Origin of the sequence: Paenibacillus sp. JJ1722, assembly GCF_048282685.1 — a bacterium.
GTDB lineage: Bacteria > Bacillota > Bacilli > Paenibacillales > Paenibacillaceae > Paenibacillus > Paenibacillus polymyxa_B.
This window is the reverse complement of record NZ_CP182500.1, coordinates 2,473,669-2,531,339: the sequence shown is the minus strand read 5'-3', so window position 1 is coordinate 2,531,339 and position 57,671 is coordinate 2,473,669. Positions and strand designations below refer to the sequence as shown.

At 46.6% G+C, this 57,671-nt stretch carries 52 protein-coding genes (2 of these 52 only partly in view); 8 read left to right on the top strand and 44 right to left on the bottom strand.

What is annotated here, in order from left to right; genetic code table 11:
* Window positions 1-516, top strand: the 3' portion of a protein-coding gene (locus tag ACM1ND_RS11530) for a class I SAM-dependent methyltransferase (protein ID WP_418027741.1). 123 nt of this gene lie to the left of the window's left edge; the window shows 516 of its 639 coding nt (coding positions 124-639); its start codon lies off the left edge, out of view; the stop codon is at window positions 514-516.
* Window positions 506-1,375: an aminoglycoside 6-adenylyltransferase gene (locus tag ACM1ND_RS11525; protein ID WP_053325341.1), complete on the top strand. Its 870-nt coding sequence runs from the start codon at window positions 506-508 to the stop codon at window positions 1,373-1,375. Before ACM1ND_RS11530 ends, ACM1ND_RS11525 begins: the two co-directional genes overlap by 11 nt.
* Before the next feature lie 49 nt (window positions 1,376-1,424).
* On the opposite strand, the gene ACM1ND_RS11520 is transcribed toward ACM1ND_RS11525, so the two are convergent.
* The 14 genes from ACM1ND_RS11520 to ACM1ND_RS11455 form a co-directional block, all read right to left on the bottom strand.
* On the bottom strand, window positions 1,425-3,293 hold the full coding sequence (locus ACM1ND_RS11520) for an alpha/beta fold hydrolase (protein WP_418027739.1): 1,869 nt from the start codon (window positions 3,291-3,293) through the stop codon (window positions 1,425-1,427).
* 60 nt (window positions 3,294-3,353) lie between these two features.
* Window positions 3,354-3,935, bottom strand: coding sequence for a TetR/AcrR family transcriptional regulator (locus ACM1ND_RS11515; RefSeq protein ID WP_237449079.1), 582 nt, complete (start codon window positions 3,933-3,935; stop codon window positions 3,354-3,356).
* Window positions 3,936-4,001: 66 nt separating this feature from the next.
* Window positions 4,002-4,346: a cupin domain-containing protein gene (locus ACM1ND_RS11510; RefSeq protein ID WP_028542344.1), complete on the bottom strand. Its 345-nt coding sequence runs from the start codon at window positions 4,344-4,346 to the stop codon at window positions 4,002-4,004.
* Between the two features lie 121 nt (window positions 4,347-4,467).
* On the bottom strand, window positions 4,468-4,803 hold the full coding sequence (locus ACM1ND_RS11505) for a YolD-like family protein (RefSeq protein WP_028542345.1): 336 nt from the start codon (window positions 4,801-4,803) through the stop codon (window positions 4,468-4,470).
* A 12-nt stretch (window positions 4,804-4,815) separates the two neighbouring features.
* Entirely contained in the window at window positions 4,816-5,010 is a 195-nt protein-coding gene (locus ACM1ND_RS11500) for a hypothetical protein (protein ID WP_013310131.1), read from the bottom strand.
* Window positions 5,011-5,114: 104 nt separating this feature from the next.
* On the bottom strand, window positions 5,115-5,603 hold the full coding sequence (locus tag ACM1ND_RS11495; RefSeq protein ID WP_023988408.1) for a hypothetical protein: 489 nt from the start codon (window positions 5,601-5,603) through the stop codon (window positions 5,115-5,117).
* An 85-nt stretch (window positions 5,604-5,688) separates the two neighbouring features.
* Window positions 5,689-6,051, bottom strand: coding sequence for a response regulator (locus tag ACM1ND_RS11490; RefSeq protein WP_023988407.1), 363 nt, complete (start codon window positions 6,049-6,051; stop codon window positions 5,689-5,691).
* 333 nt (window positions 6,052-6,384) lie between these two features.
* Window positions 6,385-7,374 carry a metal ABC transporter substrate-binding protein gene (locus ACM1ND_RS11485; protein WP_069079665.1) on the bottom strand — a complete coding sequence of 330 codons (990 nt, stop codon included), beginning with the start codon at window positions 7,372-7,374 and terminating at the stop codon, window positions 6,385-6,387.
* 52 nt (window positions 7,375-7,426) lie between these two features.
* Window positions 7,427-8,275, bottom strand: a complete 849-nt coding sequence (locus tag ACM1ND_RS11480; protein WP_028542348.1) for a metal ABC transporter permease — start codon at window positions 8,273-8,275, stop codon at window positions 7,427-7,429.
* Window positions 8,221-8,928 (bottom strand): metal ABC transporter ATP-binding protein, encoded by a 708-nt coding sequence (locus tag ACM1ND_RS11475; protein WP_025724201.1) that lies wholly within the window; start codon window positions 8,926-8,928, stop codon window positions 8,221-8,223. Before ACM1ND_RS11475 ends, ACM1ND_RS11480 begins: the two co-directional genes overlap by 55 nt.
* A 217-nt stretch (window positions 8,929-9,145) precedes the next feature.
* Complete coding sequence (locus ACM1ND_RS11470; RefSeq protein ID WP_418027734.1) at window positions 9,146-10,168, bottom strand: ABC transporter substrate-binding protein; 1,023 nt, start codon at window positions 10,166-10,168, stop codon at window positions 9,146-9,148.
* Window positions 10,169-10,232: 64 nt separating this feature from the next.
* A complete protein-coding gene (locus ACM1ND_RS11465; protein WP_069079663.1) occupies window positions 10,233-11,021 on the bottom strand; it encodes an ABC transporter ATP-binding protein in 789 nt (262 codons plus the stop codon).
* Window positions 11,018-12,127: a FecCD family ABC transporter permease gene (locus ACM1ND_RS11460; RefSeq protein ID WP_034095024.1), complete on the bottom strand. Its 1,110-nt coding sequence runs from the start codon at window positions 12,125-12,127 to the stop codon at window positions 11,018-11,020. Before ACM1ND_RS11460 ends, ACM1ND_RS11465 begins: the two co-directional genes overlap by 4 nt.
* Window positions 12,124-13,176 carry a CobW family GTP-binding protein gene (locus tag ACM1ND_RS11455; RefSeq protein WP_418027732.1) on the bottom strand — a complete coding sequence of 351 codons (1,053 nt, stop codon included), beginning with the start codon at window positions 13,174-13,176 and terminating at the stop codon, window positions 12,124-12,126. The genes ACM1ND_RS11460 and ACM1ND_RS11455 overlap by 4 nt, the downstream gene beginning before the upstream one ends.
* A 234-nt stretch (window positions 13,177-13,410) precedes the next feature.
* Here ACM1ND_RS11455 and ACM1ND_RS11450 point away from each other — a divergent pair, with 234 nt between their 5' ends.
* The 3 genes from ACM1ND_RS11450 to ACM1ND_RS11440 are packed head-to-tail and all read left to right on the top strand — an operon-like array spanning window position 13,411 to window position 16,520.
* A complete protein-coding gene (locus tag ACM1ND_RS11450; protein WP_160789890.1) occupies window positions 13,411-14,412 on the top strand; it encodes a permease in 1,002 nt (333 codons plus the stop codon).
* A gap of 8 nt (window positions 14,413-14,420) precedes the next feature.
* Complete coding sequence (locus ACM1ND_RS11445) at window positions 14,421-15,398, top strand: TIGR03943 family putative permease subunit (RefSeq protein WP_071558808.1); 978 nt, start codon at window positions 14,421-14,423, stop codon at window positions 15,396-15,398.
* Window positions 15,399-15,416: 18 nt separating this feature from the next.
* The gene (locus ACM1ND_RS11440) at window positions 15,417-16,520 is read left to right on the top strand and encodes a CobW family GTP-binding protein (RefSeq protein ID WP_341058380.1); all 1,104 of its coding nucleotides are present in this window, start codon (window positions 15,417-15,419) and stop codon (window positions 16,518-16,520) included.
* Window positions 16,521-16,631: 111 nt separating this feature from the next.
* On the opposite strand, the gene ACM1ND_RS11435 is transcribed toward ACM1ND_RS11440, so the two are convergent.
* The 13 genes from ACM1ND_RS11435 to ACM1ND_RS11375 form a co-directional block, all read right to left on the bottom strand.
* Window positions 16,632-16,877 carry a type B 50S ribosomal protein L31 gene (locus tag ACM1ND_RS11435; protein WP_013310118.1) on the bottom strand — a complete coding sequence of 82 codons (246 nt, stop codon included), beginning with the start codon at window positions 16,875-16,877 and terminating at the stop codon, window positions 16,632-16,634.
* A gap of 17 nt (window positions 16,878-16,894) precedes the next feature.
* On the bottom strand, window positions 16,895-17,365 hold the full coding sequence (locus ACM1ND_RS11430; protein ID WP_023988396.1) for a hypothetical protein: 471 nt from the start codon (window positions 17,363-17,365) through the stop codon (window positions 16,895-16,897).
* A gap of 95 nt (window positions 17,366-17,460) precedes the next feature.
* Window positions 17,461-17,610 (bottom strand): 50S ribosomal protein L33, encoded by a 150-nt coding sequence (rpmG, locus tag ACM1ND_RS11425; protein WP_007430271.1) that lies wholly within the window; start codon window positions 17,608-17,610, stop codon window positions 17,461-17,463.
* Window positions 17,611-17,678: 68 nt separating this feature from the next.
* Window positions 17,679-18,248 carry a hypothetical protein gene (locus ACM1ND_RS11420; RefSeq protein ID WP_053325330.1) on the bottom strand — a complete coding sequence of 190 codons (570 nt, stop codon included), beginning with the start codon at window positions 18,246-18,248 and terminating at the stop codon, window positions 17,679-17,681.
* An 80-nt stretch (window positions 18,249-18,328) separates the two neighbouring features.
* Entirely contained in the window at window positions 18,329-19,711 is a 1,383-nt protein-coding gene (locus ACM1ND_RS11415) for an MFS transporter (protein ID WP_076160263.1), read from the bottom strand.
* A 93-nt stretch (window positions 19,712-19,804) separates the two neighbouring features.
* Window positions 19,805-20,272, bottom strand: a complete 468-nt coding sequence (locus ACM1ND_RS11410; RefSeq protein WP_023988393.1) for a MarR family winged helix-turn-helix transcriptional regulator — start codon at window positions 20,270-20,272, stop codon at window positions 19,805-19,807.
* A 229-nt stretch (window positions 20,273-20,501) separates the two neighbouring features.
* Window positions 20,502-23,510, bottom strand: coding sequence for a hypothetical protein (locus ACM1ND_RS11405; RefSeq protein WP_418027728.1), 3,009 nt, complete (start codon window positions 23,508-23,510; stop codon window positions 20,502-20,504).
* Window positions 23,507-24,772, bottom strand: coding sequence for a TRAFAC clade GTPase domain-containing protein (locus ACM1ND_RS11400; protein ID WP_023988391.1), 1,266 nt, complete (start codon window positions 24,770-24,772; stop codon window positions 23,507-23,509). Before ACM1ND_RS11400 ends, ACM1ND_RS11405 begins: the two co-directional genes overlap by 4 nt.
* Before the next feature lie 16 nt (window positions 24,773-24,788).
* The gene (locus ACM1ND_RS11395; RefSeq protein ID WP_068940786.1) at window positions 24,789-25,442 is read right to left on the bottom strand and encodes a beta-mannanase; all 654 of its coding nucleotides are present in this window, start codon (window positions 25,440-25,442) and stop codon (window positions 24,789-24,791) included.
* Between the two features lie 18 nt (window positions 25,443-25,460).
* Entirely contained in the window at window positions 25,461-26,750 is a 1,290-nt protein-coding gene (locus ACM1ND_RS11390) for a vWA domain-containing protein (protein WP_023988389.1), read from the bottom strand.
* Between the two features lie 46 nt (window positions 26,751-26,796).
* Window positions 26,797-29,163, bottom strand: coding sequence for a transcription initiation factor TFIID (locus ACM1ND_RS11385; RefSeq protein ID WP_053325327.1), 2,367 nt, complete (start codon window positions 29,161-29,163; stop codon window positions 26,797-26,799).
* A 3-nt stretch (window positions 29,164-29,166) separates the two neighbouring features.
* Window positions 29,167-32,556 (bottom strand): tubulin-like doman-containing protein, encoded by a 3,390-nt coding sequence (locus tag ACM1ND_RS11380; protein ID WP_341062815.1) that lies wholly within the window; start codon window positions 32,554-32,556, stop codon window positions 29,167-29,169.
* A 24-nt stretch (window positions 32,557-32,580) separates the two neighbouring features.
* A complete protein-coding gene (locus ACM1ND_RS11375) occupies window positions 32,581-34,383 on the bottom strand; it encodes a vWA domain-containing protein (protein ID WP_023988386.1) in 1,803 nt (600 codons plus the stop codon).
* A gap of 300 nt (window positions 34,384-34,683) precedes the next feature.
* Here ACM1ND_RS11375 and ACM1ND_RS11370 point away from each other — a divergent pair, with 300 nt between their 5' ends.
* Both ACM1ND_RS11370 and ACM1ND_RS11365 read left to right on the top strand, forming a co-directional pair.
* A complete protein-coding gene (locus ACM1ND_RS11370) occupies window positions 34,684-34,836 on the top strand; it encodes a hypothetical protein (RefSeq protein ID WP_165147246.1) in 153 nt (50 codons plus the stop codon).
* Window positions 34,829-35,746, top strand: a complete 918-nt coding sequence (locus ACM1ND_RS11365) for a hypothetical protein (RefSeq protein ID WP_418027724.1) — start codon at window positions 34,829-34,831, stop codon at window positions 35,744-35,746. The genes ACM1ND_RS11370 and ACM1ND_RS11365 overlap by 8 nt, the downstream gene beginning before the upstream one ends.
* Before the next feature lie 513 nt (window positions 35,747-36,259).
* On the opposite strand, the gene fabG is transcribed toward ACM1ND_RS11365, so the two are convergent.
* From fabG to ACM1ND_RS11340, 5 genes are all read right to left on the bottom strand, one after another.
* Complete coding sequence (gene fabG / locus ACM1ND_RS11360; protein ID WP_023988382.1) at window positions 36,260-37,015, bottom strand: 3-oxoacyl-ACP reductase FabG; 756 nt, start codon at window positions 37,013-37,015, stop codon at window positions 36,260-36,262.
* Between the two features lie 338 nt (window positions 37,016-37,353).
* Window positions 37,354-40,110: a PHB depolymerase family esterase gene (locus tag ACM1ND_RS11355; RefSeq protein WP_254348170.1), complete on the bottom strand. Its 2,757-nt coding sequence runs from the start codon at window positions 40,108-40,110 to the stop codon at window positions 37,354-37,356.
* Window positions 40,111-40,384: 274 nt separating this feature from the next.
* Window positions 40,385-40,723 carry a hypothetical protein gene (locus tag ACM1ND_RS11350; RefSeq protein ID WP_023988379.1) on the bottom strand — a complete coding sequence of 113 codons (339 nt, stop codon included), beginning with the start codon at window positions 40,721-40,723 and terminating at the stop codon, window positions 40,385-40,387.
* Window positions 40,724-40,858: 135 nt separating this feature from the next.
* Window positions 40,859-41,989, bottom strand: a complete 1,131-nt coding sequence (locus ACM1ND_RS11345; RefSeq protein ID WP_023988378.1) for a bifunctional cystathionine gamma-lyase/homocysteine desulfhydrase — start codon at window positions 41,987-41,989, stop codon at window positions 40,859-40,861.
* A gap of 1 nt (window position 41,990) precedes the next feature.
* A complete protein-coding gene (locus ACM1ND_RS11340) occupies window positions 41,991-42,914 on the bottom strand; it encodes a PLP-dependent cysteine synthase family protein (RefSeq protein WP_053325324.1) in 924 nt (307 codons plus the stop codon).
* A 255-nt stretch (window positions 42,915-43,169) separates the two neighbouring features.
* Here ACM1ND_RS11340 and ACM1ND_RS11335 point away from each other — a divergent pair, with 255 nt between their 5' ends.
* Window positions 43,170-43,532, top strand: coding sequence for a hypothetical protein (locus tag ACM1ND_RS11335; RefSeq protein ID WP_053325323.1), 363 nt, complete (start codon window positions 43,170-43,172; stop codon window positions 43,530-43,532).
* 119 nt (window positions 43,533-43,651) lie between these two features.
* Here the strand turns inward: ACM1ND_RS11335 and ACM1ND_RS11330 are convergent, their stop codons facing one another.
* From ACM1ND_RS11330 to opp4C, 12 genes are all read right to left on the bottom strand, one after another.
* Window positions 43,652-43,951: a DUF6509 family protein gene (locus tag ACM1ND_RS11330; protein WP_023988376.1), complete on the bottom strand. Its 300-nt coding sequence runs from the start codon at window positions 43,949-43,951 to the stop codon at window positions 43,652-43,654.
* The gene (locus tag ACM1ND_RS11325; RefSeq protein WP_023988375.1) at window positions 43,945-45,912 is read right to left on the bottom strand and encodes an ATP-dependent DNA helicase; all 1,968 of its coding nucleotides are present in this window, start codon (window positions 45,910-45,912) and stop codon (window positions 43,945-43,947) included. The genes ACM1ND_RS11330 and ACM1ND_RS11325 overlap by 7 nt, the downstream gene beginning before the upstream one ends.
* Window positions 45,913-46,203: 291 nt before the next feature.
* Window positions 46,204-47,208 (bottom strand): ABC transporter substrate-binding protein, encoded by a 1,005-nt coding sequence (locus ACM1ND_RS11320; RefSeq protein WP_023988374.1) that lies wholly within the window; start codon window positions 47,206-47,208, stop codon window positions 46,204-46,206.
* Window positions 47,209-47,328: 120 nt separating this feature from the next.
* A complete protein-coding gene (locus tag ACM1ND_RS11315; protein ID WP_023988373.1) occupies window positions 47,329-47,826 on the bottom strand; it encodes an RDD family protein in 498 nt (165 codons plus the stop codon).
* A gap of 397 nt (window positions 47,827-48,223) precedes the next feature.
* Window positions 48,224-49,360, bottom strand: coding sequence for a glycosyl hydrolase (locus ACM1ND_RS11310; protein WP_418027719.1), 1,137 nt, complete (start codon window positions 49,358-49,360; stop codon window positions 48,224-48,226).
* Window positions 49,361-49,416: 56 nt separating this feature from the next.
* On the bottom strand, window positions 49,417-51,327 hold the full coding sequence (locus ACM1ND_RS11305; RefSeq protein WP_028542367.1) for a hypothetical protein: 1,911 nt from the start codon (window positions 51,325-51,327) through the stop codon (window positions 49,417-49,419).
* Between the two features lie 28 nt (window positions 51,328-51,355).
* Window positions 51,356-53,260, bottom strand: a complete 1,905-nt coding sequence (locus ACM1ND_RS11300; protein ID WP_028542368.1) for a heparinase II/III domain-containing protein — start codon at window positions 53,258-53,260, stop codon at window positions 51,356-51,358.
* Window positions 53,261-53,466: 206 nt separating this feature from the next.
* On the bottom strand, window positions 53,467-54,459 hold the full coding sequence (locus ACM1ND_RS11295; protein ID WP_023988369.1) for a cation diffusion facilitator family transporter: 993 nt from the start codon (window positions 54,457-54,459) through the stop codon (window positions 53,467-53,469).
* Window positions 54,460-54,718: 259 nt separating this feature from the next.
* Window positions 54,719-54,988 (bottom strand): 30S ribosomal protein S14, encoded by a 270-nt coding sequence (gene rpsN / locus ACM1ND_RS11290; protein ID WP_028542369.1) that lies wholly within the window; start codon window positions 54,986-54,988, stop codon window positions 54,719-54,721.
* Between the two features lie 262 nt (window positions 54,989-55,250).
* Complete coding sequence (locus ACM1ND_RS11285; RefSeq protein WP_028542370.1) at window positions 55,251-56,219, bottom strand: ABC transporter ATP-binding protein; 969 nt, start codon at window positions 56,217-56,219, stop codon at window positions 55,251-55,253.
* Window positions 56,212-57,195: an ABC transporter ATP-binding protein gene (locus ACM1ND_RS11280; RefSeq protein WP_418027716.1), complete on the bottom strand. Its 984-nt coding sequence runs from the start codon at window positions 57,193-57,195 to the stop codon at window positions 56,212-56,214. The genes ACM1ND_RS11285 and ACM1ND_RS11280 overlap by 8 nt, the downstream gene beginning before the upstream one ends.
* A gap of 13 nt (window positions 57,196-57,208) precedes the next feature.
* Window positions 57,209-57,671: the 3' end of an oligopeptide ABC transporter permease gene (gene opp4C / locus ACM1ND_RS11275; protein WP_023988365.1), read on the bottom strand. 464 nt of this gene lie beyond the right edge of the window; the window shows 463 of its 927 coding nt (coding positions 465-927); its start codon lies off the right edge, out of view; it ends in the stop codon at window positions 57,209-57,211.

Below are 57,671 nucleotides of genomic sequence, written 5' to 3'. Positions count from 1 at the left end.
CTCAGGGAGTCTACTCATGTTATTTACGATATCGGCGGCGGTGTAGGGGTCTACTCTTCGTGGCTGGCGGAGCTGGGATACGAAGTTCATCTATTTGATCTATCTTCCCAAGCCATTGAATTCGCTCGTCAGCAGCAACTGAATAAACCCATCATCAGCAAGCTGGAAACCGCGGATGCCAGAAATCTTGATCGTAAAGATGAAAGCGCGGACATCGTGCTATTGATGGGACCTTTATATCATTTAACGGAACAGAAGGAACGAGTAAAAGCACTGCAAGAAGCGGCGCGTGTCTTAAAAAAAGGTGGAACGCTGATTACTTCAGCTATTTCCAGGTTTGGCTCGCTACTGTGGGGGCTATCGGTGTACGGTGAGTGCAATACCATTGTGGAGGAAGATGCGTTCATGGATATGGTCAGACAGGAGCTAACAGATGGTCAGCATGTGCGCCCTGCTGCTTGTCCACGTTTTTCTCCTTTAGATACCGCTTGTGGAGACAACTATTATGAGAAGTGAACATGAAATGCTTCATACCATTCTCCATCTTGCTCAAGAGGACGAACGGGTACGTGCCGTGATTCTGAATGGTTCACGCGCCAATCCACATGCTCCACGGGACATTTTTCAGGATTATGATATCGTCTTTCTCGTATCCTCCATGGACAGCTTTATTCAGGAACGTCGCTGGATCAACCATTTTGGTGAATTGATCATTATGCAGACGCCCGATGAGCATATGGAACCTACTCCGATGCCCCGTGATCGTTTTGCTTTTCTCATGTTATTTACGGACGGCAATCGCATAGATCTTACTCTCTATCCTACAGAAAACATCGCCAATTGGACCCGAGACAGCTTAAGTGTACTGCTGCTGGATAAAGACGGGCTTGTGCAGCCTTTCCCACCGCCAAGTCTTCAAGATTATAAGACGATACCCCCAACCGCCCAAGCCTATGCGGATTCCTGCAACGAGTTCTGGTGGGTCAGTACTTATGTGGCTAAAGGATTATGGCGACAAGAGCTGCCCTATGCTAAATTTATGCTGGATCGGCCTGTTAGAGATGCGCTCCACTTGATGTTGGAATGGCATATTGGTATACGAACAGACTTCGCGGCAGATCCGGGTAAGCAGGGAAAATATTTCGAGAACCACCTTGAGCCTGAACAATGGACAGCCTACATCCAAACGTTTGCGGATGCAGATTATGAACATATGTGGCAGTCTCTTTTTATCATGGGAAATTTATTTAGAGAAGTTGCCTTGGAAGTAGCGAACCATTATGGTTACGAATATCCGACTCTGGACGATCAACGTGTTACGAACTATCTCCATCACGTAAAAGCTCTCCCAGCAGATGCTAAGGACATTTATTGATAAAAAACCAGTCGGCACTTGATTTATATGTGCTAGGCTGGTTTTATTTTTATACACTAACGTTATTCTGTCGTATGTGCTGCTTTAGATATTGCGCTGTTCGTTCCGGTTGCGAGATCGGAAAATGATGGGCTGCCGGAATATTCAGCGTATGCAGGGCATGAAATGGCTCGGGCAACTTATAGATCTGATCCTTCACACCCCATAGAATCGAAACCTCCTCTTTATCCATTCTTTCGGGTATCTCAGGGACCGACCGGAAGCTATCGGACTTGGTTAGCATGGCTAGGGCTTGCGCAGTCGTCTTTCTTACGCGTGGGGAACGCATTTCTTCAAGAACATATGTGATGTATGCTGACGGGATATCGTCGATACTTTCAAAACAAGTCTGCGCAAGCAATTGCTTGCGTAAGCCTGACTCGCTGAGTCTGCCTAGCATACTCTCCGTAATTCGTGCGCTCCGATATCTACGCGGAGCAGTATGCAATACAGGCTGCAATAGGTGTAAGCTACTGATACGATCAGGTACGCGTTCCCGTGCCTTAGCAGCTAGTAGTCCGCCGAACGAATGACCTACAAGGCAGATTGGCGTTTCCAAAGCCTGAATAGCCTGCACTAACGATTCAATGTGGCCTTCTAGTACATCCTCCTTATGATGGTATGGGGAACGGCCAAAACCGGGAAGATCCACCAAGCAAACAGAGGATTCCGGAAATTGATTTGCCAGCGGTATCAAACAATCTGCCCCGCTGAAAGTACCGTGAACTAATACGATCGTTGGATTTCCATTCTTCACCCTTCGCTCCAGGGTAGCTAATGGCCCACGTCTGTTGCGGACATATCCATCTGTATCTATGGTGGAATGAGCAATCCTGAAATCAAGATCAGTAATGACAAAAGGGAACATGCTTTTGTTCGTCGCCTGTGACAACCCGTATTTACGTTGAATCTCTCGTGCTGCATCCAGTGGGTAGTCCACATCCACGATAAAATCGAGTGATTCCTTCGGAATACCTAACTTTTGGCCCAGAGGAGTACCCAGTATACTGGTTAGCCAAGCTGGCGAGATCGAACCGAGCGGTTTACAGACACGAAGCTCCTTCGCCATATTCGTTCCCAGCTCTATCATCGTTGGACTCTGCTGCCTGTCATCCATCAAGTAGTATGTTTCACTAGCAGGATGTGATTCCTTCGTAAGAACACTGATCAATTCGGCTGCATGATCTACATGGACCAAGGGAAGCCAATGAGATTTTCCGCCGGGGACAAGTCCCATAAGCTTGCGCGCTGTAGAACCTACGAGAATGCCTAGCCCACCAGTTTGGGGCGTATCCCCAGACTCTGAGTCACCCATGACAACGCTCAAATGGACAACCGAAAGCGGAAATCCTTCCTTGTGTGCTCCTTGACGAATACGCAAATCAGCCAAAAATTTCATCCGTTCATATGGAGGCGCTTGTTCCAAATGATCGATGATGGGCTCGGGAGTAATCCAATTATGATCATTAAAAGGGCTTTTGTACCCAACCAAATGGATAAAATGTCGTAACCCTTTGCTCGCATGAATATGTGTAGCCAACGTTATCATTTCTTCTGCTGCTTGTAGAAAAGCTGCTCTCGCATCCTCCTCTCCCAGCAGAATATCCATCGGACCTCCTGCATGAATTATCACATCTGCTGTCTCCACGAGTTGCCTGTCAACAGGATTTAATCCTAGAGCAGGTATACTCAAACCGCCAATAACCGGTGTTAATTTCCCGGTATGCCACGCTGTCTCCAAATCCATTTGCCTGCATATTTGTTCCCACTTCTGCTGCGAACGAACCAGGACGGTAATAGTGTGTTCCTCCTTGGAAAGTTGTCGTAACGTATGCATGCCGATAAACCCTGTGCCGCCCGTGATAAAGATATGTGCCATATACGAAACCTGCCTTTTTTAATTTTTAGTACTTCGTAGTACTAATAAAGATTAAAAAAATCACTTTAGCAGAAGTGCTAAAGTAAATTTTAAATTTTCGAGTATGCTCGGGTCCTGGCTTGCATGCTGCAGAAAGAGCGCACCTTCAATGGCCGAGATGATGAATTGGGCCGTCGACCTCGCAGGAAGTTCAGCCTGAATCTCTAATCTTTCCCTTCCCTCGTTCAGCAATATTTCTACGGTAGTGATTTGGCTTTGGAAGAACTGACTTATTTTATTCCGAAACAAGGCGCTATCTTGAGGCATTTGCGTATAAAGAGTAATAAAGGGACAGCCTCCCAAACTATCTGTCTCTTGCTCTGTCAGCAATTGAAGAAGGATTTCAAAACGTTCCTGAACAGACTGATCCTTACGCGAAACAACTTCATAAATCATCTCATTATACGTTTGAATCAGTTGATCCAGAATGGCTGAAAGTAGCTCTTCTTTACTTTTAAAATAATAGTAAATGTTCGTTTTGGACACATTGCTCACAGCCACAATTTCATCCATACTTGTTGCATGATATCCTTGGGTAAGAAACAATGAGGTGGCGATGCGCAGAACAACATCCCGATTCGTGATTTTATTTTTTTTCATCATATTTAGCACTATACGGTACTAAAAAAGACTTGTCAACCTTCGCTGGAACATGTCTACTCCAAAATATTATTTTTCGGCCAGAACCCGGTCACCTCTGCTCGCAGGCTGAGAAATAACCAAAAATTCAACATCCTGATTCGTTTCATTAAACATTTGATGAGGCACCATAGGAGGAACCTCACACCCTTCCTGAGATCCTAATTGGATTCGTTCACCATCCACTTCAAGTACCGCTGTACCTGATAAAATAAAGAAAAATTGGCGCGCATGATGATGATAATGTCTGACCTCATGTGTATTTCCGGGCATCCGCTCATGAATAATGCTCAAATCATTATTTTTCACCAAGCGCCAACCATCACATTGATCTCCCCATATATAATGTTCAGCATTATTTTTACTTATTTTCATATTGAACTCCTCCTTTTGCAATTACAGTTTTATTTTAAATATGGATTCATAGAGCTACAATCTTAATTTTAAAAAACGGCGGGACAAATGTAAAAAACACTCCGACTTAGTCAGACTGTTTTTATATATGCGCCTCGATAATTTCCTCCAACTTAATCCAGCTAAAATCCTCTTCCCCACGGGATAGCTTCACTTCTCGCCGACTTGTGTTAATTACTGTGACCAGTCCACGCAGCTCCTCATCATCAAATGGATTGAACACTTTTAGCGTAATAGGCTTACGTTCGTTATAGGATACGATAATGGCCTGTTCAATCTGCTGCATTTCCTGATCGTCCAGTGCTGGCTTGCCGCGCCTTCCTTGCTCCTTCATCAGTCTTAAATATGCCTCCCGATGCTCAGGCAAAATCATGCGCGAGCTTTCCCATATGCCATTTCCTTCAAGCTTTTTCCCCATCGTAAGCCCCTCCTATGCTGTTCTGGTTACCGGATGCCATGCCAATACATGATCTAATCGAAAAACACGTGGCTGGCCTGTCTGTAAACAGGTGGCTCGTATCAAGCCATTCTGCACACGATGCACCTCGATACGCCGATGAGACAGTTTGCCCTTCCGATCCAAATACACGATTTCCACGATCTGCCCCACGTATTTTTCCAACATGATCCTTCACTCCTTATCAGAACGTTTGTTTGTATTATATGCGAACATGCGTTTGATTATCAATGTAAAAAAATCCCCTGAGGGATTTGACTCTCTCAAGGGAATTAAAATTCATAGGTGGATAGCTTAATATCTTCTTTATTCAAATCTTTCAGCGGATAGACAGGGCCATTCCAATAAGTCAGAATATCAAGCGGCTCATTAGTACCATGTTCTTTTAAAGAAAGAGATAATTCAAGTAATAAATGTGGAAGTTGATAAGAGCTTGTTAAAAACTGATATTCCTCTGGACTTTCACAGTCTTCTGCTCGATAGAACACAAAGTATCCCTCGGTATGATCCCCAATGAGTACAATATAGCGAGCAAGAAACATAATTTCGCCATTGGCAAAAGGAATGGAATGTGTCGAAGCAGAGATCAAGTCGGTCTCTAATCCCTCAATACGAAGGGTAAGTTCATTGTTAAGAGCATCCATTCTTTCCCTTTGTTCGCTGACGAGGTGTTCATAATTTACAGGGACAAGCCCTCCATTCTTGATCGTAGCGATCAGTTCGTCTATAAATACTTTTTGAGACAACACTCGATTGCTCATCCTATTCATCTCCATATTCGTGAAAATAAGCATGGAATTCTCGCTTTAACATGTTCAATATTTATGTATTAAAAATCTTGATTCCTTAACTCCCCAGCATTTTTGTGACTGCATTCACGACCCTTTCCATCTCAAATGGTTTAACAATAAAGTCTTTTGCACCTGCCTGAAATGCTTTTATAATCGCTTCCTGCTGCCCCAAAGCAGAACACATCAAAATATTGGCTTGGGGATCAAGCTCTACAATCTTTTTAACAGCCTCAAGTCCGTCCATCTTAGGCATATTAATATCCATGGTGATTAAATCGGGACGAAAGTGTGCGTATTTCAAAACAGCATCATACCCATTTTCTGCTTCCGCAATAACAGCGTGACCTAAATCCAAAAGAATATCCTTAAGCACAGAACGCATAAATAAAGAGTCATCCACTACTATAACTGTTGCCAAATTAACCTCTCCAATCCGTTGTCAAATGATATGCACGCCCAAACTTCAATATCGGTGAATAAACTAGTAATATTAATAGAAAGAATCTGTAAAAATAAAAACGCTACCAATGAATTATAAAAGAAATTTGAAACTAGCTACTACAGAATTAGTTTTCAAAAAAACGTTTCACAATGACGTAAATCATTTCTGAAAAGCAAATTACAAAGGACTATATATCTACTGAATCTAGAGCACTAGCCCAAAAAGTACAATCTTCTTAGATAGTTATAAAAAAACTGACGCCGGTATCATTCCGACGTCAGTTTTTAAACTTATTCATTTAAGAATTCCCTATTCATTCAGAGCTTTTTTCAAAGCCTCCAGATTGTTTTTCATTACACCAAGGTAATCCAGGTTCTTCTGTTTGTCTTCATCCGTCAATCCTTCGAGCGGATTCAGTACATCGGTTTTTGAACCGATTTCAGTAGCTACGGTCTCAGCAACCTTCGGATCAACAAGAGTTTCGAAGAAAATCGTTTTAACATTATTTTCTTTAGCAAATTTGATAATACCCGCCAGCTTGTCCGGTGTAGGCTCTTGCTCTGGAGATAATCCGGCAATAGGTACTTGGGTCAGACCATATTGCTTAGCCAAATAACCAAAAGCAGCATGCTGCGTAATAAAGTCTTTACGTTTTACATCTTTCAGACCTGTTTTGAACTCGTTATCCAGATCCTTCAGCTTGGCGATATAAGCATCAGCGTTTTTCTCATAATCAGCTTTGTTTGCCGGATCGGCTGCCACAAGCCCTGCTTCAATGGACTCTACTTCTTTTTGGGCCAAGACTGGATTAAGCCATACATGAGGGTCCAGCACATGATCGTGATCATGGCCTTCCTCTGCGTGTGCTTCTTCTCCTTCTTCCTCCTCAGCAGTGCCTTCCATCAGGTTTAACCCTTTGCTCGCTTCAACTACAACACGCTTATCGTTGGACGCGCTGCTCAAAGCCTGTTCTGCCCAACCTTCGACGATACCGTTATAAACAAATACGTCAGCATCCTTAACCTGTGCCATATCTTTGGCGCTTGGTTCCCAGTCATGCGGCTCAGCACCGGCAGGAATCAACGCGGTTACGTTAGCATGGTCTCCAGCAACTTGCTTGGTAAATTCATACATTGGATAAAAAGTGGTGACCACATTCAGCTTGTCTGCTGTTTGTGCCGCATTCGGCTCGGTTTGGGAAGCATTTGTAGCTGTATTATCAGATTTGGCTCCGCAGCCAGACAAAATAAGTGCTAGTCCCGCAGACAATACAAATGATTTTTTGAACCATGTATTCATATTCATTACTCCTTTATGTGTTAGTTTTTAGTCACTCTCACTGTAATTACACTCACTGGCCTGTCGCATTCTTCCGTCGGGAAGCCTGCTGCTTGCCCAGCTTACGGACCAGCTTTTGAATACCAGCTCCTACGATCAGGAATAATAACAGCACCATGGCAATTGTCCCCCCTGGGGGTGTACTAAGTTCATACGACGCCGTTAAACCCATAAATACGCCGATCAATGCAGTGATCATAGATATCCAGATGGCTGCCGCGAAGCTCGGTGCGATTCGAATCGCCAGCGCCGCAGGGAGCACGATGAGTGAGGAGACAAGCAGTACACCGACAATCGGCATTGCAGCAGCTACAATCATCCCTGTTAAAATACTAAATGCAAATGAGATGGACTTGACAGGAAGACCATTAGTCTTCGCCGTTTCTTCATCAAAGGTAATCTGATACAATGGACGCCGGAATACAAAAAAGAAAATACCTCCGATCACAGCCACTACAATCATCAACATCAGCTCTGTCTGATTGACCGCTACTACCGAACCGAACAAATAAGCGGAAAACCCTTTGTTGATGCTCTGATTCAGATTCATTAAAATAACGGCCGTCGAGAGGCCACCTACCATAATAATAGCCACAGATATCTCACTATATGTTTTATAAGACCTGCGGACGTATTCAACGATAATCGCGCCGATTACGGCAACAATAAATCCAGTTATCGTTGGGTTAATGCCTAAATAGGCACCCGCTGCCACCCCTGCCAGCGATACATGCGATAGCATGTCCGCCATGAGAGCCTGACGCCGTAGCATCAGATAAACTCCAAGCACCGAGGCCAGCAGTGCAATTACCCCACCGGCACAAAATGCCCGCTGCATGAAGTCGTAGTGCAGCATTTCCATCCGCCATCTTCCTTCCTCTCAAGCTCAATAATTCGATCCAGATAATGTTGCACTTCCGATAGTCCATGGGTCACCATGACCACAGTTCTTCCATATTCCTTAACCTGCTGATTCATCAGATCGTAGAAATGATGGCGGCTTTCCTGATCCATTCCGGTCGTAGGCTCATCCAAAATGAGCAAATCCGATTCCTGAGCGAGTGCTCTTGCCACACAAATACGCTGCTTCTGTCCACCCGACAATTCTCCGATTTTACGGTGACGCAAATCCCACATGCCTACTTGACGCAGCGCCTGCTCAGTCAGATCATGATCCTCAGACCGCATACGGCGTAACCAAGAGCCATGAGTATATCTTCCTGAACGGACAAATTCCAAAATCGTACTTGGAAATCCGCCATTGAAAGCAGCAATTTGTTGGGATACAAATCCAACAACGAGCTTTTTGCCTTCACCTGTACGGTTAGACATGAACACCTTGCCCTTCCAAGGCTGAAGCAAGCCGAGCAACAGTTTGAGCATGGTTGATTTGGAAGCACCATTCGGTCCGGTAATAGCTACAAATTCTCCCGAAAAAATTTCAACATTGGCATCCACCAAGTTAGGAACGTCTCCGTAGCCAAATGTGACCTGTTCCAATGAGGCCAATAACATGACGCAAATCTCCTTTTCCTTTAAAAAGCCTGGAGCCATCTGAGCGATCATCATTTGCGCAGATTCTCCAGGTCGTTTATGATCATTAAACCATCTACCGTAATTATTACGATTTGGTAATAAAAAAATAAGCGTTTGATAAACGTAACCTTTACGCATTAGCAAGTTTAACAGTTTAGGCAAGGTTCGTCAATGTTTTGGAAACTCTTTTGTTTGTTTACTTCACCTTGTCCGGGTATAAGCCTGCCGCCAAGGTTTTCAACGCGATCGGAGCGCGCACGCCTTCAGCCGCTGCGGATAATGGCAGTACTATAAACCGTTTGTTTTTGATCGCTTCCACACCAGCCAGCGCAGGCTTGCTTAGGAGCAGCTTCTCTTTATCCGCCAGTGAAGTATCACCATAGTCGAGGATGACGATCACATCAGGGTTACGGTTCACAACCTCTTCCCAGCTTACCTCGGTAAAACTTTTGTCAATATCATCAAAAATATTTTTCGCCTTCACACTTTCAATCAAAGACGTTAGGTAATTGTTGGCAGCCGTAAAGGGCTTGTCTTCTCCGCTGTCATAGACAAACACCTTGGGTGCCTGTTCAACAACACCAATTTGAGTCTGAATGGACTGCACTTGTTCACGAATGTCATTTACCAGCTTTTCTGCACGCTCCTCAACCCTGAAAATACGCCCAATATTTAGTATATCCTGATACACATCTTCTAACGTGGGACCCGGTTTATTTGAGGACTCCTGTATATAGGTCAGCACCCCTTGTTTGGCTAGCTCCTCACGGGAACCCAGATTTTTATCATTAAAGGCACTCTTCCAGCCCGCATAGGCAAAATCCGGTGCAGCGGCCATAAACACCTCTTTGGACGGATATTGTCCGGCCAGTACCGGGATTTTGTCATATTGAGCCTTATATTTTGGCAAAATCTGATCATCCAAATACGCAGTTCCTACCATAGAGGATTCCAGTCCAAGGGCCAGCATAACCTCAGTTGCATGCTGGTTCAATGTAACCGCGCGTTTGGGCGCCTCGGGAAATACCATTTTAACGCCCATGTTCTCAAGCTCTACCAACGTCTTATTGGTTGCCGATTGCAATGCGGCAGGTTGCTGCCCGTTTGCCAATGGATCGCTTGTTTGAGCTGTGTTTCCTGCTGCGCAGGCTGATAACAACAGCATCATCGCCAAAGCGAGCATAACCAGCGGTAACGCGGGCTTGCTATATTTTTTCATATGTACCGTCTCCTCTTTTATTTGTAGTATATCTTACCTCATCGTATCACCTTTTCTGTTGACGTTATGGATAGCCTCCTCTCCTGAGAGAATCCGGTAAAAAGGTAATATTCGGCTTCCCGGTTTTTGGATGAATGCAGATTTCTGTCTCCACACCGAATACACTCCACAGCAGGTCTGGCTGAAGCACATCCTCCGTTATGCCAGAGGCTACCACTTTGCCTTCTTTTAATACATACATTCGATCACAATAAAATGCCGCCAAATTCAAATCATGTAGTGCAGCTAGCGTAGTTATCCGAAGTGTTTTGACCAAATCCAAAATTTGCAACTGATACCTGATATCCAGATGATTCGTCGGCTCATCCAAAACAAGAAATCTCGCCTGCCCGGCCAAAGCTCTGGCGATCAATACCCGTTGCTTTTCGCCGCCGGACAAGGTGGCAAAGCCCTGATCTGCCTGAGCATCCATGCCTACCCGCTCCAGCGCCTGCTCGACCAGTTCATGATCGACGACAGTATCTGCTTCCAGCAGTTTCTTATGCGGATGGCGCCCCATCAGCACGATGTCCCGTACTGAAAAATCAAACGTTTGCGGCGCATCCTGACTCACCACTGCCATTTGTCGGGCCGTCTCTTTATACTTCATCCGCAGCATATCCTGGCCATCCAACGTAACCAAACCACTGTCAGGCTTTAGCACACGATACATATTTTTGAGCAACGTCGATTTCCCGCTGCCATTCGGACCGATCAATCCGACCAGCTCCCCTGCTTTTACCTGGAGACAGATGCCGTCGATCAGCCGTTTGTCGTGAATACTGAAGGTCACGCATTCGACTTCTATATTCATTTTTCGCCTCCAAACGAGTAGGAACTACGACGCAGCAGCCACACAAAAAAGGGTCCTCCGCACACAGCCGTCACAATACCAATCGGCAGCTCCTGTGGAGCCAGCACGAGCCGGGCACATACATCAGCCCACACGACAAAAATAGCTCCCGCCAACAGACTGACAGGCAGTACACGCCGATGATCTGATCCCACTATCAGCCTAACGATGTGCGGAATCATAAGCCCGACAAAGCCAATCGAGCCACTAACTGATACGACTGCCCCGGTTAAAAGAGACGCCACAACAACCAGTAATACGCGGAACGCCTGTACGTTCACACCGAGCGTTACTGCGGTCTCTTCACCCGTTAGCAAAGCATTCAGCGAACGGTATCGGGTCAGGAGCACAGCCGTTCCAACGGCTACAATGAGGCTTGGAATAAAAAGTGTATCCCATTGAGCACCTGCCAGACTTCCCATCATCCAATACATCGCGTCACGAATGCCTTTTTCATTCGGGGCCATCGTAACGATAAAGCTAGTCACTGCCGACAGCATCATAGACACCGCCACCCCTGCCAGCAATAAGCGGGTCGTCGATATGCTCCCAGCCACACGGGCTAACGCGAACACCATAAGCATTGCAGTTAACGAACCTATAAAAGCAGATAAAGGCAGCGCAAGTCGTCCTAAAAATCCGAAAGCTCCGAACACAATCACCAACGTGGCTGTTACCGAAGCCCCAGACGAGACTCCTAAAATATAGGGATCTGCTAACGAATTACGGATTAATGCCTGTATAGTCGCTCCTGTAACAGCAAGTCCTGCTCCTACGACAACACCTAGCAGCACGCGTGGAAAGCGGATTTCCCAAACGATATATTGCTCAGGCTTGGTCCATGTCACGGGTATCCACTGGTCCAGCCAGGGAAGATGGGACAGTGCAATTCGCCATATCGTCCCCGGTGTGACAGCTACAGGACCCAGCATAACCGCGAGTGTGACCGAAAGCAACAGTCCAGCAGTCAGCAGCAGAATTGTTGTAAATCCCCAAGTAGGCTTGCCCGCTAGGTGTGCGCGAGAATTATGTTGTGATGGATTAAGGTTGCTCGTTCTCGAAGTCATGAACTACTCAATGGCTTTTCGGCCGCTTCCAGCTTTCTCAATTGTCCCTCGATCTCGGAAGCAGAGAAATTCTCACCCATGACAACCGCTACATCGTTCACTGGCTTTTGCGGGCGGATCGGAATGATTTCCAGCTCCCGATAGGCAAATTGAAACATCATCTGGCCCTCTGATTCCAGAAACCGCACAATTCCTTTGGCCCGGTAAATTTCAGCTGGCAAACTGCGGAACAACTGTTCAAACTCGGAGCGTGGCACAGGTTGTCCAAAGAAATGCGTGTGAACAACTACATGGTCGTAGGAATGATAATGCTCCCCATGTTCGTGGCCATGGGCGTGATCACGGTGATCATGATCATACGTGTGCAGATGATTTTCCGAATGAGAATGTTTACTCTTAATATCAACTGCGGATTCCTTATGCCGCGAAACGTCCATACGCTCCTCTCCTTGAGTGGAGAAAAAAATACCCGCGTCCACGTCACTTCGTTGCGTGCTCACAGTCAGAGCATATGGATTTAACTCTTTTACGAGGGCCTGTACTTTCTGCAACTCGCCCGCAGCCAATAAATCGGTCTTGTTAATAATCAGTTTGGAAGCGCACCGAAGCTGATCCTGCATCAAACGAAGCGACTTGCTTCTCTCGTTCCCCGAGGCAAAGTCCAGAAATTGATGCGCGTCTATGACCGTGATAACGGATTGTAAAATCATAGAGGAATAGATGGAGGCGTCTGTCACTGCATCTACAATCTCCATCGGGTTAGCCACTCCGGTACATTCTACAATAATCACGTCCGGCTTATATTCATCAGCAAGATTCATGAGCTCGACGCCCAAATCCCCGCGAATGGTACAGCATATACAACCGCTGAGCATTTCCTTCATGGGTGCTTGGCCATTCACCAAACTGCCGTCCAGATTAACATCACCCAACTCATTCATCAAAATGGCTGGCTTGAGGCCCTTCTCCTTGTAGTAAGCCAGCGCATGCTGAAGAAGAGTGGTTTTACCGCTACCCAAAAAACCGGATAAAACAACAATCGGTATCATATAACCCCTCCTTGTCTTTGCAACATTTAATATGGATCGTACCGTAAAAGTTTCCTTCTTGCAATCATTTATCGAAATTTAATCGTAATAATTACTAATAACAAACATAAATATATATGACCACTCTTTGAATTGTCAATATAGGAGGTGAGACAAGCACAATCCAGCGGGCATGATTGTCCCTCTACAGACATAGGCTGTAGATAAGAACCCTTATTCCCAAGGAGACGTGGAATGAAAAACAGTACGCTGTTGAAGATGCTGCCTTTTATGATTCCGTTTGCCTTTCTCATCCCTGTGCTTGTCACGCTATCTCCCCAGTGGCTTCGTTTGTTAGATATGGGGCAGCTGCAACCGTTAAAAACGGTATTTATGGGCATTTTTCTGGAAGCTGTTCCGTTTCTCCTTATCGGTGTGCTCGTCTCATCCCTTTTGCAGTGGCTTGTACCGGAGACATGGATTCGCAAAATAGCGCCTGCGCATCCTGTACCGGGTGTCCTGCTGGCCTCCTTACTAGGTATGCTATTTCCCATCTGTGAATGCGGCATGATCCCTGTCGTTCGCCAATTAATGCTCAAGGGAATGCCTGCCTATATGGGTATCACTTTTATTTTAAGCGGGCCCATTATCAATCCCGTGGTACTGGCTGCGACGATGATGGCTTTCCCTTCCCATCCCGAGGTCACTGCCGTTCGAATGGGTTTGGCTTTTGCCGTCTCCGCGATCATCGGGCTGATCGTGTATGCCTTTGTACGAGTGCATCCGCTCAAACGGTCGTTGCTCTCTTTTAACCAGCAAAAGCAGAACAATCAGACTCATCGGCATAGTCGCACATGGCGGGGCTTTTTTGTACATGCTGGTGACGAGTTTTTGGACATGAGTAAATATCTCATTATCGGCGCACTATTAACAGCCTGCATTCAAACCTTCATCCCACGCGATGAACTGCTTTCGTTAAGCAACGGAACGGTTGGATCGTACGCCTTTATGATGGGTTTTGCCTACATACTGTCGCTGTGTTCCACCTCCGATGCCTTTGTAGCCACTGCTTTTTCACATACCTTTACACTGGGTCCGCTGGCAGCCTTTCTTGTACTCGGTCCGATGCTAGACTTCAAAGGCACGCTCATGCTGCTAAGCACCTTCCGCACCAAATTTGTCGCCATCCTGGGCTTGCTCATTGTTTCACTCGTCCTAGTGGGTTCTATAGCTGCTGAATGGTTATTAGGGAGGTGAATACAAACGTGAATTCAACCTTTAGCATTCGCTGGCAATACGGCATGCGCTCCTTGCTCCTGATCGGATTGGCTGTGTACATCGTCTCATTAAGCCGCACGAATGCACTTCATTACTACTTGGCTCCCCATATGCAAAAGCTGCTCCTACTCTGTCCTGTACCACTCTTGTTCATCGCATTGGCGATGGCATGGCACGGAATCATCGGGGAGCGGGACGGTGAGGATGTATGTGATTGTGAGCATCCGTTGCCGCAAAGCTGGTTCAAAAAAACACTCGTATATGGAATGCTGCTCATCCCGCTCCTGTTCGGTTCTCTGCTGCCCAATCAGGCACTTGGTAGTGATATGGCCGCCAAAAAAGGCATGTCCTTCACGTATCCCAACCCGGATATCCGACGAAAAACAGATACACAGACCACGAAAGCATCCACCGCCTCCCTTTTATCAACTGCATCTTCCGTCCCAACTTCGTCCCCTCCAGAGGGAAAATGGAGTCAGGAAACGCTGGATAAGCTGTTCGTTCCGCCTGACAAGTACAATGTAGAATTCGCCGAGCTGGCGAAACGCCTGTATCAGCAACCTATCATACAGATCAAGCCTGAGATTTTTTCCGAAACTATTGGAGCCATTGAGTTATATAAACAAGCTTTTGAAGGAAAAAAAGTACAGGTGACTGGCTTTGTCTATAAAGACGACAACCTGCCGGGTAAAGGCCTATTTGCAGTAGGAAGATTCCTCGTCATGTGCTGTACTGCCGATGCCATGCCATTCGGGATCATCGTCCAATCCCAGAAGGCCCCGTCCTTTGACAAGGATACCTGGGTGACCATTGAAGGAACACTGCATGCCACACAAAAGGGCAACGCTCCCGTACTTGAAATTCGATCCGAAAAAATAACCGCTGTCGAGCAGCCAGAATCCCCTTATGTCTATACCCAAGCAGACTCGGTAGCTACCTTTGATCGCTTGAACACAGCACACTAAACCCACCAAGGAGGAAAAATGATGAATAAAGTTCCTGTTATTTTAATCAGTGGTTTTCTTGGAAGCGGCAAAACAACACTGCTTTTGCGCCTATTAGCCCATACTCGTCAAATCCCCCTTCGTGCTGCTGTTTTAATGAACGAAATGGGCGAATATGATGTAGACAGCGCTATAATTTCAGAGGAAATGCCTGACGTAACAGTAGAAGGATTGCTAGAAGGCTGCATTTGTTGCAGCAAAAGAAATGAGCTGGCAGGGGCTCTGCATACCCTGCTCAGCCACGAGCCAGATCTGATCTTCATGGAAACCACCGGGGTAGCCAACCCCGAACAAGTACTGGAGGAGCTTCGCTCCCCTCTACTGGCAGATCGGCTTTATCTGGTTCACAGCATCAGTGTTGTGGATGCTGAGCTGTTCCATGAATACAACAGCCGCTTTACGGCTGATAAAGAACTGGTTCGCACCCTGCACGGACAGCTGCGCACCGCAGACTTCATTGTGGTGAACAAGACGGATGCAGCAAGCAGCCGTGAAGTGACGAAGGTCGTCAAGAGCATCCGCAAGCTCAACGATACGGCCAAGCTGCAAACTACTGAATATAGCCGGGTTGACCTTGAACCACTACTAGAGCCTGTTCTGGCCTCCGCATCCGTTGCCGCGAAACCTGCACAGACACCTCAACCAGCACCTGCACAGGTCCAGCTCACTGATGCAGATGCACCGTTCGTCCCCATTCCCGTCAAAAGTATCGGAAGCACCAGTAGTGTCTCCAGAAGTACGGCTTTCAAAGTTATTTCGACACACAGTCATAACCACGATCCTAAGCAGCTTCATTCGTTCTCCCGTCTGGAGAGCATAACGCTGCATCAATATTCTCCTCAGCCACTCGAAAAACAACGATTAGAAAACTTTCTAACCGGGTTAGGTTCCTCACTGCTTCGAGCGAAAGGTTATTGCGTGCTTCCTCAGGAAGGTACAATGCTTTTGCAATTTTCAGGAAATCACTTGGAGTGGCAGCCTACTGCACTTCCCGTGAGTCAGGGATATGTCACGCTAATTGGGGAGCAGCTCGACAAAGCATCCATTACCGACCAATGGGAACAGTGCTTCCTTTCGCTATAAATGACAGGTCTAGATTAAGACAAAAAAACCTCCTGCATCTGCAGGAGGTTTTTTAAAAAGCGATGTTCACGGATTATTAGCATAATCCATAAACATAACGCTCGACTGTTCTTACTTAAGGTTATATTTTTTGTTAAAGCGATCCACACGGCCACCGATATCCACGTTTCTTTGTTTACCAGTGAAGAACGGGTGGGAAGCGGAGCTAGTATCTACACGGATAACTGGGTATGTGTTGCCATCTTCCCATTCCATCGTTTCTTGCGAATATTTAGTGGAAGCACTCAGGAAAGTAAATCCACAGCTAGGGTCCAAAAAGATAACTTTGTTCAATGTTGGATGAATATCTTTTTTCATTAGTTTCACCTAATCTTTCATATAGTTTTAGTTTCAAACTCAAACGTACTGGCGCAATACTCCATCAGTTGGCAAAAGGAACGGTTATGTCCCAGAAAAAAAGACGACAGATCATAACGGTTGCGCTCAAGCTCGTAAACGACAAGCAAACGATGCCGCATATATCGCATCGCCCATTGCACGAACGCTCCGGATCTTTCGTCAGCCTTCATCGTTATATAAGCATATAGTGAATGGTCCTCCGGCTCGTCCCAAATGCTGACACCAGCACAGGAGAACTCGGTAGCCACGTGCTTTCGATTCAAAAGGCAAAGCGTGCCATGTAGCTCGGCATCTATCATACAGCCTTGAAAAAAAGCCGTTTTCTTAGGTGCAAGCTTTAACTTTGGACGCTCTGTCCACTGGACTAATTCAAGTTTTCGCCGGTTCCATAACGCAGGCTTTTGCAAACTTAACACGATTTCTTCATCGTTAACTGGAGAGATCATGCCGCAGCTCCTTTCATGAAGCCCTATATTCATTAGAATTACAGGCTCCGTTCAGGATGCAGGATCATTCAGGTTGCTATATAGCAAGCCTCAAATTATCTAGTTTCACGATGGATCGTGTACTTTTTCAGACGCGGAGAGTATTTTTTCATTTCAAGACGCTCCGGATGATTTCTTTTGTTCTTGGTTGTTGTATAGTTGCGATCACCGGATTCGGTGCATGCCAAGGTAACAATTACGCGCATTTCTCTTCCTCCTTAATTGGAATACATGGTATACAATTACAATAGTAATTTTTACGATTAGTTCTATTCTATAATTCATGCTCCGCTTTGTCAACCTTAGAGTCACGGTTTGTCGCTTCTTCTACCGTGTTCCAGCGATTACGGTACTGTGCAAGCTTCGGATGAAGTTCCTGGGGTTCGCTCGAAAGCAGCAATCTGACATTTCTAATCCATTCTCCAAACGATGCATAGGAAGCGCACAAATTTGCAGTTTCAGGACTCATGTACAAAAAAAGTGGGGTCGTATACTTTTCCGCCAAAAAACGGATGGCTGCTTCAATCGGCGTATACTTTTTACGCTTACCTTCCCAACTCTCAATCACAACAGCACTCAAAGCCTGCTCCCGCTGCCACTCTCCCAGCTCGTCCACCCGCTTGTAATACGAACGTACCGGCTGCTTCCACATTCTTCTGACGGTTTCTTCATGTAGCGGATACAGCACCAGCTTTGTAAAAGATAATGCAGCCCCCGTTTCGGCAAAAAGCTCTAGCTCTCTGGCTGTAATCTGCTCAAACGTATCATAGTAGACCATGGTCCCTTTATGCGTCTCGATCGGAGGCTCATAACCATAGGGCACATATTGAAGGTTTCTTGTCATGCTGGACACTCCGTCCTTCCATAGATGAACTTTTCCTTCTATATTATACCCTTGTTTTGGCATGAGTTTGCATCAAATGTTTATCCTTGTTCAACAGCAGGCGTATTACGGCGTGAACCCCTTCGGAATTGCAACGCATAAAGTCCCATCGTCACAAGCGCAATCAGTGCAAGCACCGTAAAAATATTGCTAAAATTGAACACCTGCACATTAGATACGACAGGATTCAAATGAAAGGACGACGAACTATCCAGCGTTTTGCCCAAAATACTTGTCGTGATCGCTCCGGCAATGAAATTCAGCAGAGATAGCAGCCCCATTCCAACACCAATCTGGTCTTTCGACAAGGTACGAGAAATCGTGTTGGACATGGCAATTTGCATGAAGGTCTGACCTACGTTTCCGAAAATAAGCAAAAATAAAATCAGATACGGAGATGCACCCACAAACGTAGACAAGCTGATAAAACAGATGAACAAAAGCGATACAGCTGTATAGACGAGAAACGAATTTCCTTTACTATCCGCCAAACGCCCCCCTCTTTTACCCAATAGAGCCGAAGCAATAGCAGCCGGAAACATAACCAGTCCAATTATTGCCGGCGTAAGCTGATTGAGACTGTTCAGAAACTGCGGTGCCAAGTACGGCAATCCAAAGCTAATCCCCGTCCCTAAAAAAGCGATAAGGAGCCCGTATGAATATTGCTTGTTACGGAACAGCTTCGGCTGGATGAATGGATCATGCGCAGTGTTAATGCGCCATATAAACAGTGCAAATAACACCATACCGAGCAGAAAAAACATCATATTGGTTTGCGAAATCGAAAGTAACAAGAAGGCTACTGTTCCACCCAGCAATAATCCACCAAGAAAATCGAACTTCTGATCCTCTCCACGCTGATCGTCCAAATATTTACGAAAGAACGGCAATGCGATCAGTGGCAGCATGGAAATGACGAACAAAAAACGCCAGCTTGCAAAGCCTGTGATCAAACCGGAAATAATCGGAGCCAGTGCAGTACCTAACGCCAAGCCGATTGCTGTGACACCCAAAGCACGTCCTCTTTTTTCAGCCGAGAAATAACGGACTGGGACGATCATAGCAGTTGCCGGAATAACAGCAGCCCCTGCAGCCTGAAGCAAACGAGCTACAATGAGCATCCAAAATTGATTGGCCAACAGTCCAATAAGCGAACCCAGTGCAAAAAAGATAATCCCAAACGTCAGCAAATCCTTAAGACGATATTTATCTGCCAATTTGCCGTAGGTCACTGAACCAACCGCATACACAATCATATAGCCAGTCAGCAACCAACTTACATCGGAAGCACTAATATGAAACTCCTCCCGAATCACAGGCATAACGACATTAAACATAAAAGCGTTCATCACTGAAAAAACAAGTGTGAAAGCCAACACACGCATAAGCTTATCCGCATTGGGATAAGTTTGTTCATTTACCATTTGGTTTTCTCCCTCTCCTGTAAACCTCTTATCTAAGATCGTATTTCACTGCTTTTGAATATCCCTATCCGGGCAAACTCTCTATATATCCGCTCAAACGCGGGTGTTCGCATAACGGTAATCGTGGAGAATTTTTTTAAGCAGGCCGCGCAGCGTCTCCGATTCTCCGACAGATAACGTTTCACCTACCGAGCTTTTAATTGCCTCAATGGTACGTTCAGCTGTCTTGTGAATCTCCAAACCTTCCTCAGTCAAATAGATTTGCTTCATTCGTGCATCTTCCGGGTGACTTTTGCGTACTGCCCAGTTTTTCTTAACGATCCCGTTAACCAGGCTGGTAACGCTTGATTTATCAATAAGCAATAGCTTTTCCAAATCCGTATTGGTGACTCCAGGCGACATCGCCAGTATATAGAGCGTCTGCGATTGTGGGGAGGTGAGCCCCAAAGGGCGCAGTGCTGTTTCAATTTCGCGCCGGACGGTAGTGAAAATCCATTTAATTAAATACATCGTACTCTCTTCCTCCCAAGGAAGACAAACGGGATACACCTCACTTCCCATCTCACTACTAACCTCCATATCTATCTAATTTCAATAGTTTGAATTCCAACTAATTTTAATCAGCTGCCTAGTTGGTGTCAATACTTTCGTAAAATGATGTTTTATTAGATAAGGTGAATTTCAAATTTTGAATTCATCCTTTATGGAAATATAGGCATAATAAAAGACGAGCCCTTGAAGGAAACCCGTCTTTTACTTCATTCATCATTCATTACTGTTTTATTGTTGCTTAGTCTGAAGTTTTCACTTGAACTAGCGGATATTCTTCTCCATCAACGGTAACCGTACTAGCATCATTCAGCTCCAGCCGTTGCCAAATGGTCAACAGCGTACGATAAGGATACTTCTTCAGATCATACTCCGATGGTGCGTCAGTGTCTGTGTTGGTTCCATTACCACTACCCTCAGTAGAAATCTCTGAAGTCGAGCCTCCGTCCGTATTGTCTGTCACTGCTCCAGACTGATCGCCGCTTTTTCCGCTGGATGTACCACCACGAGCTGTGGAACCACTGTCCGTGGATTGTCCATCTGCTGTCGTGCTTTTTGTGGTGGAGTTCCCAATATTTACGCCACTGGATGGATCATTGTTCGCTTTAATGGCTGCTTCCTTGTCGTTCTGTTCAGCAAGCGTAAAATTTTCGTATAAGTGCTCCTGTTGATCCGCCCCGACAATGACGAGCTTCTTCGGCTTAAATTCTGCCTGCTCTGTCGATGTCTGAAACGCAAATAGCAGCTTGACCATTTTCGTAGTGGACTTGGTATTAGGCACATGTGTCACTATGGCCGTAGGCTCCTCTTTTACGGGCACTGTAGGCTCTACAGGCTGTTGTACAGGCTTCGGGGCAGCAACAGGCGCAGGTGTGTCACCAGATCCGATCACCCCGGTTGCTTTAAGGCCACCTAGCGTACCTGCAATGACAATCAGCACAATCCCGGAAATCACCCCACCTTTACGGAAACGACGAAGTGTTTTGACCAACGGCGTGTCCGTCTCCCGCTTTGCTGCCAAATAGAAATTTTTAAAAGCAGGCTTTGCAGGTTCAAAATATTGACGCCACAGCGTTTTTTTGTGCAATCCCTCTCGTCCTTCCTTTTGGAAGAATAGAAGTAGCGCACGTCGATACGCCGGTTCGAAACCGCCACGTGGAGTAGCAAACTCGGGGTGTTCCTCTGACCATCGGATAAAACGGTACATCGTATCGTTATCCTTCGCCCATTTGCGGATCGAACCGACTAGGCGAGCGAAGTCCAATATTCCTTCTCCCGGCCCGTCAGAACGATAGAAAGCAGGCAACAGACGGGCAAAATGGCCTTCCGCAAGCTGCTGGGGCAGCCAGCCATAAGCCCAATCCTGTACCTTTTCTACTTCGCCAGGCTCCAGGCCGTCCAGCACCGACGGTTCCGGTTCCTCCGTATTAAACCAATCGTAAGCCGCAATCAATCGCACTGCTTGTCCCTTGAGAGGAGCAGGCAGCTTTCCAACCCACTGCACCAAATCGGGCCGTGTGAAAAAGGGAATCTGTACGACCTGATCGGGTGATATTTCTTTTAGCTCTACTTCGGTAAGTAAATACCGATCCGACGCTTCCTGCAAGCGCTCTGTTAGTCCAGATTGCTCCAGCGGGGACAGTTTGCCTACGGCAGAGCTGCTGTCCCATTGACGCAAGCGTTGGTGAATGGCAGCCACAGCCTCTACTGGTTTTCTTTCGGCACGCAGTCTGCCCATCAGCGCAGATTCTGCCAAAAGCTGAAAATCGGCATTCGCCGACACTTCGATATACCGACTGCCCCATTCGTGCACAACAGCCAGCAGTCCCTTGGCATCCGGTGTTCTTTTCATCTGACTGTCCATGTAGGGAATGAACAGCATTTTTGTAAGTGCTGGATTACCCAACACTTTCGTAAAATATGCCTTGCCTAATGATGGATTTTCTTCAATCGTATGATAAATATACGTAACTGCTTCCGTATTTCTGGCAGTATAAGCATTGTTTAGCGAACGGATTAAATATTCCACCAACCGATTTTCGCTGCTGCGTGCATGAACTTTATAATAGTCCTTGAAACTATCGACTAGACCTACGTCTGGAATATATCCATCCTTCACCCGATCAAATTCATGATCAAAAAACGACAGAAACAGATCATTCAGCCTCATTTTACGTGGCAGCGCATCGGGTGGCGATAAATAATCAGTCAAGCTTCGTAACACAGCGATTCGTTGTTCGTTGTATAATGCCCGCTCTCCCTGCTCAATTCTGTACAACGTAATTAGCTCATGATAGCTGGATGGCGTCAAATCACGCCCGGCCTCCATACCTGTCAGCATTTGCTCGGCAAATTTGAAGAAATCGTCCGGCGTCTCACCATTCAGCAACGCACGGACAATCCAGTCAAAATACGGCTGTCTCACCTGCTCTGCATCCACATTAAGTATTCGACTATGGTTAGACAGGTCAAATACAAAGTCCTTTTCCACATTCCGATCACCGGGACGCAAACTAAAAGGCTCAACGAACATCAAGTGAATGCCTTTTCTGCTGTTCGGTTCCTGTGCATATGTAAGAAATCCGAGTCTGTTACGAAATGCATAAGGCAGTGCCGCATACAGCACACCCAGTAGCTGCTTGGCTGAAGATCCGACCGCTTCTACAGGAACATTCAGCGCTACATATACCTTTTTGCGACCTGCTGCGGACATCATGACTGCGTATAAAAGCTGTTTGAACACTTCTTCGCTCAGCTGTAATTGAGTCAGCACTGTAGACGGGTCAACAGCCGGAAATACACTTCCACCCGGTAGACGCTCCAATTCCGGCAAATCCGTTCCCTGCTCAATATCATAGGTATCAACAAAGGATGTGTTCAGCCACTGCTTATAGTCAGACGGAGATTCACCATGTCCGGCTGGAATCACATAGTTGTGCGTGAAAAAGGCGCTCCGCAGCCCAGTAAAATCCGCGGCCTTATAAATACTGCGGCCAAGCACTACATCCCCGGACTCCGTCCGTACCAGATGTATAGCTTCCGGATAGACGCTTTCCTGTTTCTCACCACGCGCCGTCAAAGCAGCAGGCGCATCATATACACATAAGGGATGGAGCACCTTTTTAATAAAAGAAGCATCCAATCCTTTGGAATTAGCCACTGTATCGAAGCCTTCCGTAGAACGGAAAATACCACGCCGTTCCCGTGTGTACATCTGCTGTTGTATTAAATGAGAGGTAGAATAACTCACTGTGATTCTCTCCCCTCAATGTACTTCAACTTATAAAGCAGCCAAATGAATGGCTCATCCACACGGATCGGACTAACCAACCCTTGCAGCTTTTGCTCCACCGGATTGCTACCCAGCGCGGAAACTGCGAAATAGGCCGTATCCGTAAAATATACATCCATCGTGCCCTTGAACGGCTTATCCACCTTTTCGATGAAGCGTCGAACTTCGCCATCAATGTTCGCGAACTCATCCAAATCCATATATTTGCGATGCTCCATCGGATTAAAAATATTGCTGTTCGTCTTGATGTATGTGCCTTCTTCATCTGCCAACGCAGTAAGCATATCACTTTTGGTCAGGACGACAGCGGTCGGAATGTCCGTTTTCCCTTTTTCCTGATAAGCGATAAAATCGCCGAACATCGTAAGTACGACATCACGCGGTTCATCATATTGCGAGACCCATTCACCCGGCTTATCGCCAAGGTTAATCTTAATGCGCTCCCGAATAGAGCGGATTTGCAGTGGATCGACCATAAAGAGAATACCTGCAGAATTCTTAATATGCTGTCCATGCAGTCCCAGATAGTCCTGATCTACCATTCCCTCACCGGCGACATCAAAAAATACCAGCGTCAGTGGCGGCTTTTCCTCATCCTTAAATACAAACTGGAAGATAAAAGGCTCCTGCATCTTTTCTTTTTGTGTCGATGTAAGCAGATCCCCTCGTTCAAATAGGGGCTCCTCATACATGGTGCGGAACTTTCGGCTGATCTCTGCATTGAGCGGCATGCAAGCCGCGTCAAAATGATCGGCCGTAACATGCTGCAACGTGTGAATCAGTGAGGTCATATAAACAGATTTCCCCGCCTGCGAAGCTCCAATGATCGAAATGATATTGCTAGGCACCTTACCCGCGGTCACGGGCAGTTCGTTATGGCAGTGCGGGCACAGTCGGTGACGCGTCAGCTCGCCATAACGGTCGGTCAGTCCTGTCAGTACATGATCAGAATACAATCGATGTTCCTCAGGGACATCATGGGGATGCAAAATCGCCTCCATATCATGCACACTGTCCAAACCAAAACGCTCCCGATATTTGTTCAACAGCTCATCTTCACCCAAAGCGTAGTCCTCGTCATCTTCACGGTGATGAGAAGCACGGAATACCACTTCCTCCGGGGAAAATTTACTAAAGCAATAAGGGCACACAATATCATAAAATAACGGCCTTGGCGCTGCCTGTGGCTTTCTTCTGAATAAATTGCTAAGAAAACTCATCGGTTGCGGCCTCCTTTCATTCAGGGACTAATTCATATACCGTGCCATATTTCTGGCCATCCGTAAAAAACAGCCGCACATATTCATCTCCCCCCACTTCAACAGAGGGTAAAACATTCCGTCCCGCGGCAAAAGGTGCCGTGAACGGATACAAGGTTCCATCGTCCCGGTCTGCTGGATAACCCCCGCGCTTCTTCACGTAGCAAAGCGCCTCTTGCGGGACAGGAACTTCGGCTGTCACCTGAATCTGGACGGTTTTGCGGCTGCGAAACCAGCTTTTTTTATGGTGAACTGCATATCTGATTTTAGCCCTCCCCGTGCTCAACTCCAGTTGGTTGGCTCCGTCTTGCTGACGGATCACGTAAGTGTCTCCATCCTCCCGAACAGCTGGATATACGATATACCGCACGCGTCCAATGCCTTCAATTCGGTCACGATAGCTGCCAGCAGCCTTATACTCCTCGCGTGTAAAAAGTTTTAGGCTTGAAAAAGGCGGTAAAACTTCACCTTCATTTTGCCCATTCACACCTGCATCGGCTGATTGTTTCGCAATATATACCACGGCTGCGCCCTCAGGCCACTGCCAGCGTAACACAACCCGGTTGTCATCAATTTTGTGGCTCAGCTCCGAAATAATAGGATCACCGGGCTGTGCTTCCCTATACTGCATAAGTTCCAGCCTCCCGTTCTAAAATCCACTGCTGCGTCGATTGCGCGTCGGGGCTTCCGGTGCCCCTCTCCGGCGTCCTGATGGCGCACCCTGACTTCCTCCACCGGAAGATCGGCGAGTATTTTCCGCAATCGGCAGAACAAGCGAAAAGACAGCAATAAGGGCTGCCAGTACGAGCGCTGCCACCAAACGAATCATCAAGTCGCCTATAGGCGAGCCAGATAGTCCCTTTTCCAAAATAAAACCAGCGAGCAAGCCTGCCGGGACTCCTCCAATCGCAAAATTCCGTGCGAGAAAACGGTTATCGAACATCAGCCCAAGAGCCAATCCCAATAAAGCGCCGATAATGACCAGCGCCGTTACGCGATAAATGGCAAAATACAGACTGTCGGCATACTCACCTGTCCGCTCCGTTACCAGTGTGCGATCACCGATTTTGTTATATATTTTTCCGAACGCCTGAGTAAGTCCTTGGGCATTGGCTACATTAGAATAAGTTCCGCCCGTCAGGTCAGCAATATTTTGCAATAAGGCTATACCATCCGACTCTGCCAGTTTCAGCCCGATCGTATTAATCGGAATCTGGCGGGCGATATAAGGAGCCAATGCTGTCTGGGTATCCAGATCGCTAAAGCCATCAGAGAGCATGATAACGAGAGAACCTTTTTCTGCATTACCTTGGGTTTCAATCTCTTTGATCGTCTCGTCCAAAGCAAGCCCGATCTCTGTACCGCCTGACATTATAGTCTGCATACTATCGATTTTGGAATAAACCGCTTGCTTCTCTGCATCTGTGCCAATGGGAGTAAATGGCTGAACCAACTGCGCAGCAGATTCAAATGAAACAATGGCTACCCGCTTGTCTCCATCCATTTGGCCAATCAGACTCTTGGCAGCCGTTAGGCGCTCATTATCGGGATCTGTTTGCTGCATACTCCCGGAATTATCAATCACAAGCACGAGGTCCTGTACGCTCTTGCGCCCTTCAGGGTTAACCTGATAGCCCAACTCCAATAGCAGACCTGCCACGAACAACATCACTAGTGTAGCAGGCACCAGTAACTTCCAGGATAACCCGGAGTAGCGCTGCCGCCATGAATGCCCATTTAACTGTGGCGAAATTAGTTCGCCAATCAGACAACCTAGGCCAATGCACAGTGCCATGATGCCAAAATACAGCCCAATCACGACGATATGCGGCCAGTGCCCTATCAATTTGTGAAGAATAAGCTCTCCCAAGATGAAGCCTACTACAGCACCCAACAAGCCGAACAGTAATAGGAGAACGTTAAATTTACGTTGCTTCATAAGAATCGTTGCTTCCTTCCATCATTAAAGTAGGATTAATATGTGGCTACCGCAATTCCGGCAACCGGTCCACGTCGATTCCGTGAAACACGAAACCATTCGCAGTATATGTCTCATAATACGTTTTGCCGTTGCGGTAAACCATCAGATCCTCCAGATGGAAGCCGCCCATCAAATGCAGCTTTTCCACCCCGCTGCTGCGACGCTCATGTACAAAACCCAGCTTGTAAATACGCGAAGTAATGTCCACATCCATCGCATAAGGAAGAAATTCGCCTTCGTAGTCACCAAAGAAGTACTTTTCTTCATACCGATGCTCATGGGTATAGTCGAGCAAACGTACGTTAATTCCACCATGTTCCTCTAACGTTTGATACAGTTTCTTAAACAGCTCATCCTTCGGAACGACCAGCCGATTTTCATATGCAGCAGCTACATTGGCACGCCGCAATAATTCTTCTTCGAAGGTCTGATTAAACGGCTGTGAACTGAGAATCAAGGTTCGACAGGTCTGCGTAAGTCGATCCACCAATGCGGACAGGCCCCCGTCCAGCAATCCGGATACAGGCCCCATATGCCGGGTATCAAAGAATATAGATTTTCCCCGCTTGCTCTCCAGCTCACGCATGACATCCTCCGTCACACGCTCGTAATACTCGAACAGGTTTTGACCTGTGTAACTATCAGCCTGCCGAATACTATCCGTTGCAGCTTGATGCAGTTCACGCTCCAGGCTGGAAAGCTGTACTGTAATATGCTTCGCCTGTGCATGCCATTTTTCTAGTGCCAGTTCATAGCGACGAAGCAGCTCCAAATCGGCTTGAATTCGCAGCATGTGCAGTTTGTGCCCGTAAACCGTCTCGGTCAGGTAACGAATCAAGCTGCGCACATTATGCTTATCCATGAGTGGCAGTCGTTGAAAAGGCTGGTCCTCCACCTGACCGCTATACAGGGTGTCCAGTTCAGCGGTACTAATCTGCAAGTCATTGGACGTATCCCGAATCAGCCCCCGAATGGCCGTAAGCACATTTCCTGTTTTATTTTCATCCGTCCAGTCTGTCAACTCGAATAAGCCGATTTCAGGATATTCCTTGGAAGCTGCATTCACAGCCAACTGCAGACCTGATTCCGCCTGAAAATCTCCCAACCGTTTGTGCATAATCCGTTCACAGTTATCGCGGAAAAAGGCTTCGCAGCCCTGACCGAACAAGGCTCCCTCCGCCTCACGTAATGTCATTCGCTTCAAGGAGCCGTAGCTGGCTCCGCTGGTCATCAGTGCGCTCATGTCCGTGATCGCCTCATTACCAGGAACGAGATCATTTCGCGTGCGACCGCGCTCAGCAGCATCTAAACCAAAATAATTCAGCTTATCGCGTATGTCCCACTCCTGCTCTGTTCTCATACGCTCTAGCAGCTTCACATAAAAATGATACAGCACCGTAAGTGCGATTGACTGGTTAGGGCGGTTGACTCGGGAAAATCCAGCCGACACATAACCCTGCCGCCCGGATTCCGTCATGATGTTGTTTTTAAACGATGTATTGTTGTATCCCCCATCCTGTGACCGATAGGAATCTCCTGCCTGATAGCGGTTTTTAAGAAGCTGAATGTGGCAAATGATGTCACAGCTTTCCCGCAGGCTATTCGGCACCGTTACGCCGCGTTCGTTCTTGTCGGACAGCACATAGACGAGATCGAACAACGGTGATGGAGCATGGGATACTGGAATGGTCAATTTGTCCTCAGTCATATGAAGCGGTGCCGTAAACGTATACTCTGGACTCTGGATATAGTCCAGCTCCCGCATAAAAGCAACGGACGTTGCACTACTGTAGCCGAATTGGACAGCCTGATCGCTTTCATTCACCAACACATACAGATCCATTTGTACCGATTTAAAAGACTGTGCAAAAATATACTCCGCCAACAGCGTAATTTCAGGGATTAATACGTTCATGGGGTCATCCGCTGTCGTCAAAATCGACAAATGAACACGCTCGAACGAAGAATACAACCGACCGTAATCTGCCAGATGTCCACTAGCCCGGCGCAACGCGGTGTTAAGCTCAATTAGCTGCGATTCATGTGTATAAAAAGCCTGGTGCAAGTCACGGCGTATCGTTTGGTGGCCACTTTCCTCCGGTACCGCTATCGTATGAACAATAGCATCCACCGAACGATCTACAGCCGCATGTTCTTCCTGCGAGCGGATCTGAATATACGTTACTCCCGTGCTGTTATCCCACTTGGTCCGGTTGATATCTGCAATGGTGTTCATCACCGGGTTCATGCGATCACCGATAAAAAGAAACACGGACGGGAAATGGATGCTACTGCGTCCATCTCCGCTTCCGATTAATTGGTCCTCTGCGACTGCATAGTCAGCCGCATAACGTAACAGCTGCTCTCTCATACTTTACTTCAACTTTCTGCGGATGTCGTTTAATTTTCCAGCCATTTGAGCATAGAATGCATAAAGTTCCGCTCCGTTAGCGAGCTCCACCTTTTCATATTCCAATTGATTGCGGGCCTCTGTGTAAATCGCAGCCAGTTCGTCCAGCTTCGACAGCAATGGTGTAATATCCTCCGATGAAGTCAATACAGCATCACGGCGATCCGCCTTGCGCATTAGAGCAGCAAATTTCTTTTCTTCCAAACCGCGGAAGTTTGTAAACACTTCAAACTCCACATAATTACGGCTCTTCATGACATTGGCAAACGGCTCCCAAGCCTCTTCCTCTTCGTCGCGATCATAGACGTACAAAGCACCTTTTTTCGTAATCGTGTCCGTATAGAGTGCCTGAATGAACTGATCCAGCCATTTTTCTTCATCCTGATATTTGCCCAGCAAAGCTTCCAATTCAGCGGCTTTCGCTTCAATTTGTGTATATTTCGCCAGTTCTTCACGAACCACCTGTGTTAATTCTGGTGAACGGATCAGGTTTTCCTTCGCCATCTCTTCATTGATGCTGCCAAAGATGTCCTTGCTTCCGGCCTGCTCCAGCCCTTCAGCCAGCAGACGTTTCAACTCAGACCATGCTCTTTTTACTTCACCCAAATTCGGCTTGGATTCCTGCAAGCGCATATCGTAGCCTGCCAGCATCGCATTCAGATCTAGCGCATGTGAACGGATTACAGTGAAGCGGCTGCTCGTATTCTGATCGACATCCTTTTCCCGAATCACGCCAAGTGACTTGGCACGGTCAAAATCATTACGAATGCGGGCATTGTAAGCTTGCACACGCGAATTGACGTAAGTTTCGCCCCATGACTTTTCAGGAATCGGCGACGGCAGATTAGTCCAATTGTTCTGACCTGTTTGCACCAGATGACGGCCAATACCTTCGCGGTCAAGAATCGTTTTTTCATAGCTTTCTTCATACACTTTGAGCGGCGTATATACAAACAGAGGAACACCATTACGCGTATTGAGCCAGAAAATCCGGTTACGAACTTCACTCTCTTTAATAGTAAAGTGTGATTTGCCAATTGCATTATTTTGATAATTGCGAACGCCTTTCAGGATATTAGGCGACTGTACAGGTACTGAAACGAATCCCCATGACGGGAAGTACAAGTTGCCAGAGCTATTGCTCAGATGGAACACAGGTACAGCTTCCTCATCCAGTTTACTCGCAATGTAGCGCTCCACAAATTTTTCAATGGCTTCATCTTGCCCGTATTTCATGACGAGGAAATCCTCCATGGAACGGGTAATGAGATCACCGAACTTATCAGTCAAGAAATTGGAGATTGAGCTGATGATGTCCATATCCTGATCCTTCACCCATTGATCTGAATTTTCGAGCAATTCTTGGGCAAAATCACGAATCAAATCGTCACCGTTGCGGTTATCCAGCAGCTTGGTCACAACTTCAGAAATATCCGGTACACTTACCAGATTCCAATAGTACGTTTTGTTACCTTTGTGATCGGACTGTTCTTCGCCATTTATCAGCAGATCGCCATTCTTCTCGAAAATTGCGCTCAATGCGTTCAAAATTTCAGTAAATACATTATAAATGCGGCTATTTTCCTTGTTCAACAGGTCATACAGGTCTTCATAAAATTCAATGAGCTGCTCTGTACGTTCCACATCAGCCCGCAGCCAATATTCATTAATTTTCGCTTCAATGTACGCATTTTTCTTTTTATCCTTGGACACAAACGCGCTCTTGGCATCGCCCAGCTTTTCGTTCGCCTGCTCACGCGCCCATTCAATGTCCGTTGGAATACGGTGCAGTGATTCACGCAACGTCTCAACATATGAAAGCAGCATTTTCAGCAAGCTAAATCCTTTTTCAGTATAAATCATGCGGGATACATAAAACGGCCCTTGCTCAGGATGCAGAAACATCCGGCGGATTTGGTCCGTAAACTGTCCTGTAATTTCGCCAGGAAGCTGTTTCTTCGCTTTGATATACTCTTCGCGGGCACGCGTCAGGAACGTTTGCTCCAGCTCGGTGTCCATATTGACAACTTGCATTTTAACAACATTGCTATAACTCAACCGTTCACTGTTTTCAAAGCCCGGAAGCGGCTCAGGTACACGGGATTCAAAGTTTTTGATCATGCTATCCAGATCCACGCCCAGCTTGCGGGCAAACTTCTCTACATCCTCTTGATTTGGCGATTGCTCAAACATTTTGGACATTTTGCCAAACATTCGATAGGCCAGATATGTCGTCATTTCCTCCATTGGCAGTACCGCCGAGGAAGCCCCGATAATATTGTAATCGTAGTTTGCCGGATAGGCCTTATTCATTTGTGCGATGTTGGTACGGATATTGCTGATATAGTCATGAATGGCAAACTCTTCGCCTGACTGTTTTTCCTCACTCGCCATAAAGTTGGTGATGTTCTCGGCGGTGACATTCATGCAGTAATCATAAGCATTTTCCAACAGCTTGCCTTCCGTATTCGTGGCCGAAATGAGATGACACAGATTAAACGGCGGAAGCGGCGAGTTCACGGCCAAAATATTTCCGTACTGCTGCTTAAAGCGTTCACCACGGCTGTCTACATTCATCCAATAGTCCAGCTCTTTCAGTGCAGCATAGCCGTTCTTTTTAATATATTCACGTGTATGCTCGCTCAGGCTTTTGTTCGCTAAATTAATATCCGGTGTAAACAGATAACCTAATGTATTTACACGGTCTACACCTGCAGAGCCATAGTCACGCTCAATAATTCCTCGGACGATATATGAGATATCGAGGAAGGTACCGCTTCCTGTACCGCCGGACAAACCGGACAGCAGGAACACCATAAGCTTCTTGTTGGTGCCTTCAGACAAGGTTTTGATTTTTTTGTCAATGCTTTGTACGACCTGATTGATTTTGGTGAACAACAGCAATCGTCCTGCCTGACGTACCCCTGCCGCCCCATTCATACCATCGGTAATGCTCAGCTCTGGAGACAGCCAATCGGTAATATACGGCTCAAGAATGCTGCGGTTTTGCAGCAATCCGCCGATTTCCGCATTGGATAGCAGTACAAACTCATTGATGGGGTCCAAACCAATCCCCTTGTATTTTTTGTTGCGGTCTTGTTCATTCGTTTCAAAAGCGAGAAATTCCACATTGTCCGGTTTATCGCTCTTTTTCTTGGAGATCGGATCTGCTGGAAGCTTGAATCTGCGGTTAATTTGATATTTCAAGCGGAGAAGGGCATCAATTCCCGTGCCTCCGAGTCCGATAATTAAAATAGGATTATCAATAGTATCAACTCTGATCTTATCGCTTACGATCCCCCCGCCGAGTGATACGTCTAATTGTTGGATATGCTCTCTAACTACTGGTTTCATAGATATGACCTCCTAAGGGTTCGTTTAGCTGTTTACTGAAATAAATTCCAGTAAAATGGTTTTGTCCACACTGGCTAACGGGATGGTCAGACGATCACCGTTTTTGAGTTCAAGACCGTTGCCTGTGTCTACAGCCCGTCCGGATTTCTCAATCGTAATCTCGGGGGTACTGCGCACAATGATACGATCCTGATTGGCTGGTGTGAACACGACCTTGTCGGTTCCAGCAAATTCCGGTGCCAGTTGCAGCAACTGGTGCAGATTAAATTTGCCCCGGAAGGTGTTCAGCTTCTTGTATTGTGGATACGTTTTTTCGCCAGTGTTCTCATCCCGGATTTCCAGTACGATTTGACCGACAAAGCCACGGTTGGCCTTTTTGACAGCCTTCCAGATGAAATATGCGGCAACCAGCAGAATGAGCAGTCCCAGCCCTAAAAGAATGAGTGGCATTAGCTTGGACTTTTCAGCAGGTGTTGTTGGCTGCGTTGTGCCTGTATTCGTACCGCTCGTCGCCCCTGCTTTAGCACTGATGGTTACAGGCTGTGTTTCACGGTAGAAGCTCTTCTCCTCTGCTCTAACGGTTAGTTCGTAGTCATGCTCATCTGGAATCGTATAGCTACCGGTAAAAGAATCCCCTGCATTGGTTAACGGCACCTCATTCGTTGTACCGGAATCCAGATCCTTGACCTTCAGAACAGCATTCATATTCGCATACAATTCCTGATCCTGAAGCTGCTGGCTATTGCTCGTCAGGTAGGAACGAATTTGAACTGCATCGCCTTTTTTGTATGATTTGGCGGACGGTGCGTCCATTTTCAGCTCCAGATCGTAGTTAAACACCAGATTAATATCAATCTGATCCTGCTGGACTCCCTTGACTTGGAGCTTCCAGTCACCAGCCACAGGCTTGAGCAGTTTAATCAGCGAGTAGCTTTTGGACTTGGACAGCAGCACATCGCTCGAAGGAATCGGCTTGGTGTTGCCCGACGGGTCTATCAGTCTCGCATCCACCGGTTTCGAGGACATGATCGAAATGTTAGCCTCCAGCACACTATCGTTCGGTACGGTTACCGTTACATCCTGATAGTCGCCGTTTGCCGTAATGGACTGCAAAGGCACCACTTTCAACTTCAAATTGCTGGCGAAAATTTCACTTAAAATGTTCGGCAAGTCATCCGCTGAGCTTGTAATAAAGGACTTGCCGCCCGTTTGCTGCGCTATGTCGGCAAGCTTGTTTTTATTCAGCTTCCCATCTGCATTCAAGCCGATGGTGTAGATCGGAACGCCGCTATTTTTAGCCTCGGCTACAGCCTGTGCCATATCCTGATCGGATTGGCTTTCGGTTCTGCCTGTCGTCTTATTAAAATCGTTGTTACCGTCGGCCAACATGACGATCATAGGCGCATGTCCAGCTGTTTTACCATCTTGCAAAATGCGGATCGCTTCCTTGACACCCACGGAGGTGTCAGTATACGCCCCCCGGTTCAGTCCGTCAATAAACGTCTTCAGTTCCTGCTTATCCGCTTCGGATGTAATATTAAGCAAGGCTTTCTCGCGCTGTACGACATCCGTATACGCTACAATCCCGACCTTGTCATTTTGCGTCGACAGCATATCAATGAACATTTTCATGGCTTCATTGCCAATTTTCCCAGGATCACTGGTGTTCATTGAATTACTTACATCGACGACCAGCACCGCATCCACCTTAGAAGCAGAGGGCGAAGCGGCATTCGCCATCTGTGGCTGCCATGCCAAAATCGAGGTCATGATCATTGTACATATGATTCCGATGACCAAAAACCATTTTCTGTCTCTACTAAACATCGCTTGTACCCCTTTGCCGGTTAATTCTCATTCTAAATTACAGTTGTACTCCCCTACTATTAAATTATAATGAGTTTTACATGAACGCCAGCTGAAAATACTGCCCAAATGGTCTGAATCCAACCAAAAAGCCTGTCATACCGCGAGATTTTACCAATATCCTGCAGTAATGATATAATTATACCCCAACAAGGGCAATCGGGCACCAGCCTTCTCCTTTATACGACAAAAATGACAGTAGCGAAACCCGCCCATGTAAAATATTGAAGTAAAAATCCAAGCAGAAAGAGGAAGTACACTATGATCTCATACGGATGTCTGGCGATTATGTTTCTTTTTGTCGCCATCAAATCACTAATTTACTATATACATAAAAAACGCGCCCCGTCGATTACACAAATCGACACCGAGCTTTTGGCCCTGCTGAACCGGAGAAGTGAGCACAATGAATAGTTCCAAACAAGCTGTACAATTTCGCCCATTTACCCGCACAGAGCACGCCTTCCAAAAGCTAAGAGTCTGCAAGCGTTGTGGACAATTCACCGCCCTTTGGGAAGAGAAGTGTACATCATGTGGTCGGGATACACTAGTTCCTGTAGAGCAATATGCCAAACTTAGAGCCAAACGTTATTTTCGTAAAGACCTTGCCGTCGGCGTCATATTGCTGGCCGCTACTGTTTTTTTCGGCCACTCGCAGCAACAAATGTTTCTATGCGGTATCGTCGGTGCGTTCTTTCTGCTGCCCTTGGTGCTTCTACAGCAGGGTATTTATCCTCATGAACAGCGTAGGCAGCTTATACGTCTGTTCAGAGGTCGTATAGGGCAGATCCAGGAAGGACTAAACGTTAATCATAAAAACGCGGTTGCCCTGCGGCAGCTCAGTGAGCGTGTCTCCTATGAAATGCTGCGTGAGATGGCTGTACTCATTCACAATGATCGGATAAGGCTCCAGCAGGTCGCCCTGCTGCAATCTTTTGTTCTCCGCAAAGACATGGAATTAACGCTCGATCCTCTCCTGATCAAGAGCTTCGAGCCGCTTATGGTCAGATATATCGGAGAGATTGCCAGACTCAATCGTGAGCTGATCAAGGACCGGACATTCCGATACGTAGTCTTTTATGAGCGCCGTATTCTGGAATTGGCAGGGGGCGAAGATATTCTCGTCCGCGTAGCCAGTGCGGCCGTCCGTAAAAAGCGCTACGTAGTCATCCATGCTGCTTTCATTTCCAGATATGTACGCAAGCTGCCAAAGGAACGAATCCAGCGTTTATATCATATCATTCAAGAGAATCCGTTAGAACCCTTTGGAGATTTAGCCGATGAAGTAAAGATCATGTACCTGATGGAGCAGTATAAAAACTGATCTGTCCTAACGCCCTTCTATATATGACGTCATTACCATGACAAACCACTGCAATAAAGCAGCAAAAAACCGTCAGGATCGCCTGGGTGGTATCATCCCCTTCAAGTAGGCACTCTAAAAAAACCTTGTGTGTTACCATGAGGGTATGAGTGAACCTGGAGGGGATTTTCGTATGGCTAACCAACTCAAAGTTTGGGTGAAGAAGGTTCGAAATGCTGAAACGCTCGATTGGCGCAAGGGTTCATCCAGCCCGATGAGGGGCGTACACGTACCTCCTTTTCCAGTATCAAAGAAGAACGAGATTACTTGATAGCTCAGGGGTGGACTACTTAAAAAGCGATATTCAAATCTGGTGACGGAGCGAAGCTCAGCGGTTTCAGGATAAACTCAAAAAGCGCGCCCCGATCGAGTATCGGCACGCGCTTGCAACTTAGCTTTTTTCATTCGTCTACTTGACAGGGGTATGACTACTCAAGGATTCATTTTATTCCTCTTGGTACAAACTTGTTTTTATTAAGATTCAGGCAAGCTCTGTCCTCCGTCGATAATAATTGTTTGTCCCGTGATGAAGCCAGCCTCCTTAGAGGCAAGAAATGCAGCTGCATGTCCCATTTCTTCAACGGTTCCAAACCGTTTCAATGGAATAGCTGGAAGCATGGTTTCAATGTATTCTGGGAAGGTTTGTATCATTTCAGTCATTGTATTACCGGGCATGATCGCATTGATTGTAATACCAAACGGAGCTAACTCAAGCGCTGCACTGCGAATAAAACCGAGTTGGGCAGCCTTACTGGCACCGTAATGCGACCATCCTACAAATCCTGTCAACGGCCCCGTAATCGAAGATGTTAACACCACTCTTCCATATTCAGCTTTTTTTAAGAATGGCAGACAAGCCTGTACAGAAAATAAAGCTCCACGCACATTAGTATTCATCACGCTATCCCATTCTTCAGCAACCATTTCTTCAATTGTAGTCATAGGGGCAATACCTGAGTTAGCACACAACACATCAATGCCGCTAAAGGCCACCGATACTGAATGTGCCATCATTTCCATAGAAGATCGATCCGTGACATCACCTCTAAAGCCTTGCGCGTATCCACCGGATGCTCTGATTTCGGCAGCGCATATCTCGGCCTCATCTAGGTTACGAGAAATAATGGCTACTTTAGCTCCCTTTTCAGCAAAGACTTTGGCGATTCCTTTACCAATCCCCTTACTCGAACCAGTTACAATAACCGACTTGTTTTCAAATGAATTTTCCATTATGTTTTCCCTCCTTCGGAGAGAGAGCATTTGCTCTCTAAATAGATCAAAAAAAATATCTTATAATAATATTAATAGATTGCATGACTAGATTAATCTTTTCCTGTGCACTTAATGTGCCTTTCCCTGGACAGAAGAAGGATTCAAAACGTTTATGATGATATTCACATTTTTTAGCTTTGTCAATAAAGTGGACGCACAAGGCTATTTCCATATCTCGACATGGTTGAGCTCTCTTGAAGGAGTTTTGATTTGTCTCACGTTAAGGGGTCAGTCCCCCTCCCCAACTCCGGACGTTTTTTTATTTTAGGATTATCGTGTCTAATTAGCTGTCTTCTTTATTGGCCTTGCAGTTTTTGGTGCGCATGTCTGATGGAAGTAAAGTTAAAAGCACGCACTCCCTTGCTGTCATACACAATAATCTCTTTATTCAAATATGGGTGTAAACCATTAAAATATCCAGGCATAATCAGTCTGCGCATAAATAGGTTTTTACCCAACATACGGGGGGAATTGGTCGCTACGACAAGCATTTGCTGGGTTGCAGACCATGGGCTAGGTTGAATATATGACAGACAATACTCGCCTGCCGTAAAATCGCCGCCCAATGTATACCCTTCCTCCGTACATGTAATTTGCAGATCAGCTTGGTGCTTCTGAAGCAGCTCATGTCTGGACAAGCCCGAAGTGACACATATCACGTTGCTATCAGCCAGTGCTTCCTCTGTAATATCATTGGAAGACACCACCGGATAATGAACACCGATATACGGATTCCAAGTCGCTGTTCGTGGGCTAGCCAAGGCGTTCGCCGTCCGTCTCACCGCCTGCTCTTCCTCCGGTGTAGCATAGCTGGATGGAAGGACAATGTGAAGACGATCCATATAAACGTCAAGCACACCCATACCATGGCTCAAAACGTTTCTTCCCACGCTTTTCGAATCCACAATTTCCTTTTTGGCATCCGATTCTTTTGAAAAGCATTCACTGCTTTCTTCCTCCCGTTCGGCAATCAAACGGTATTCAGGTGAGGGACGTTTATGTGAGTGTGTTTTAACAAAGCGAAAGCGGCTGTATTCCCGCAAGTCCAACACGAAAATACGGGCTCCGATACGAACTTGGGCCAATTCCAAGGGCATGACCTCTTGAGAAAGATGAATGATAAATTCTTCGGCGTGAACTGCCTCAATATCCAACTCACCTGTGGCACTCATTTCACCGTACAACTCGGCATATTCCTCATTTTCATCCATTCGCGTCAGTTCCAGCCAGTAAGCCCGGTTATGTCTGCCCCGTTCCGTCCGATAGGCAATACGCTGAGGTACGACATCCCTTTTCCATTGCATAAGCCAACCCAGTACGCCGTCCAGAAGTCTCAGCTCATGCGTATCCCAGTGATTAGACTGCCGCTCTACGACACCTTTAAAATGATCAGATGGAAGCTCTGTTACAGGGGCTGTGTATGCTTGTGCAAATAAGTAATCCTGATCTCCGCATACATTCAATATTGGCATATTCAACAGATTTATCAGATGCTTGGGATGTGGCGCTCCAGAGATAACCGCAATAGCCGCAAACCGAGAAGGATAAGCCTGTGCCATCGCCCAGGCCGCATATGCTCCGTTCGAATAACCCGTCAGATAGATCCGCTCTTCGTCCACTCGGTACGCTTGCAGTATGACATCCAGCGCCTCCAAAAAAGCAGCTTCTCCAATATAACTGCCCAACGTTACACCACGGCATGAAAAAGTAACGAATATAGCTTCCTCTTCCCAGCCTTGCCCAAAACCTCGATTCTGAAAATCCGGCAAGCCCAGTTCATATCGCTTGCCTGGCATCAGAACGATCAGAGGATACTGTCGGTCAGTCGAATAGCTTCTGGGAAGCTGAATGGTATAGCGTTGCAAACTATTATCCAAACGGGAGACAAAAAATCCTTCCCCAATTCCGTCATTAGACAAAAAGATGTGTTCTTCTTGAAGTAAGGACGGGGAGTGTGACTGTTCGGCATGTCCACACGTGAAGATTTGTTTTAATAGCTTGATATATTCACGTACAACCCGGTAATCCCAGATTTCAAAAGGATCTTCCGGCAAATCCGTTAACCTTTTTAATTCCTCAAGCAGGCCCTCTATTTGTATTTTCTGCGCAGAATGAAGAATATCTATAGCGCGGGCTTGAATGTACCGGTCATACTCTTCCTGCAAGCCCTCCACGACGACTGACAAAGGCCGCACAAGTGCCGAATACACAAAATGATGCTCCACAGCCTCATGATCCCGATATGTAACGGTGAAGTGCAGCATTCCCGTATTCCTGGCCTTTTCCTCGTCCCAGTCATAGCTTTGCTCCTGCTCCCAATGTGCTGGAAAGCGATCCAGCTTCATGCCTTCATCATTCGTTACCTCGACCCATAACGTTTGATCTAAGGGAAGATCTATCCGATCCTTACGCAGTAAATAAAATAAGATCGGGCTGTCTTCACCCTCCCTGCCAGCACTTTTCTCAACCTCTAACCAAGCCATATGAAAACGTATATTACGCTCTACAAATTCACGTTGCAGTTCTGTCACATCTGGTTCGTCGCATACCTGATTTCCACTGATACGAATAGAGCGGGCCTCCTCGGGAATAAACGCAGCAATGATAACTACCGTGTGATCGCCTTCCTCCAGATACAAGCGAAAAGGACCGGATTCCGCATATACCAGTGTGCCATCTATCCAAATTTGTCCCGTTCCTTCAAAGGGTCTGAAAATCACTTCCTGTGCAGCCATACAACGAAGATTTGAAACCAGCAAAAGCCTTTCTTGTTCGGCCAAAGGCGGAAAAACACCTAGATTTAGTTCGGCAGTCCGAGGGTCCAGCTCGGTCAATAATCGGCACGCTGCCTTTCCTCCGGCTGAAAGCTCTACTCCTTCTTCATCACAAGCCTTTTCCAAATTCCATTCCTCATGGGCAAAATAACTTGTCCATTCCCTGCCCACACCGCAATTTTCCGGGAGCATGACCGGACCGACTGCATAAGCAGACCTCAGACGTACCGGATGATCCGACAGCACAGTTGTTGCTTTTTCCAGATGTGTGAACCTCATAACATTCCCCCTCCAGGTTTTTGTTTCCTCAGAGACGTAGTCGCGGTTATATTCCGTTTAACATTCAATTTAACTATATAAAACTATTCGTTATTACCTCTACGTACTCCTCTGTTCTTCTCAAAAAAGTAGCTATGATAAAACAAAAAAAACGAAGAAAGCAGAGTGCTTCACTTCGTTATTAAAAATTTCTATATCTAAAAACCTATTTAATGCTGCCATGATTGTTGCTAACAATACTAGGGTATAGTATGTTTAGGGTGAAGTTACTATTTTAAAAATGTGCATAACTCGCTTGAATTTGCTTTTCCAACTTAATGCGTTCTAACTTTAGCTCCCAAATCTGTTCGCTCCACGAGTTTCGATCCGCCGCGTTATTACTATTCCGTAAGAGATCAAACAACCTCAGCAATTCATCATTTATCTGATCAAAATGCCGCCACAGCGTATTAATCTCAGAATCTTTAGTCTCTTTGCCATTCTCCAGCAATTGATGCCGCAGGGCTTCTTTGAGCTCCTGTTGCCACTCTATATCGTTCAATTGTTTCGCATAATTAAGAAGATCCAAATAGTCATCTACCTGCAGGTAACTGCGTGTTTTTATCTGTTTCATAGGGTCTCTCTCCTTTCGGCTCAATCTATTACCAAGTATTATACTCGGTTATTAAGGGAAAGCAATACTTTATTCTACAATACACAAAAAAAGAGGCAGCCTCAGCTACCTCTCTTGAACATTACGATTATTTTCTTACAATGCTGCCTGCAAATCTTCGATCAAATCTTCCAGATCTTCAATCCCAACCGAAATCCGCACCAAACCTTCGGTAATACCTAGCTCTGCACGACGTTCTACTGGAATAGAGGCGTGCGTCATACGTGCCGGAACACTAATCAGACTTTCAACCGCTCCCAAGCTTTCAGCCAGTGTAAAATATTTCACCTTTTTCAGAAGTGCAACCGCGTTAGCGTCGCTACCTACATCAAAGGAAATGATGCCGCCAAAGCCTTCGGCCTGGATTTTGGACAGTTCATGCTGTGCATGGCTTTCCAGTCCAGGATAGTACACTTTGCTAACCTTCGGATGTTTTTCCAAAAAGGCTGCAATTTCCTTTGCATTTTGCTCAATCGCTTCCATACGCAGACCCAATGTTTTAATACCTCGGATCAATAACCAAGAATCTTGCGGGCCGAGAATAGCACCAATGGCGTTTTGCAGAAAATGAAGTTGTTCTCCCAGCTCGTCGCTGTTCACAACAGCCAGACCGGCTACAACATCGCTATGGCCGCCCAAATACTTGGTAGCAGAGTGAATGACGATATCAGCCCCAAGTGTAATTGGCGTCTGCCAATAAGGGGTAGCAAATGTGTTGTCGACGATCAATAAAAGATCATGTTTTTTTACAAGCTCCGAAACAGCGCGGATATCCGTAACCTTCAAAAGCGGGTTCGTTGGCGTTTCGACATACAATGCCTTCGTATTCGGACGAATTGCATTGGAGATGGCTTCCAGGTCAGTCGTATCCACAAATGTGGACTCAATTCCGATACGGCTGAGGACTTTGCTTACAATACGGTAGGTGCCTCCGTATACATCATCGGTCAGCAAAATATGATCCCCTGCATTAAACAGTGAAAATACCGCATGGATTGCTGCCATACCCGAACCGAAAGCAAAACCACGCTTTCCTTCCTCCAGATCCTTAATCAGCTCCTCCAGAGCAAACCGGGTCGGATTGCCTGTACGCGAATATTCGTATCCCTTATGGACGCCAATTTCCTCTTGCTCATAAGTGCTTACCTGATAAATAGGAACGTTAACCGCGCCTGTATGGGGATCGGTAGGAAGCCCGCCGTGAATCAGTTTTGTTTTGCGTTTCATTTTATATCCCGCCTTCATATATTTTTTTGCTCAGATAACGTTCGCTGCTATCCGGGAAAATGGTAACAATATGTGCGCCATCCGGTGCATTTTCGGCTTCCAGTAAAGCGGCATGTAAAGCAGACCCTGAAGAACTGCCAACGAGAAGACCTTCACGTGCAGCCAGTTCCTTGACACGGTCAAAAGCATCAACATCGCTAATGGTGTGAATGGCATTAAAATATCCTTTATCCACAAATTCAGGGATTAATTCCATGCCAATTCCTTCCGTTTTATGTGGACCTGACTCGCCGCCATTCAAAATGGACCCTTCCGGCTCCACGATGACCGTTTTAAGGGCTGCATTTTGTTCCTTAAGATAACGCGAGGTTCCCATAAACGTTCCCCCCGAGCCTGCACCTGCCACAAATACGTCCACTTTGCCGTCCAGATCGTTCCATATTTCAGGTCCCATTGTCGTATAATATGCCTCGGGATTATCCGGATTACTGAATTGCCGTGGCAAGTATGCATCTTTTATTTCAGCAGCCAATTCTTTTGTTTTTTCGATAGCTCCTTTCATCCCCTCACTTGTCGGGGTATGAACGATGCGTGCTCCCAATGCCTTCATCAGGTCCTGCTTCTCTTGGCTGAACTTCTCAGGCACAGCAAAAATAACCGAGATATTATAATGAAGCGCCGCCATCGCAAGACCAATACCTGCGTTGCCTGCTGTTGCTTCAATTAATGTCCCACCTGGCTTCAGCTGACCTGTTTTTAATGCTTTTTCAATTAGAGCCTTACCTACCCGATCCTTTACGCTGCCGCCGGGATTCATAAACTCCAGCTTCGCAAACAGGCGAATTCCTCTCGGTAGAGAATAGCTGCTCAGCTCCACTAATGGCGTACGTCCGATGAGTTCAAGGGTATTTTGATATACATTCATAATTTCAAGCTCCTTTTAATGGCGAATCCAAAATAAACCAATGGTCAAAAATTAACGCCTTTTGTCGGAGAAGTTCGCTATCATCTCCGAGAAAACACAGTAATACGGTAAGTATTGATGCAATAAGATTTTATGTGTATTTGAAGCTTTTGTCAAATGGACCAGTCACAATACCCACACACCCTGCCTGCTTGCTCGATATGATAGAGAAGATGTCACAAAATATCCCCGTGCAACATAAGGAGGAGTTCATATATGGGAAAGCAATTTCTGAAGATAGCTGCCGTATATTTTGCCCTCAGTGTGCTGCTTAGTGTAATTATTGGCTTGTCGGGTGATTACAGCCTGTCCAATGTTCAGTCTCATATTCATTTGTTGGGTTGGATTGCACTTGGAATTATAGGTCTGATCTATGTGACCTTTCCTGCACTTTCAGTTACTATTCTGGCACATATCCATTTTTGGATGCATAATATCGGTCTGCCTGTGTTGATATTGGCAATTATAGGTGAAAATTACGAAATCCCAGAGGCTGGAGTTTGGATCGCCATAGGGTGGGTGTTACTCGCGGCTGGTATTATGCTGTTTATGGTGAATGTGTGGGATAGACTGCGCTAGAGCAAATAAGTTCTCTTCATTTGACCATAAAAAAAGGAGCCTGATCATGTCAGGACTCCTTGATATCTTCATTATATGTTAGCTATACACCAGCTGTGCTAGCTAAGTGTTCTATACTGTTACTTCACTGTTTCATCCTGTACATGTTCTTTACAGAAGTTCTCAACAGCTTGCAGCTCATCATCTTCAAGTTCAAGATCAATGTAACTATTCGTTACTTTTTCAATTAATTCATACTTTAGCAGTCCCGTCTTTTCTTCGTCTACTAAATAAAGACAACGGATATACAGTCCGTTTTCAGTGTATAGCTCGTCGTCCTCCTCTACCTCTACATCAATGATAAATTCATAACGCTGTCCAGTCAAAATACCAAAAGCATCTTTAATCTGATCTACTGTGTACGTTGTAAAATTCAACATGTTTTTATTCCCTCCGGGTTTCCTTCAATTACGGTGCATTCTACGCCCGCAGGCAGTAGTTGTTCAACTTGTGTGCGTACTTCTTGACGTCTCAAATCCTGGCCCATGATGGATATCCAGCCTCGATCATTACGCGAGCGAATTAAACGCCCTATGCCTTGTCTGAGTCTAAGTGCCATGTGAGGCATATCTATCTGAATAAACGGATCTGCTGCATCCTTGCGCAGAGCCGTAAAAACCGGATCATTCGGAGGAAATGGCAGTGACCAGATAATGACGTGCGACAGAGAAGGTCCAGGAATATCCAATCCTTCCCATAATGTAACAGCGCACAACACACTTTCCTCATCATTCTGAAAAGCTGAGATCAGATGGCTGATTTCAGCCGAACCTTCGTACAGAAAACGATAGGCTGATGCCTCCGGGTAAGCAACGAGATCCTTCTTGAATGCAGCCAGTTCCTCCTGTGAAGGAAACAGGATAAGCGCTCTTCCCTGCGATTTCTCCAGCAGTGTCAGCGCTCTCTGGATTGGATCATGCCCCACTTGCAACGGGTACAGTGCAGCTTGCATCTGATCGCTGTAGTCATAAGGTGAAGCAACAGAAAACGTTAGCGGATTTTCAATACCGAGACTCTGTGCCATATAGTCAAAAGAGCTCTCTACGGAAAGCGTAGCTGAAGAGAATACGATTGGTATATGCTGCGCAAATACTCGTTCTTTGAGAATCTCTTTTACCATCTTCGGCATAACCACAAGCGTTAACCCATCCTGATCCTCCATCACCCACGAAATGAGAAGTTCAGGACGCTTAAACAAAGCCAATGCGGTTTGAATCATTTCCAAATGTTCTTCCACAATTTTGACTTGATACTCATCCAAAGAGAATAGCCCGCTTTCAAATACAAGCTCTTCTTCGATCGTGCCGATCAATTCACCAAAGCGGTTTACCTCTCGAATCAGCGACTCATTCAGGATGAACTCCTTGCGATTAGAACCCTGTACAGGCTGACTGTTCTTATCAAGCGCAGCGAACAAAACCTCACTTTGGGAGATCGCATCTTCGATCGTCATTGCCAAAGATTCTCGCACTTCCCCCTCGAGAAGTCGGGTAATAATAGACTCAAACTGAGCGTGCTTAAGCTTGTAGGTAAGTGCATTTTGTGCCGCTGTCTCCAGCAGATGCCCTTCGTCAAAGACGACAGAGCTGTGCTCCGGCAGCAACGGCAGCTGACCCTCGCGCTTTCTCGCTTCGTAGGTCCATACATGCTCCATATAAAAGTCATGAGAGCAAATGACCAGATCTGCCGCTTTGCGGTAATGATCACGAGACAACGTCTGACCGCAACGATGGCGCTGATGGCAAACGAGACAGTCTTGAAATACATCCCATCCGAGTCTGCTCCACTGTCCATCTGTTAGCTCGGGATACTCCTTCCGATTTCCGTAAGGAGTGAAGGACTGTAACGTATCTGGAAAATGAACAAAATCCGGCAGTTCCTGATAAATATCACGGAAAACATCTGCGTCCTCATCCAGTCCGCCTCGCACCTCATCCAGCTTATTCAGGCAAATATACTGATCCGGCGACTTCCCCAATCTGGCATCAATCGTCAGACTCAAATGCCGTGCCAGCTTGGCGATATCCCCTTCCGGCTTTACCAATTGTTCAATTAACGATTCATCCGCACAGGCGATAATCGCCGGTTTTCTCATGTATCGAGCATATGCAATAGCGTACAGCAGGTATACCAGCGTTTTACCAGTGCCCACACCTGCTTCTGCAAAAATGGTCTTTTTTTCCTTATAGGCACGTTCTAGCTGGAATGCCATATAAATTTGTTCATCCCGAACCTCAAAGCCGACTTCAGGCAAAACTTCATAAAATACATCCGCAATCCAGTCACTTGCCTGCTCAATAAACGGCTTGGACGGATCAAAGGCAAAAGGGTAAGTAGTCAATCGGGCTGTGCCTCCAATTCGTTCATAATGTGCATCCTTTCATTATAACGCAAAACAAGCTAAAAAGAACATGAAAACTGTAAGAACAGCTTACATTTTTTATTTCGCCATGAAATTCTATAAATAAAGGACATCAGGGTTCGTTTGTGTGAGTACGCTACGAGGAGGATTTGGCGAAGGATTTGGTGGAGAAAGCTTGATAAGAGATAGGTTAAGCAAGGGAATTATTCATAGCATAATGAGAAAACAAAGAAACCAGCTAATGCTTTCAGGCACTGGCTGGTTCCATGTTTACTTTTGCTTCATCAAATCTGGAATTTGTTCAAGAAGCCGTTCTCTCGTGATGGCATCATCAAAATTCCATGAGCTGTCGAGTGTATATACCCGTTTGTTTTGAACCGCGGGAATGGTCTTCCATATTTCACTGTTCATCAGATTATTAGTAACTGCAACTGTTTCTTTACTCTGATCCGACAGAATAAATAGTTCATCCCCGATAAATGCAGGAAGCACCTCGTTAGAAATGGTAGCAAAGCGCTCTTTTTTATCAATCAGGTCTGTTTGTACCTTGGGAGCCGGTTTAAAGCCAAGCACATCATACAAGGACACGGATGCACCCTGATGTCCCATAACATACAGGTTCTTCCCCATAACTAACAACACCGTCGCTGTCTCTCCTGGCTTAATGTCAACATCCAGCTTGGCCTTCATTTGTTTGGCCTTCTCGTCATATAAGGTTTTGAATTGGTCTGCCTCTTTAGTTTTTCCAAGAAGTTTACCTAGCTCCTGCATACGTTCAAAAGTTGCCTGGTCGGAATGAAGAGCCACGGTAGGTGCAATTTTAGCTAACGTATCAATCGCCTTTTCATCCCAATTGTCGTGAAGAATAAGGTCCGGTTTCAGCATCGTCACTTTTTCCAGATTCACTGGGTAGCCTACATCGGTAATATCCTTGGTAAGGTCCGCATACACAATTTGTGACTGAATGACACTCAGACTCGCACCTGCTGGACGTACACCCAAGGCAAGCAAATCCCCCGGATCACTGCCTACATAAACGATCCGCTGTGGATTTACCGGAATCGTTACTTTACGTTTTTGAGAGTCTGTATATTCTCGGGTGGTCGGCGTTGTTGATGCCTCTTCCTTTTGAACCGTGCTGTTTGCAGCCTGTCCTGCTGTAGGGGAAGTTTGGGCAACATTTCCTTGAGAGCTACAAGCTGATAGTACAACGGCTATAATGAGCAGTACTCCCGCCAGTATAGGGAGTTTGGTCGATTTTTTTACATGTAGCATATGGATGTATCCTCCAAGTTATATAGTCTATAGAAAATGATAATCATTATCATTCACTTAATATTACATAATAGACCCATCTTCTGCAACGGAAATTTCCTTAATTCATGATATTTGAAGCTACTGGAGTGAAGGACAATTGCTGCTCATGTGCTGCAACTCCTTTTTATTCACAACAAAGGTGTTGGTACAAAGATCGTGGAGTCCCTGTTTTTTGGCAGTAAAAGCAACCACAATATAAATAATATGAGCAATTACAAAAGAAATGGCTTTAATCCAATAACGTCCTGAGGCATGTAAGAATCCAAGACGCTTTCCTTCCTTGTCTACAACAATTAAAGAGAACACCAGCTTACCCGGTGTTGCTCTTACCTTCGATGATTCCCATAACACACAGTACAACCATGGCACTACGAGCCATAAGATCAGCGGCCACAACATAAGCAGTACTTGTATGAAACCCGTCTCCTTTATGCCCAGAAGATCTGGGATAATGTAAATTGCGCCCCCTACTAAAAGGACTATGGCAGTAAGGATGATCAGATCAATCACAAACGCTGCCGTTCTTATCCAAAATCCTCCGTATATTCTTTTTGTACAATCACTTGTTGCTGTCATGATATGTATAACTCCTTTTGCAAATGAGATTTAAAATCCAGTTTATTCCTTTACACAAAAAGATATCATACGGTTACCCACCTATATTGTCAATTTACGAGTAAATGCTCTTAAACAAGTAAAAGGACCTATTTCCATGCATCAAAATGAAATTTTTCATAGGAGTTAAGAGCTTATATCAATGATTTTTCTCTGATTGGGTACAAAATAAGCTCAGCCACAATCTCTTAACCCCCTATAAGTAGTACTTTGGCATCGAAATAAATCCAGCCTTTTCATGCATAAAAAAACAGCGTATATGTAAATGAAATTACACACACGCTGCTTCACAATTCATTCCGTAAATCTGACAAACGACCGTATGATTAAAATGAGTTCGTTCTTGCACGCTTATACACTATATTTTTTTGCATTCAATACTAAACAAACCTTCTTCTCCGCGCAGCTTTGCCAATGCCTCGACAAAGAAATAATCGCCATAGATAATGGGAACGTTGATGTATTTTTGCTCAGGATAATGTACAGTCCCGTTCATCAGCAATCCCTCATGCTCCTCGCCCCACGCTGTACATGTATGATGCAAGCCCTCGAGGATAGATGCTGCAGCTTCTGTAAAATGCTCTGCACGCGTCGAATATTTTGCCAGCTCCAGCAAACCACTGGCCGCAATTGCCGCCGCCGATGAATCCCATGCCCCGCGGTGCTCTTCTTCTGCTCTAAAATCCCACACAGGCAGGCAAGCATCGCCCAGCTGGGACAGGAAAAAGTCAGCCGTGTTCTCGGCCATCTTCAAATAACGCGAATCGCGCGTGTACCCATACGAAAGCGTAAAACCATACAAAGCCCAAGCCGTGCCACGTGCCCAGGCAGAACCGGGAGCAAATCCCTGTCCACCATGCTCGGCGACCTTTTTTCCAATCTCCGGATCGAATTCGATCACATGTGCGATAGAGCCATCCGAACGGACAAATTCACGTGCTACGGTATCTGCATGCTGCACAGCGAGAGCGGCAAAACGCGGATCTCCGCTTTCCTCCGAAGCCCAATAAAGCAGGGGTAGATTCATCATACTGTCTATAATCGCAACGCCCCGTGTATCCATGTCCTTCGAGGGGAAGTTCCACGCACGAATAAAACGGCCATTCACGTTAAAACGGGCAGCCAGCAGATTGGCAGCCAATAACCCACGTCTTCTGGACTCAGAATCTCCGTTCAATCGGTGGGCGGCCACGCCGCTGAGCAGCCAAATAAAGCCAAGATCATGGTCTACAGCTTCGCTATTATAGAGTATTTTTTCCAAACGACCCTCGCACCGCTGTGCAATCCCGGCAGCCACACTGTCAGGACGAGCCCGATTGGCTAGCCATAGCAGTCCCGGATAAAAGCCTGCTGTCCACCACGCTTCTTCACGATTATCATAACGTCCACCCTCTGCAACATGTGGAAAAGCGTCCCCCAGTCTTGCCGCCAAGGCAAGCGTTTTATCCAAAGCCAGCTCCCACGATTGCTCCAGCCACGCTTCTGCTTTCGTCATTTCTTTTTCCTCTCCTTTTTCCACATGTTAAACCATATTTATGGCTCCAGCTCTATCTATTCAGGTAACCGAATGATAAAGGAAATGCGATTACCTTCACATTCCAGACGCGCTCCCTTAAGTAAACCATTCCGACAGGCCACAGAAGCTAATTCTTCCGGCCAGACCACATTCGTTCCTTCCGTCGTCGGGATGACTTCAAGGCTTGCACCTGCGTATTCTACTCGAATGCTTTCCGTTTCTTTCCCAGCTGACATGACATGATGAATAACACTGCGCTCCCGACCGTCGTACGCCATTAGGGGAATAAGTGCCCCTACATTCTGAATATTGCCTTGAAGCTCATACGCCACTTCAATTTTGCCGGGTACCTGACGATAATGCGTTCGGATTTCCCTCACTCCCGGGAATGGGCCTTCCCACAGGAGTGTAAAATCCGTTGCTCCGTCAGACGCTGAGCTTTGTTCCATCTGTACGGTTCCTCCACCATCCTGCGGGTCAATCCCTCCATCCCGGTCGAACTCCAGCGTACCGGGAATGCCCTCCGACAAGCTGTGCCACTTTCCGTCCTCCGTTTGCCAGGCCGGGGTATAGCTCAACGGGAAAATATCTCCCTCCGCGAAGCCTGTAAAGCCGCGGTCTGCATGACCTGCTGAGGACGGACCGATCAGCGACGGCAGCGCAGACTGCTGAATACGCACGATGCCCGGAATATTGTACGGGTCGTTGACCGATGTTTGCACAAGCATTTGCTGCCCGTCTACGGCTGCAATGACAGTCTGGAACCAGCCATCCGTTGCCAACACCCGGCTGCCGATCTCCGCCGGGATGAAGGTTGGGGAAATGCGATCCATCTCCTCACCATGTAGAAGGGTGTGGGCCAGCACAGCCGCCGTCCACAGACTGTAGCAGGTATGATTCGAGTACACCTCAAAGCCATGCCGTGCCTCGGACGGATAATGGTTGCGGACGATATGCAGCTTGCCGTCATCCGTCTGCCAGCGGCTAATCGCTTGCCAGCATAGATCTGCTGCCCGTCGGAACGCACCTGCGAGCCCATGCTCTCCTGCTGTAAAAGCCTGCTGTGCATGTGTTGTAAAGACAAAGGCCGCCGCCGATTCGTTCCACTGATGCTGGGCGCTTCTTCCACGCGGCGGAATTTCCCCGTGCGGGGATAGCGCCAGTAATGTGCTGAGCGCCCCCTTGCGAAGGTGGTCACGCAGTTCGAGTGCGCAGCTGCCATCATATCCGTTCTCCAGCATCACGCCCAGATGAAAACGTGTAACGATATCGTAGGCAAATGGGCTATTGGGCCGATCCAACGGACCATCCTGATACAGGCCCAACCTGGTAAAACGAGGCAAATGGTAGCTGCGGATATACGTCTCCATCCATTCCGAATCGGCTGCAATTCCTTCCGTTGCACGCAAAAACTCGCCGGAAATCATAATCGCATTCCAGTTGATCATCCGGTTCGGATTTTTCATTTTGCTCATCGTAAAAATGTAGGTCTGCTCCGGCTGAATTCTGCTCAGTTGCTGCTTCCATGCCATGGCTTGTTCTGGCAGCAGATTTTTAAGGAGCCGATACGCTCCCATCATCATAATTGGAAAAAAGTCTGGGTGGTGATCTGGCGCTTTTTCCTCCACTACACAAGCTATGCTATGCGTCAAGGCCGCAGCAGCAGATTCCAGTAAATCATGCCGGCCTTCTTTGACCAACACCGCCGCAGCCAACGCATAGGAGGGGGTGGAGTAGTACCGTTCACTTTCAGAATGGGGGTCAATGATAGCTCCGGTTTCGTCCTGATGCAGGGCATATGCGCGAACCAGCTTTTCCAGCACAGCCAGCTTATGTTGGTGAGTCCAACCGTCATTCACTCGATTTGGCGCGCTTTCCACCTGTTCAATAAATCTCTCCAGCTCCGTCTGCCAAGGGTACACGCTGCCTGTCTGCAGCTTATTCATCCTGTCTGCCTCCCATTCAAAATGAAAATTAATGTATGGTAAAAAACAGATTACAATCTACGCTTGCAGAACCGTTCCATTGATTGGAGTCCAGTTGCAGCGATGTTTTATAAAACACAAAAGGAACTCCGTCATGATCTATGTGCTTCACAGCCTCCAACCCCGCCCGCAGCACGCTGGCATCATAATCTAACCTGACCCCTGCGTTCGCTCCCTTCCATTCCACGAAGCCTGCTCCCAGATTAGGCTGAATACGACTGATCAAAAGCTCCTCCACATCCCGTGACTTCATGCTCACGCCAGACGTTTCAAACTCAAAATGATCTGTGACGGTAAGCCTTGCCCCCTCGTTTCCCTCCAGCACATTCCATGTAAAGGAGCGGGTGAAGACTGCCAATTCTTCTACAGGATAAGCAGATGTCAAATCAAGCTTAAGCCTTGTGCCCGTCTGTACCTCCTCCTGCTCATCCAAAGCAATATCCAGCACAGCCGCCTTTGCCTGTGCGCCCGATTGCTGCATAGTCCCATTGATGACAGGCACGGAATGACCGCCGGAGGAGATATTAATAATCGACTCTCGTCCCGATGAAAAATAGGCTTTCGTGTACAAGCCTGCTCCCAGATCGCACAATATATTTTCGCCACCGCCATGAAGGATGAAATGTCCAAGATCGTTATGATTGTGCGGTTCATTGTTATGCCCAGCCTTCGCTGAAAATGCAAGCATGACACCTGGTTCACCCTTTTGGCTTTCGGGTCCACTATGGCTGGAACTGCAGCTGCGGCACATCAGCCAACCGAGTTGCGGCAAATAATTGGTAACGGTCTCACCGCTCCCGAATGCCAGAGGATTCGTCCAGACCAAGTTGCGCAATACATGAGCCCAGCGGCGACAGGGGTCTTCCAACAGACCAGGTACGCGGAAAGGGAGTGTAGATGGTCGTCCTTGCAAAGAATTCAAATGAGAAATGAGTCCGGAAGGCAATCGTTCCGTTTCACTACTGTCCGAATAATTAGCGAAAATGCCATCCGACAGATGAACCCGCTCTGCAAAGGCTGCGATTTGCCTAACCTTTTCCGAGTTCAGAATATCCACAGTTCCCTCGGTAAACTCACGCAGCATATCGGCAAAATAAGTGAAATAACCAAAGCCGTATACCCAGTAACCTACGCCTTCGGGACATCCCCCATCCTCTCTGTAGCCTGCCAAAAAACAATCCAGCGCGCCCAGCATACTCTCGATGGCTACCGCTCTGGAAAAGTCGTCTTCTACCAGCAGCAATGCTGCAATTCCGCAACCGGAAGCACATACTGCCGACCAATTATGATCTGCGGTTTCCCATCCAAAATGACGAGGCTTCCAAAAAACGGGTTCCAGCACACGACGTTCAATCTCTTCGTGCACCTGAGCGACCACATGGCTAGCCAGTTGTTCTCCTAGCAGCAATAAAATTTCAACCAGCGTTTGTGCTGTTTCGGACGCGAATAAATCCACCTGCTGCCAAGGCGGTGTTACTGTGTCCTCTTCATTGACATGTGCAGGAAGCGCCCATGTGTACTCGCTACATATGTCCAGCAGACCGCTTTCCACCTCTTTCATCTTTCGAGGCTCCGGCTTGACAACAGCTTCAAGCACTATAGCAACCAGTCGTCCACGCCGTTCAAAGTACACATCCTCATACGGCTTGCGCTCTCCTGTATTAGTAAATTCCCGAAACAGAGACAACGGCAGTTCAGGCCATGATGTTTCCCGATTATCTTTACAGACACGCACAATATCCATCCAAAGTTCGGCGTATATCGGCTCAGAGACAGTCGTCCGCAGCCTTTTTGTCCAATTACTCCTTAACCGTTGCCTTGCTGAATCCTGCATGCCGCCAGCCAGCGCCTTAACGAGCCGCGAAGCAGGCCAAGCCTTCCTCAGAAGACTCATTTGCATTTCCTCCCCATGAGAAGCATTTGTTTCACCTTCTTTTTTGTTAACGCTTTCATTGTATCTAACAATCATCCTAAATTCAAAGGGGTAGTAAAACAATTGAGAAAAAGTAAAAGAACCTCCATGCCCCGTTGCTGTGGTCATGGAAGCTCTTATTTTACACTATTGCCAATCCCCGTCCAGATTCGCTTTGATCATTTTTTCTAAACTGTGGGTTTCTCTTGTTTCCACTTTCTAATCCCGTCATCTTCCAGAATACCCAATGCTGCATCTGAGATATTAGGATCACGTAGCAAAGCGTCCTCGACTCTAAATTTAATATCGTCAGCATCTGCCAGCGTCATGCCCGGTGTAAGCTCAATCAACCCTTCCACGTGATAGTAGCGTCCCTCCTGTAAAATACGCATTTGATAAATATCCGTTACATGTGTATCTGCTAGAATAATGGAAGCCACACGTTCTTCGATATCAGGAGGAGCAGATACACCAATCAAGCCTACCATGTTGTCGTAACCGACCCGGAAAGCAACACCGACCATCAGACAACCGATGAGTATACTCGAAATTCCGTCCAGCAGTTTAAAATCTGTCAGCGATGTGACCACCACTGCTAGCAGAGCAAGTACTCCACCCGTTGTTGCTACCAAATCTTCATAAAACACCAGCCGGGTTGGCGGTGCAGCACGCCCCACATGGCGGAACGCAGTGGTGAAAATGCTTAGCCCCTTCGCTTCTACTCTGGATTCATGCAGCACTTCTTTCATCGCTTTGCTCCATACAAATCCGTCCACCACTAGTGACAAAATCAGCACTACTACATTAATCCAAAATCCATGTGTAGATTCAGCCGGATGCTGCAGCAAATGAATGCCTTCCAATGCGGTTTCATAGGCCATAATCGTTACAACAATAACGGCAACCATACAAAACAGGTTAATCACTCGTCCAAAGCCGGTAGGAAAGCGTTTTGTCGGTTTTTTCTCTGCCAGTACACTGCCCGCGAATACAAACATTTGATTCACTGCATCCGCAATGGAATGCATCATCGTAGCAAACATAGAGCCGCTGCCTGTCAAGGCAAAAGCAATCCCCTTAATCAGAGCAATGCCGGTATTACCTAACGCCGCCGAGCCCGAGGATTTGTTTCCTTTTTTGACCATACTCCAAAAGGAGTCCTCTCTCTGTTTCACTTCCATCTTGTAGCTCCTCCTGAGGTATACATAATCTGATATATCCACATTATGTAATCGTTTGTTATGTATATTTTTAACCCGTCCATATTCTACCTAACCATCTAAGGAGAATCAATACAAACGATAATATTTTCCATGGAAAAGGAATGCCCCATGTCCCCCTACGACATGAAGCATTCCCGTTACAACCTTCTATAAGACATATCCTCAGGTTAACAACACAGATAATCTCCATGCGCTAACGATCGACATAAGTGCCTGTTTACCAGCTTGATTTCGTAATTCCTGGAATTTGGCCTTTATGTGCCAACTCGCGGAACGCGATACGAGACAGCTTGAATTTGCGCAAGTATCCTCTAGGTCTGCCCGTCAGCTCACAACGGCTTTTCAGGCGGGTTGGAGATGAGTCACGCGGAAGCTTTTGCAAAGCTTCGTAGTCCCCTTTTGCTTTCAATTCACGTCTCAGGTCCGCATATTTAGCTACAATTTCCTGGCGTTTCTTCTCTTTTACGACTTTTGACTTCTTGGCCATGTAAAGCTCCTCCTTGTGATATATGCCAATCATGAAGGTTCACCATCACTACCGCGAGATTGATGAACACGGATATGGACATGATTTTATACCTTAAATAGTAATCATTACGATTACTATTTAATATAACGCTGCTCCAGGTGTGTTGTCAACCCAAGCTGTTTGAATCACGACATTAAAAAGCCGTTGAAACAGCAGCCCCCTTCACTCTTGTGAACGGTCTGCCGTTTCAACGGCTTTAAAATTTGCTGACTGACTTTGTTCATTCAGCCAAATGGCAAGCTACCCAGTGATCTGGACGAGCCTCACGATAGAGTGGAATCTCTTTGGAGCAACGGTCGATTGCAAAGGGGCAGCGAGTATGGAACTTGCAGCCCGAAGGCGGATTAACCGGACTTGGAATATCCCCCTTGAGCAAAATACGTTCTCTCTTCAGCTTCGGCACCGGAATAGGTACAGCCGACAGCAACGCCTTCGTATACGGATGCAACGGATTCCCGAATAGCTCGTCACGCGATGCCGTTTCGACCATGGAGCCTAAATACATCACGCCAATACGGGAACACAAATGTTCCACCACGCTCAAATCATGCGAGATGAACAAATATGTCAGACCCCGTTCGGCCTGCAATTTGGCGAATAGGTTAATAATCTGCGCCTGTATGGACACATCCAGCGCTGATACCGGCTCATCAGCGATAATTAGATCCGGCTGAAGCGCCAGCGCTCGGGCAATGCCGATCCGTTGGCGTTGACCTCCCGAAAATTCATGGGGAAAACGGTCGATATGATACTCTGACAATCCACATAGCTTGAGCACGTCCAGCACAATCTGCCGGACCTCCTCCTTCGTTGCTATACCGTGATCCAGTAGCGCCTCACCAATGGCATCACCAATCCGTACACGCGGATTCAGCGAGCTATATGGGTCTTGAAAGATCAGCTGAATTTTGGGACGAAGTTCCTGCATCCCTTTGTCAGACAAGCTGTGCAGATCCACCCCTTTGTATTTTACGGTACCGTCCGTTTTATCCGTCAATCTAACAATCGTGCGGCCCACCGTGCTTTTACCGCTCCCCGATTCCCCTACCAATCCGAAGGTTTCACCCTGACGGATCGTAAAGCTGATATCGTCTACCGCCCGCACATGTCCTGAAGTACGGTTCATAAACCCGGACTTCACCGGAAAGTACGTTTTTAAGCGGTCTATTTCCAACAACGGCTCAGCCATGAACAACCGCCTCCTCATATAACCAGCAGGATGCTTTCTGCTGAGCTGAAACTTCTTTTAATGTAGGCTCCTTTACACGACAAATGTCCATGCACTGCCCACAGCGGTCATGAAAATAACAGGAAGTCGTCAGCTCCAGCGGATTAGGTACCTGCCCGGGAATGGAATACAGTTCCTCTTGGCGCTGGTTAAGCACCGGTTTGGATTTTAGTAACCCTCGTGTATAAGGATGCTTGGGATGATTAAACAGCTGTACCACTTCGCCTTCCTCGACGATCTTGCCTGCATACATCACAATGACGTAATCGGCCATTTCAGCGACAACACCCAGATCATGGGTGATTAGCATGAGCGACATATTGGATTGGGCTTTAAATTCACGCAGCATATCGAGGATTTGCGCCTGAATCGTTACATCCAGAGCGGTGGTTGGCTCATCCGCGATAAGCAGCTTGGGACCACAAGAAACAGCAATTGCAATCATAATTCGCTGCAGCATCCCCCCGCTCAGCTCATGCGGATAACTTTTTAAAATCTGCTCCGGCCGGGATATACCGACCTGTTCGATCAGCTCCAGTGCTCGCTTACGAGCTTCCTTACGGCCCATTTTCAAATGCTCAATCAGTGGTTCGGATAGCTGTTCACCAATGGTCATGACCGGATTCAATGAAGACATCGGCTCCTGAAAGATCATGGATATTTCATGTCCGCGAATCGTGCGCATCTCATTTCTGCTAAGCTCTATCAGATCGGTTTCCTCAAAGCGGATGCTTCCGCCTGCCACTTTACCACCGGGACTCTGGATCAGCCCCATGATGGACATCGCAGTAATACTTTTGCCGCATCCCGATTCACCGACAATGCATACCGTTTCCCCTGGCTTCACACGGAAGCTGATATCATCCACCGCTTTAACCGTTCCTTCTTCTGTATAAAAATGAGTGCTTAAATGTTCAATAGAAAGTAAATTGTCCATGGTGTATGATCACCTACCTCTTATGTTTCGGGTCAAGTACATCCCTCAGCCCGTCACCAAAAATATTAATAGCGATGACTGTAGCAAAAATAGACAGTCCTGGCGGTATCCACAACCACGGACGTTGCTGAAAATCCAGTACATTGTTAGCGGCATCAATCATGTTGCCCCAAGTCGGTGTTGTGGGCAGCACGCCAAGGCCAAAGAAGCTGAGCACAGATTCACTCAGGATGGCTCCGCCAATATTCAATGTAGCGATAACGATCAACAACGGTAAAATATTCGGCAGCAGATGCTTGAACAGCTTTCGACGATTCGAGAGTCCCAGTACCGTCGCGGCTTGCATAAATTCACGTTCCCGCAAACTAAGCATCTGGCCCCTCACCATCCGTGCAATCCCCGGCCAGTTGACCAGACTAAGCATCAGCATGACAATATACATCCGTTGATCGGGTGGAACCTTCCAGTCAGATAGC

What these genes read in the sequence shown, in the direction of transcription:
- ACM1ND_RS11525 (WP_053325341.1), top strand. Translation starts at nt 506, where the DNA reads ATGAGAAGTGAACATGAAATGCTTCATACCATTCTCCATCTTGCTCAA.
- ACM1ND_RS11520 (WP_418027739.1), bottom strand. Translation starts at nt 3,293, where the DNA reads ATGGCACATATCTTTATCACGGGCGGCACAGGGTTTATCGGCATGCAT.
- ACM1ND_RS11515 (WP_237449079.1), bottom strand. Translation starts at nt 3,935, where the DNA reads ATGATGAAAAAAAATAAAATCACGAATCGGGATGTTGTTCTGCGCATC.
- ACM1ND_RS11510 (WP_028542344.1), bottom strand. Translation starts at nt 4,346, where the DNA reads ATGAAAATAAGTAAAAATAATGCTGAACATTATATATGGGGAGATCAA.
- ACM1ND_RS11505 (WP_028542345.1), bottom strand. Translation starts at nt 4,803, where the DNA reads ATGGGGAAAAAGCTTGAAGGAAATGGCATATGGGAAAGCTCGCGCATG.
- ACM1ND_RS11500 (WP_013310131.1), bottom strand. Translation starts at nt 5,010, where the DNA reads ATGTTGGAAAAATACGTGGGGCAGATCGTGGAAATCGTGTATTTGGAT.
- ACM1ND_RS11495 (WP_023988408.1), bottom strand. Translation starts at nt 5,603, where the DNA reads ATGAGCAATCGAGTGTTGTCTCAAAAAGTATTTATAGACGAACTGATC.
- ACM1ND_RS11485 (WP_069079665.1), bottom strand. Translation starts at nt 7,374, where the DNA reads ATGAATACATGGTTCAAAAAATCATTTGTATTGTCTGCGGGACTAGCA.
- ACM1ND_RS11480 (WP_028542348.1), bottom strand. Translation starts at nt 8,275, where the DNA reads ATGGAAATGCTGCACTACGACTTCATGCAGCGGGCATTTTGTGCCGGT.
- ACM1ND_RS11475 (WP_025724201.1), bottom strand. Translation starts at nt 8,928, where the DNA reads ATGTTATTGGCCTCATTGGAACAGGTCACATTTGGCTACGGAGACGTT.
- ACM1ND_RS11470 (WP_418027734.1), bottom strand. Translation starts at nt 10,168, where the DNA reads ATGAAAAAATATAGCAAGCCCGCGTTACCGCTGGTTATGCTCGCTTTG.
- ACM1ND_RS11465 (WP_069079663.1), bottom strand. Translation starts at nt 11,021, where the DNA reads ATGAATATAGAAGTCGAATGCGTGACCTTCAGTATTCACGACAAACGG.
- ACM1ND_RS11460 (WP_034095024.1), bottom strand. Translation starts at nt 12,127, where the DNA reads ATGACTTCGAGAACGAGCAACCTTAATCCATCACAACATAATTCTCGC.
- ACM1ND_RS11455 (WP_418027732.1), bottom strand. Translation starts at nt 13,176, where the DNA reads ATGATACCGATTGTTGTTTTATCCGGTTTTTTGGGTAGCGGTAAAACC.
- ACM1ND_RS11450 (WP_160789890.1), top strand. Translation starts at nt 13,411, where the DNA reads ATGAAAAACAGTACGCTGTTGAAGATGCTGCCTTTTATGATTCCGTTT.
- ACM1ND_RS11440 (WP_341058380.1), top strand. Translation starts at nt 15,417, where the DNA reads ATGATGAATAAAGTTCCTGTTATTTTAATCAGTGGTTTTCTTGGAAGC.
- ACM1ND_RS11435 (WP_013310118.1), bottom strand. Translation starts at nt 16,877, where the DNA reads ATGAAAAAAGATATTCATCCAACATTGAACAAAGTTATCTTTTTGGAC.
- ACM1ND_RS11430 (WP_023988396.1), bottom strand. Translation starts at nt 17,365, where the DNA reads ATGATCTCTCCAGTTAACGATGAAGAAATCGTGTTAAGTTTGCAAAAG.
- rpmG (WP_007430271.1), bottom strand. Translation starts at nt 17,610, where the DNA reads ATGCGCGTAATTGTTACCTTGGCATGCACCGAATCCGGTGATCGCAAC.
- ACM1ND_RS11420 (WP_053325330.1), bottom strand. Translation starts at nt 18,248, where the DNA reads ATGACAAGAAACCTTCAATATGTGCCCTATGGTTATGAGCCTCCGATC.
- ACM1ND_RS11415 (WP_076160263.1), bottom strand. Translation starts at nt 19,711, where the DNA reads ATGGTAAATGAACAAACTTATCCCAATGCGGATAAGCTTATGCGTGTG.
- ACM1ND_RS11410 (WP_023988393.1), bottom strand. Translation starts at nt 20,272, where the DNA reads ATGGGAAGTGAGGTGTATCCCGTTTGTCTTCCTTGGGAGGAAGAGAGT.
- ACM1ND_RS11400 (WP_023988391.1), bottom strand. Translation starts at nt 24,772, where the DNA reads ATGAGTTTTCTTAGCAATTTATTCAGAAGAAAGCCACAGGCAGCGCCA.
- ACM1ND_RS11395 (WP_068940786.1), bottom strand. Translation starts at nt 25,442, where the DNA reads ATGCAGTATAGGGAAGCACAGCCCGGTGATCCTATTATTTCGGAGCTG.
- ACM1ND_RS11390 (WP_023988389.1), bottom strand. Translation starts at nt 26,750, where the DNA reads ATGAAGCAACGTAAATTTAACGTTCTCCTATTACTGTTCGGCTTGTTG.
- ACM1ND_RS11385 (WP_053325327.1), bottom strand. Translation starts at nt 29,163, where the DNA reads ATGAGAGAGCAGCTGTTACGTTATGCGGCTGACTATGCAGTCGCAGAG.
- ACM1ND_RS11380 (WP_341062815.1), bottom strand. Translation starts at nt 32,556, where the DNA reads ATGAAACCAGTAGTTAGAGAGCATATCCAACAATTAGACGTATCACTC.
- ACM1ND_RS11375 (WP_023988386.1), bottom strand. Translation starts at nt 34,383, where the DNA reads ATGTTTAGTAGAGACAGAAAATGGTTTTTGGTCATCGGAATCATATGT.
- ACM1ND_RS11370 (WP_165147246.1), top strand. Translation starts at nt 34,684, where the DNA reads ATGATCTCATACGGATGTCTGGCGATTATGTTTCTTTTTGTCGCCATC.
- ACM1ND_RS11365 (WP_418027724.1), top strand. Translation starts at nt 34,829, where the DNA reads ATGAATAGTTCCAAACAAGCTGTACAATTTCGCCCATTTACCCGCACA.
- fabG (WP_023988382.1), bottom strand. Translation starts at nt 37,015, where the DNA reads ATGGAAAATTCATTTGAAAACAAGTCGGTTATTGTAACTGGTTCGAGT.
- ACM1ND_RS11355 (WP_254348170.1), bottom strand. Translation starts at nt 40,110, where the DNA reads ATGAGGTTCACACATCTGGAAAAAGCAACAACTGTGCTGTCGGATCAT.
- ACM1ND_RS11350 (WP_023988379.1), bottom strand. Translation starts at nt 40,723, where the DNA reads ATGAAACAGATAAAAACACGCAGTTACCTGCAGGTAGATGACTATTTG.
- ACM1ND_RS11345 (WP_023988378.1), bottom strand. Translation starts at nt 41,989, where the DNA reads ATGAAACGCAAAACAAAACTGATTCACGGCGGGCTTCCTACCGATCCC.
- ACM1ND_RS11340 (WP_053325324.1), bottom strand. Translation starts at nt 42,914, where the DNA reads ATGAATGTATATCAAAATACCCTTGAACTCATCGGACGTACGCCATTA.
- ACM1ND_RS11335 (WP_053325323.1), top strand. Translation starts at nt 43,170, where the DNA reads ATGGGAAAGCAATTTCTGAAGATAGCTGCCGTATATTTTGCCCTCAGT.
- ACM1ND_RS11330 (WP_023988376.1), bottom strand. Translation starts at nt 43,951, where the DNA reads ATGTTGAATTTTACAACGTACACAGTAGATCAGATTAAAGATGCTTTT.
- ACM1ND_RS11320 (WP_023988374.1), bottom strand. Translation starts at nt 47,208, where the DNA reads ATGCTACATGTAAAAAAATCGACCAAACTCCCTATACTGGCGGGAGTA.
- ACM1ND_RS11315 (WP_023988373.1), bottom strand. Translation starts at nt 47,826, where the DNA reads ATGACAGCAACAAGTGATTGTACAAAAAGAATATACGGAGGATTTTGG.
- ACM1ND_RS11310 (WP_418027719.1), bottom strand. Translation starts at nt 49,360, where the DNA reads ATGACGAAAGCAGAAGCGTGGCTGGAGCAATCGTGGGAGCTGGCTTTG.
- ACM1ND_RS11305 (WP_028542367.1), bottom strand. Translation starts at nt 51,327, where the DNA reads ATGAATAAGCTGCAGACAGGCAGCGTGTACCCTTGGCAGACGGAGCTG.
- ACM1ND_RS11300 (WP_028542368.1), bottom strand. Translation starts at nt 53,260, where the DNA reads ATGAGTCTTCTGAGGAAGGCTTGGCCTGCTTCGCGGCTCGTTAAGGCG.
- ACM1ND_RS11295 (WP_023988369.1), bottom strand. Translation starts at nt 54,459, where the DNA reads ATGGAAGTGAAACAGAGAGAGGACTCCTTTTGGAGTATGGTCAAAAAA.
- rpsN (WP_028542369.1), bottom strand. Translation starts at nt 54,988, where the DNA reads ATGGCCAAGAAGTCAAAAGTCGTAAAAGAGAAGAAACGCCAGGAAATT.
- ACM1ND_RS11285 (WP_028542370.1), bottom strand. Translation starts at nt 56,219, where the DNA reads ATGGCTGAGCCGTTGTTGGAAATAGACCGCTTAAAAACGTACTTTCCG.
- ACM1ND_RS11280 (WP_418027716.1), bottom strand. Translation starts at nt 57,195, where the DNA reads ATGGACAATTTACTTTCTATTGAACATTTAAGCACTCATTTTTATACA.